Below are 49,655 nucleotides of genomic sequence, written 5' to 3' on the forward strand. Positions count from 1 at the left end.
CAAAAAGCGCCCCTGCGGCGACCTTGTAAAGGACGCAGCGGAGATACTCGAGGAATATTTTGTATCACAGGGCGTAATAAAAGAATGATAACAAACGGGACTGCCGCAGCACCATTGCAGCAGCCCCGTTTTTTCGGGATAACGCTATTATAGCACATTTATTCCAATTTGTCAATGTCTTTTAGAACATTTATTCCAAATTCGTATACCTGCACAAATATCCCGACCCATAATTGCTATATTTGGCACAAATGTATCAAGCTTTGCTCTCTGCCTCCTCAAGACTGCCATATCCGTACATCTTGACCGACCTCTCCATTATCATACGGGCAAGATTTTTCTCCTCATTGCTTACCGAAACGATAAATCTTCCGTACAGCTTCAAGGTCATATCCGAATAAGTGGAAAGCTCGCCCCTGAGATAAGTCTCGTAAGAAGTCATAAAGGGAGTGTCCTCGTATGTGTGAATGACCCTCGCCTCACCTGCAAGCTTCGGGAACTGAGCCGCAAATTCCTCCATCCAGCCCACCTGAATGGAGATAATGGCTTCTCTGAGCGCCGCCTTTTCTTCGGAAATTTCGGGCAGACTTTCTTTTACCTCCGCAAATCTCGCAGGAGCGGTAGACTCCATCATATATCCGTACTTTTCACGAATGGGGTTTCTGCCGTCCTCGAGAGCCGCCCTGAAATCAAGGAGCAGCGACCGCAAAAGCTCCTCACTCCAGCAGTAATACTGACTTCTCCGCATAATGGAAAAGGTCTCCCAGTCGTCCTGACAGTCGGCTCTGCCGCCCTCGTTCTGCACCTTGTCGAACCATTCCCACTCCATCGAGATTATTTCCTCGGAAATAATAACTCTGTCCGCAAATGCGGAGACCTCCTCCGCAAGCTGAGGAAGATAATCCTCCTTGCTGTCCGTGATAAGCTGATGACCCACCTCGTCAGCCAAAATGCGGCATATTCCCTCAATGTTATTTTGAACATCAATACCACTTGAGATATCCCGTATCATTCCGGCAATTTCTCCGAGACGGGGGAGCTGCTCCGTACTCCTAAAAAGCCACTTGCAGTAAGGAGCAAATTTTTTACACAGTATATGCGCCGCCCGTGCCGCACTCTGCATAAAGTCGCTCAGAGCCACAAATGCCGCAGCATTGTCTCCACGCTTTACCGCCCTGGGGTAATTGTACTGACCGCTCTGCCCCGCAAGAGCAAGCTGCTGAGCCAGCTTTTTGAGCCTTGCCGCCTCGGGCTGACCCACTCTTATCCTTCTGCGGATATCCTCAAACTCACCCGAATAGTCCATATACACCTCGCCGTTCACAGCGCAGGCAAGCAGCGAGTCATCTGTACTAAGCCATTCCTCAAGCCCCTCGGGAACACGACCGCAGCCCGTAAATTTCCGCAGGAAATCGGAAATCCGCACAACACCCGTCCGACCCGTTCCGTGAGGTGTGATAAGCCGCTTCATACCCATATAAGTCTTGGGCAGCAGTTCATATGCCGCCTGCAGCTCCGTACCTATTTTGTCATAAGTCTCATCGTCAACCCATATCACAAATGAAGGACCGAAATCGTGGTCAGCGGAAAGCTCATCATCAAACCCTAAGCATTCCGAACCCTCTCCCGCAAGTCCGCAGGCAATTTTGTCAAGATACTCGGAGAAATTTCTTTTTAGCATTGGTCTGCCGAAGGCTTCAAAATACCTCCTGCAAAGTTCCGCACCCTTTAAAACGGGTCTGCCGCCCGACTTTTCATAAGCCGCCGACAGATTTCCCATAACCGTATCGTAAAAATTATTCCTGCCCATATGAAGCTCAATTTCCGATAAAGCCGCCTCATAATACTCCGCCGCTTCGGCATATTTTTCCTCATTAAAAAGTATGTCTCCCATAGCAGCTAAAGCTGCGCTGTAATGGAAATCGGAAGGAGACCGCCCCTTGAAAATTTCCATAGCGGGAGCAAGAATTTCCTTTGCCCTGCCGCAGTCGTGAAGCCTTATAAGGCATACCGCAAGGTTAGAACGGGAAATAGCCGAACGTATCTCACCGTCGGGGGAACGCTCCGCAATTTCCAGAGCATTTTCAAGGCAGCCCTTTGCTTCTTCCCACCTTCCTGCCTCCTGATGAAGCAGGGAGAGATTATTGTAATAGCTTGCAAACAGACCTTCCTCCTCGGGCAGCTTTGCAAGAATATTCCAAATTTTGTCATAATATTCATAAGCCTCGGACAGCTTTCCCGAAGCCCTGCACGCATTTGCGGAATTGAGCAGCGCCGCACATCTTCGGGGCGTTTCCCCTTCCCCGATAATATCAAGCAGCTCCTCGGAGCGGCGGCAGCACTCGAGGGACTGCTCAAATTTTCCGCAGTCACGGTAAAATCCTGCCAGCTCGTTGTAAATTGTTATCTCAATATCCGTCCTGCCCTGGCTGTGTGCCTGCTCAAGACAGGCGTTCATATAATCCTCAGCCTCGTCAAGTCTGCACTCGTGAAGCAGTTCATCAATTTTCTGAAGTATCTCGTCCACGTTCATAAAACTACCTCCTTGAAAAATCGCCTGCACCCCAAAAGAGCGCAGGCGGAAAACTCACTTCAAAAATCCGTCAATTATCTTCCTTTCCGCCTCTTCCTCGGTGAGACCGAGAGTACGGAGCTTGATTATCTGTTCACCTGCTATCTTGCCTATAGCCGCCTCGTGGATAAGTGAAGCGTCAAGGCTTGAAGCATTCAGAGCGGGAGCGGCGTTCACCCTGCCGTTGTCCGCAAGAATAGCGTCGCATTCGGAATGACCCGTGCAGCGGCAGTTACCGTTAATGACCGACTTGTACTCCTGAAAGGAATTTCCCTTTGCCACCGAACGTGAAACAAGGTCAACACCGCTGTCGTCACCGTCAAGGGTAACGTCAAAAACAGACCTTGCAGTCTCGCTTTTGTCGGTCATAAGCCTTTCTCTTATCACAAGCTTAGCTCCTGCGCCAAGACGTGCGGAGGTGGAGCGGTCGGAGCTTGTAACGCCGCTTATCTGGATAGTGTCCATCTCCATATAGGAGTTTTCGCCCATAGTAACATCGGTAACGGGATTTATCCGCTTAGCGCCGCTGCCCTTGCCCGTACCGATGTGCTTTTCCTTGTAAAGCACCCTTGCATTTTTGCCGATGAAGAAGCGGTGTATGCCGTTGTGCCTCGATTCCTCCTCGTCATCGCTGTGAACGCCGCAGCCTGCCACGATAATAACATCTGCCCCGTCCTCAACGATAAAATCGTTGTATACAAGGTCGTCCACGCCGCCCTTTGTAATGCAGGCAGGGATATAAACCGTTTCCTTCTGAGCCTTTGCGCTTATCCTGATGACAATGCCGGGGTTGTCGGTCTTAGGCTCTATCTTTATATTCTCCGAGGACTGCCTGCCTGCGCAGCCGCTGTCCTCTCTTATATTGTAAGCTCCCTTGAAGCTGCCTCCGTCCCAGTCGGAAACGACTTTAAGAAGCTGACCCGTGATCTCGTTCATAGTTTAACATTCCTCTTTTCTTGTCCTGCCCAAAGGACATTTTGACTTTGTATCGCCCTTTAAGATACGGGGCAGAATGTCCTCTCTGCTGCCCTGCGCCGTGACCTTGCCGTCGGCAATGACCGCAATGTGATCGGCTATCTCCATTATCCTTTCCTGATGGGAAATTACCAGCAGGGAGCGGCTGCCCTCGCTTTTGAGCCGTTCAAATGCGCTGATAAGATTAGAAAAGCTCCACAGGTCAATGCCTGCCTCGGGCTCGTCAAAAACCAGCATATCCGCATTTTTCCTTGCAAGCACCGTAGCTATCTCAATGCGCTTGCTCTCGCCGCCCGAAAGACTTGAGTCCGCCTCTCTGTCCATATATTCCCTTGCGCACAGTCCCACTTCTCCGAGAAGGGAGCAGATCCTTTCTTCGCTGAGCTTTTCCTCGGCGGAAAGCTCCAGCAGGTCTCTTACGGTAAGCCCCTTAAATCTCACAGGCTGCTGAAATGCATATGCAACGCCCTTTTTCGCCCTTTCGGTAATGTCCAGGGAGGTGATGTTCTCCCCGTTTAAAATAATGCTGCCGCCGCAGGGCTCGTACAGACCTGCGATTATCTTTGCAAGAGAGGTTTTTCCCCCTCCGTTTGGACCCGTTACAACAGTAAGCTTTCCGTCGGGAACGGTAAGGTCGATGCCTTTCAGTATCTCTTCGCCCTCGGGAAGCCGCCAGCGTATATCTTTAAGTTCGAGCATTTTTTTCTTCCTTTCGTTATATATGTGTATCTCTCCGCCGAAGGCCGAGAGACAGTAATTTCTTTCCAAGTATAATTATACTATGCAGATATAATTTTGTCAATATAGGGAGCCTGCAGAAAGTATGAATATAGTGTTAATCGCCGCTTCTCCGATAAATACCTTTTTGATACGGACAATGAATATTCTTTAAATATTTTTCTTGACTTTCATAAAAAAATATGGTACTATTTATTATGCTTTAGAGCTTGACATAGCTGTGCGTTCAGGCGCTGTGCCGCAGGAGATGCACAGCAGTATTATTGCAAACGACAGCAGCAATTAACGTCTCGTGTCTCCGATTTTTGAGAGAACGTTTACAAACTGAGATCAAGGAGGAAAAATTTTATGAAAAAAAGTATTATAACAACGGCGATGGCTTTGGGAATGGCGCTGCTGTGCTGCAGCTGCGGAGGCTCGGGTACAGCGGAGCAGTCCCCACAGACCGATAATACAGTTCAGAGCGCAGAGAATGTACAGACTCAGGATAATGCAGTTCCTTCTTTTATCTCCGAGGCTGAAGCCGCAAACAGGCTGGACGCTCTGGTTGAAAAGTACGGCAAAACAGCGGTAAAGACAGACTATTTATTTAAGGACGGCACCACGTCAAGCGAATATTATTATAAAGACGCAGAACGTTATGTTTACGAGTTAGGAGACTATGTGTATATCGACGAAGACGGTGAGATATACGGCTTTGATGACAATGTTTCGCTGCCGTTCAGAACGATATTTGTAGGCGATGGCTGTTATGAAGAATACAGGAGCGCAGCAGAGCTGGCAGAAGTATTCCAGTATGGAGAAACCGAAGAGATCACATCGCAGAAAACGGAAAACGGTGTAACTGTTATTGAGAGCACTTATCCTAAGGAAGCAGATACTGCGTTTTATGCATCGCTTGGATATACCGATGACGAGGTAGACAGCTACAAATACGTATATGAATTTGATGAAAGCACAAAGGAGCTTAAAAGCTTAAGATCATATATTGTGAAAGACGGACAGGATAGTCTTATTATTGATATGGTCATTGTTCCCGACTGTGAGGAATATGTTCCCGATGAACAGCTGCGTGCGGAAATTTTCGGCGATGACAGCAGAACGCTGACAGTTATTGCAGCTCCCGGTACAGATGATGAAAAAACATTTACTCAGACAGTCAAAAAGGGCAGCGCTATCCAGGTCGTTGCGTCTTTGATATATGAGCAGAAGCTCTATACCGATAAGGAATGTACCGTAGAATTATCCGATGACGGATTAGACAGAATGGCAGATCAGACAGTTTATATGAAGAAAGCAGAGTGACGTGCTGAACTGACGTCGGAAAGAAATTTTATACAAAGCGGCTGAGAGCGATCTCTGCCGCTTCTTTTTTCAATAAATATTTTCCGAAAAAACTTTGCAAATATCTATTCCATTTTGAGAAAAAATATGATATAATTACAATATCTATAAATTTGCAGGCAAATCGGGAGAAACAAAAATGAACAAATACAAAAAGCTAATGGGCAACACGCTTATATTCGGCATAGGCAGCTTCGGAGCAAAGTTCCTGGGCTTCTTTATGACAATGCTCTACACCCGCTGTATGACCGAGGCGGAGTATTCAACGGCGGATCTTCTTTATAATACGGTAAACGTCCTTGTTCCGCTGGTAACGTTCAGTATGGCGGACGCCGTGATACGTTTCGGAATGGATAAGGACTATGACCCCCGAAAGGTCTTTACGGGAGCGAACGTCAGCGTGCTTCTCGGTATGACTATCTTTATGCTCTTTACCCCCTTCATCGGGAAGAACGAAACTATCGGTGCATATACCTTCCTGCTATACATTTACTGCTATTTCTCCTGCTTCAGGCAGATGGCTTCGCAGTTTGTGAGAGCAAGAGGATACGTAAAGCTTTTCGCTGCCGACGGAATACTCACCGTCCTTGTGCAGGTCATAAGCAACCTGGTTCTCATATGGGGCTTGAAGCTTGGTGTCACAGGCTATGTGGTCTCCTTTGTTATCTCCGACGTAAGCTCCCTGCTTTTCCTTACAGCTGTTGCAGGGCTTCACAAATATGTTGACGCATTTTATATCGACAAAAATGTTATAAAGGAAATGCTGAGATTTTCCGCTCCTCTTATCCCTACCTATCTTCTCTGGTGGGTGACTTCCGCTTCGGACAGATGGTTTGTCATCAATATGGTGGGAGAAACGGAAAACGGTATCTATTCCATTGCCTATAAGCTCCCCACCCTCCTTATGCTTGTTACCACAATGTTCTATCAGGCGTGGCAGATGTCCTCCATCGAGGAGCGCAACAGCAGAGGTCTGGGAACATTCTACGAGACCGTGTTCGGGGCATATTCCTCTCTGCTCTATATCGCCGCCGCAGGACTTATTATGCTCTGTAAGCCCCTTACCCTTATCCTTACGGGAACCGCCGAGGGAAGCCGTTTTAAAGAGGCGCAGACCTTTACTCCCGTGCTCATAATCGCAATGGTATTCCAGTGCTTCTGTCAGTTTCTTTCATCGGTCTACACCACCAAAAAGCGCTCGGTAAATTCCTGCGCCACAGCCTTTGTTGCCGCTGCTGTGAATATAATCCTTAATTTCCTGCTCATACCTCAGTACGGCGTCTGGGGAGCGGCAATTGCCACCGCAGCGTCCTATTTCGCCTGCTTTGCGGTCAGACTTTTTGACGCAAGAAAGTTTATATTCTTTAAGGTGGATTATTTCCGCTTTCTGGTAAATACTGTAATAATCCTTTTTATGTGCATCATCACCGCAAAACAGCCAAGCGTTTACTGGGTAGGACTTATCCTTGGCTTTATAGTGTGCCTTGTGTACAATTTTGACGCTATCATCAAGACCCTGCGGAAGCTCCTCAGCCGCACCGACAGATCAAACCGGAATGCGGCTCAGTAATATTTCCAAAGCCTACGGGGACATCATCGTTTTCGACGATCTCTCCGCAGAGCTTCCGAACGGCGCAGTTACGCAGATATCGGGGGAGTCGGGCTGCGGCAAGACAACTCTCCTGCGGATAATTGCAGGTTTTGAGGACTATTCGGGGGAGATAACCGACCGTACCCCCGGCAAAATATCCGCCGTATTTCAGGAGGACAGACTTTTCGAGGAGCTTTCCGCCCTTGAAAACTGTTATCTTGTACTGCACGGCAAGCCGCATTTTGATATTGTCGAAGCTCTTGTTTCCACAGGGCTTTCACGTGAGGACATATCCCGTCCCGTAAAGGAGCTTTCGGGAGGAATGAAGCGGAGAACGGCGATAGTCCGTTCTCTCTGTGCCGATTTCGGCATACTGCTGCTTGATGAGCCATTCAAGGGCATAGACCCGGATAACAAGCTGAAAACCGCCGCTCTTATCGAAGCATATACAAAGGGCAGAACGGTTCTTCTCGTGACCCACGATACAGCCGATATCCCACTTAAAACCGACGGCGTTCTGAGCCTTCGGGGGATAAGTAAAAATGCACAAAAATAATTTTGAAATTTTACGGGAATTTTCATAGAAAATGTCATTTTCTATGGACATTCCCGTATTTTTGTGCTACAATATATATGTATAACTATCGTTATTTACATATATTTACATAGATAGGACGGTCTGGTTATGGATTTCAACACTCAGAGAAAAATAGTAAGGAGGCTCGAAGAAGCGGGGAAAAATCCTCTCCTTTTCCTGCCCTGCCTTATTGCAAAATATGCGGTGATACTGTTTATGTCGGTGTGCCGCAGCGTTGATATGGCGCTGTCCGACAAGGATGGAAATTTTCTCGGGATAAAGCGTAAGCCTGAGACAAAGAAGGTCACTCCATCTGTTCCCGTTCCCGAGACCGATCTCTTTTCCGCAAAGAAGCCTGCACGCAGACCTTCTCTGCCTTTCCGTCCTTTGTGGCAGAGGGCAATGTCGCTCCTGCTTGCCTGCGCTTTTATTTCAATGAGCGCTGAGATATCGGCGGCGGCTGATGACACAGCTTTGCAGAAATATGTCGCACCTGCAAAGCAGCTTATCGTTGCCGACGATGTAAAGGATCTTCGTTCCTCGATATATGAAGCCGATCTTTATACAAATTACAAGGATAATCCTACATATGCACTTCAAATAGAAAACGGTGCATTCAACGGTATGCCGAACCTTACCACAATAACTCTCGGCTATTCCGACAATATGTCTATAGGCGCAAACAATTTTGTTAATCTGGCTCCCGACGCAGCCGTTTATATCAACACCGACACCAAGGAGAATTACGAGTCGGCGGCGGCGCAGATATCAAATGAGGTCTCCAAAATATGGGACTACAAGGGAAAGACCTACACCGAAATACCAAAAGATATCCCCGTTCTCACCGCATACAGCGGTGTTGGAAAAGTGATACTCAAGTGGGATAATATTACTCCCGAGCCTGACGGATATGCGATCTATACATATTCAAACGGAAAATACAGCACAAAGCCCACTATCATTCCAATTGATAAAGCTACTGAAAATGACAGCACGAGAAATCACTGCTCCGCCGAGATAAGCGGCACGTCGAACAAGTCTCAGATATATGCGGTAAGAGCGTTCAGAACAATGACAAGCTCCGATTTTGACGGCGACGGCAATGCCGATGTGTCCGTTCCTCTTTACAGCAAGCAGTTTGCCCGTTCGGGAAGCGCCGCACCTCTTACCGCAGGCAAGCCCGATATATCCACCACAATGAGCAACAAGACCGTTACGGTGAATATCTCTATGCCTGCAAAGGCTTCCGAGCCGTCCTATATTCTGCTTTACTGCAAGGACGAGGGAGAAACGCTTTATTCGCCTCGTCTGAAAATTACGCCTTCTCAGATGACAAACGGAGTTTATTCTTTTGAAGACCCCGATGATTTCGAGGGCGAGGGAGTGCGCTCATATGTGGCAGTCGCATATTATGACGTTCTGAACAGGGACGGTTCCCTTCTGACAAATCAGTATGTATACCCCGAAAAGGATACTTCCACAGCAGAATACACTACTACCCGTTCTTCTGTAAAAAATATTACGGACGCAGTTTTAAATTCTCCCACAGATCTTAAAGCTGTCCTGTCAGCCGATAAAAGTATGTGGACGCTAACCTGGGTGCGCCCCGAGGGTACTTCGGGCTTTGACGTTTACTACAGCGTTTACGCCAACGGCAGACCGGTAATAGCCGAGACAAGCCGTTATCTGAATGATTTTGCCAAGATAAACGTAAATGACCCCAGCATTACTCCCGGCGAAAAAGTGGAATTTTCCGTTACCGCCCACGCTGACGGAATGACAAGCGGCGAGCCTGCCAAAACCACAGTTGAGATCAACTCTCTCAACAGCGTTGTCCTGAACAGCGCTCAGGCAGGAAATAAGCGGATAACCGTCAATTTCACCGCTCACCCCGGCACAAAGCTTTATACCATTGCTCTTACCCACCCAGATGAAAACGGCGTAGAAAGAACTGATTATGTCAAGTTAAGCGAAAGCGACTGCGTGAAATCGGGAAAAAATCTTACCTACACGATAAATGATCTGGAAAATGATATCCCTTATACGATTTCGATCTCCTCCGACGCTGCTACAGCCCTTTACTCCTCGGGAACTAAGACAGTTACTCCCTCTCCTGCGCCTCAGCCTCCCGAAAAGGTATATGTCAAGCCTTTGGAGAACAGCGCTGTTATTTCCTGGGATATTGTTTATAAAGAAGGCACATCGGATCCCGTTGACGGATATCTTGTAAGCATTGTGAGAGAGTCGGGACAGCCTGTGGTCACAGATGAAAAGGTGGTCGGTCTTACCGAATATACTCCCAAGCAGAAGCTGGAAAATGATGTCAACTATTATGCATATGTTAAGTCGTATGTGGTTATAGACGATAATCCGCCCATCGAAAGCGTTACTTCCACACGTTCCGACCTTTTCACCCCCACCGTGCAGGTAGACGATGTTCTTAACCTCACCGTCACCCCCTCCGGCAAGGTCATAAATATCAGCTGGACAGCTGTCAAGGGGGCTTCCGAATATATCCTCACAAGGACAAATCCCGACGGCAGCCAGAGTGAGATATACAAGGGCAATAAGACCTCCTACACCGATATGTATGTTGACAACAAGACCGTGTACTCCTACAAGGTAAAGGCAGTTCGGACGGTTGACGGAAAAGACTACGTCAGCGACTACAGCGCCGAGCAGCAGGGACTGATAAATTATTCTCTGACCTCTGTTCAGGGTCTTACCGCCACAGGCGGCGACGGCTGCATTACCTTGAAATGGGACAAGGTGGACGGTGCGGACGGCTACTATGTTCAGTATTCAAACAAGGACGCAAACAGCTGGACGACCATTGCAAATGTGGGACAGACTACATTCACCCATACGGGACTCAGAAACGGAGACGTTTATGATTACCGCATTATCCCATATGTGACCATAAACAACAAGGAAGAAGCCAATGATACCTACGCTCAGAAGGTAACGGGCAAGGCGGGCATAAATCTTCCTGCTCCCGCAGACTTCACAGTAACCGCAGGTGACGGTCAGATAACCCTCAAATGGAGCGCTGTCAAGGGCGCTGAGGGATACTGTGTTTATCTTGTGGCATATGACGGTTCTTCATATCTTCTTGACAAGGTATCCAAAACTACAGCGATCCACGCAAATCTTTCCAACAATACCACCTTTACCTACAAGGTCTGTGCATATAAATATGTGGACGACGTTCTTGTGGAGGGAGATTTCTCGGTGGCAAAATCAGCTACCGTAGGAATTGAGCTGAATGCTCCCACAGATGTTACCGCCAAGGCAGGCAATGAGCAGGTTACTATAACCTGGAAAAAGTCGGACGGCGCCGAAGGATATGTGGTCTATGCCTACAATATGGCTCAGATGACCTTTGTTCCCGTTGGTATCGTTACGGGCACAAGCTTTGTTCACACAGGGCTTACCGCAGGCAGGGAATACACCTATATGGTCGCTGCATACAAGAATGTAAACGGCAGCGTGGTTTATTCGGGATATTCGCTGGCAGTCACCGCAACGCCAACATCTTCGGGCGGAACCAAGCCCACAGATAACAGCAATACCGAGGCAGGCGACTTCCGCATTTATATTACGGGAACCACTCCCTACGGAATGTCAAACAGCAATATCATCTCCGCATATGCAGGCAAGGGTGCCTTCAACACGGATATTGACGTGAGATTTACTCTCAGCCCCGACACCGTGACAGCTATTCAGGACGTGCTGAACTTCTACGGCGAGGGAATTGACAGTTTCCTCATTTATCCTATGGACATCGCAATTTACAACGCAGGGACCGACACAAAGGCGACTATCAACGAGGGATATTATATGACCCTTACTATTCCCGTTCCGGACGAGCTTCTGCCCTATTCGGAGCATATCTCCGTAGTGCACGTGTCCGATCTGGGACAGCTGGAGATACTTCCCTCTATCCACGTAAATGTGGGAGGAGTTGACTGTATGCAGTTTACCGCAAACAGCTTCTCGCCCTATGCGTTCGTGGTATATCTCCCCGAGATAGGCGAGGACACCAGCGCAGGAACTCCTGCCGCCGCACAGGGAACCTCTCAGACAAGCTCAAGCAGTCAGTCCGCAGCATTTACTTTCAGAAACACATATCTCCCCGAAATTTACAGACGGAGAGCAAGAAACAAGGTTTACAGGATAGTAAACAGATAACCTACAGCTTAAAAAGCCGCTTGTCACAAAGCTGACAGGCGGCTTTTTGATATCTGAAAATATCCTCAAGCGGAGATGAAACAAAAAAGCGGTGAAATTTAGGAAAGTACCGATAAAGAAGTAATTATCGGTACCGTGCCACACACTTTGTTCGCTTCGCATTTAAACCAACGAAATGGCAAAGGGGACACCCCCTTGTCCGCCGCTTTTGAATGTTATTCCCATTTGAAAAATTTTACTGAAATTCCCGTACAGACCGCCGTTGTCAGAAGCATTGTCAATATGGCGGCGGCTGTGTATTCCGAGGGTATCCCGAGAAATGTTGATTTCATCAGCCCGATACCCTGCGTGAGAGGGAAAAGTCCCACAAGCTTCTGCATTATCTTTGGCATTATCTCAAAGGGAACCGTTGTCCCCGAGAACAGCAGGGCAGGAAAGTAAAGAACGCTTGCGATAACGCCTGCCTGCTTTGAGTTTTTTGCAAGTCCTCCCACCATCATACCGATACTGAGGGTGGATATTGCCGTAAGCGCCCAGCTTCCGAGAAATTTTATAAGAGAGCCGCCAAAACCTGCTCCCGATATGTATGCCGCTATGGCAAGGATCATAAGGGAAGCGGCGCAGTAAAGCATATAAATGGCAAGCTCCGCTCCCAGCAGAAGACCTGGGCTTGCGGGAGTTGCCTTGAAGCGCTTGAGTATCTTTTTCTCCCTGTAGTCCGCTACCACAAGGGGCAGACCCATAAGTCCTCCTGCACATATTGATACGGCGCAGACCGCTCCGAAGGACTGCTCCAAAAAGGTGTACTCCGCACCCTCGGACGCAGGCTTTGAACGGTATATGAGCCCCAGCACTATAAACACCGCCAGGGGCATTATCAAAGCGAATATCACCATATTCATATCACGGATATTCAGCTTCAGCTCGTTTTTCATAAGCGTAAAAAAGCGTTTCATTCAGCGTTATCCTCCGACAAAATAAGATATGCGTCCTCGAATTTCTCACAGCCGCATTTTTCCTTTGCTCCGCTCACCGTTCCCATAAAAACGGGTGAGCCTTTTTTTAATATGCATATCTCGTCGCAGAGAGCCTCCACCTCGTCCATAAAATGAGAGGTGAGGATTATGGTAAGACCCTCTTTTTTCAGCTCCGAGAGTATCTTCCACACATCACGCCTTGCTCTTGCGTCAAGCCCAGTGGTAAGCTCGTCAAGGAATACGAGCTGTGGATTGGGGATAAGGGCGAGGACGATAAAAAGCCTCTGCCGTTCGCCTCCCGACAGGCTTTTTACCTGTGCGGAAAGCTTGTCACCGATACCGAATTTCTTGCACAGCTCCCTCCAGTCTGCGGGGGAGCTGTACAGACAGGCAGTTTCCTCGCACAGCTCGTTTACCCTTATCTCGTTCTGATACTCGCTTTCCTGAAACTGCACGCCAACCTGTTCAAAGAGACGGCGGCGGTCTTTTTTCGGGTCAAGCCCCAGAAGAGATGATGTTCCGCTGCCGGCTTTTTTAATGCCAAGCATACATTCGATGGCGGTGGTCTTTCCTGCGCCGTTTGCGCCTAAAAGCCCGAAAACCGTTCCGCTTTTTACCGTGAGGGACAGACCCTTTAATACGGTTTTTTTGCCGTAGGCTTTGGTCAGTCCCATTACATTGACGGCGGCGGTCATTACGCTTTACCTCTCTGTCTTACTGCTTTAAGCTCGATATATCCTCTTTCGCCACGAGGTTCAAGCTGTATCCTCGGCTGGGTGTTATCCCATTCGTAACCGATGACCGAGGGGTCATATTTTTCCATTGACTGCTGAACGGCGATTATTGCGTCGCAGTAATCCTCCTCCTCAAAAGGCTCGCCCTGGAACATCAGATAATCGCACTCGGGGAGAGTTATCACGTCAAAGCCCTCGGGAATTTCTCCGTCATAATCTGTGGAAACTTCAACGCCCTGGACATATACAGATGTGCCGTTTTTGCGGTATTTCTCGGTGAGCCACAGGCAGACAGGCTCGCCGCAGAGAGAGTCCATACTCGTAAGCAGTCCCCAGACATCACAGCCCACTTCTTCACAATAGGCAAAATAGTCCGAAGCATTGACGCCTCTCTTGATAATGACCTTTCTCTCTGGCTTGTGAATTACCTGAATAAACACGTTTTTTACATTTTCCATAGTCATATTCTCCTTTCGCAGTTCACGGAATTTTACTCCGTAGGGAATGAATAATGCAATGGGAACGGGTCGTCTGGCGTATTCCCCGGGGTTGCAGCCGAACTCCCGAAGAAAGGCTCGCTGATATCCGTCAACGCTGCCAAATCCCAGCTCAAAGGCAATGTCCGCTATACGGCATTCACTGTTTTTCAGCTTCATTGCCGAGCGTGAAAGTCTGAGCCTGCGGATATAGTCAGAGGGTGTAAGTCCTGTCTGCTCCTTGAATATCCGATAGGAATACCAGGGGGAGAACATTGATGTGCGTGCCAGCTCCGCCATTGTTATTTTCTCGTCAAGATGACGGGAAATGTAGTCCTGCATACGCTGTACGGCAAGTGTTGTATCGTTCATATTCGGATGTCCTTTCCCGGGAGCATTTGTCCCATTGATAACATTATATCTGATGCAAGGAAAATTTTCTCGACTTTTTTTGCTGAAAATATGGAAAGCGTACTTGACATTTATGAAAATGTGTGTTATACTGATGGAAAGTAAGCTTTACATAAACCGTAAATGGAGGGACTATGAAAAACAGGCTTGAAGAAATACGCAAAGAACGAGGGATCAAGCAGGAAGAGCTGGCGCAGGCAATGGGCGTTTCAAGGCAGACCATAGGCTCTCTTGAAAACGGCAGGTACAATCCGTCCATAACCCTTGCCATAAAGCTTGCAAGGTATTTCGGCATGACGGTTGAGGACATTTTTATTTACGAGGAGGAACAAAAGTGAAATTTTATCTGAAACTCAGGGATTTTTTTGATATTGGCAAGGGCAGCAGCTTTTTCGGAAGGAAAAAAGCTTCGGGTGGGATGCAGATATTCAGCGGAATTATGTACGGTTTTGCAATGGTAATGGTTTTTGCACTGAACGACACTTCCATAGAAATCAAAGCTCTTGGAATAGTCTTAGTTCTGATGATTGCGGGGGATTTTGTTCTGAAGGGAATACATACTCTGAAGATGACAAAGGAAAACCCCGATTACGTTGACGATATTTCCGAAATAGACAAGGACGAAAGAGGAAGGAAAATGGTCCACTTTGCAGCATATACTTCTTTGCTGGTGTCCTATTTCCTGGGACTCATTGCAGGCTTGGTGCTTATGTTTCTTGATTTGGGGCAGGCGGGTTTAGCGGTGCTGATATTTGTATGCATACAGCAGTTGATTTTTGATATCTTCCGTATCTGCGAGGAAAAGCTGAACTGATAAAAGGCTGTCTGCGGCGAATTTTTCCGCAGGCAGCCTTTAAACTCATTTTTTCACATTCATTGCTCTCATAGCGTTGAGAATTGCTATGACCGAAACGCCCACGTCCGCAAACACCGCAGCCCACATATTTGCAATGCCAAGCGCTCCTAAAATAAGAGTGAGCAGCTTTATGCCCAGAGCAAAGATGATGTTCTGTCTTACGATAGAAGCGGTCTTGCCTGCGATTTTTATGGCAAGGGGAATTTTGCGGGGGTCGTCGTCCATAAGCACCACATCGGCGGCTTCAATGGCGGCGTCCGAACCCATTGCGCCCATTGCTATGCCGATATCCGCCCTTGTGAGAACGGGTGCGTCGTTAATGCCGTCTCCAACGAAAATAAGGGACTTCTTAGGCGGCTTCTCCGCAAGAAGCTTTTCAACGCAGTCTACCTTGTCGGCGGGGAGCAGCTCGGCGTGATACTCGTCAATGCCAAGAGCCTTTGCACATTGCTCTCCCACTCTGCGGTCGTCTCCCGTAAGCATTACGGTTTTACGGACACCCATATTCCTGAGACCTTCCATTGCTTCCTTTGCGCCCTCCTTGAGAGCGTCCGAGATGATTATGTGACCCATATATTCGCCGTTTACCGCAACGTGAACGGCAGTTCCCGGGTGGTGGCAGTCGTGGGCTTCGGAGATATTCTCCGCTTTCATAAGCTTCATATTTCCCGCAAGAATGGTCTTGCCTGCAAGCCCGGTCTTTCCGTCAATAATCGCCTTAACGCCGTGCCCCGCTATCTCCTTGACGTTCTCTATCCTTGAGGGGTCGCACTCCTTGCCCCAGGCACGTTTTAATGAAAGAGAAATGGGGTGGTCGGAATAGCACTCGGCAAGAGCGGCAGTCTCAAGAAGCGCATCTTTATCCATTTTGTCCGAATGAACAGCGGTGACCTCAAAGCTGCCCTTGGTGAGAGTTCCCGTTTTGTCGAAAACAACAACGCCTGCGTTTGCAAGAGCTTCAAGGTAATTTCCGCCCTTGATGAGTATGCCCGCCTTTGAAGCACCGCCAATACCGCTGAAAAAGGTGAGGGGAATGGATATGACAAGGGCGCAGGGGCAGGAAATTACAAGAAATGTCATTGCTCTGTAGACCCATTTGCCGAACTCGCCCCCTGTTAGCAGGGGAGGGATAAACGCCAGAAGAAGCGCACCGATTACCACCGCAGGGGTGTAGATACGGGCAAATTTTGAGATGAAATTTTCGCTTTTGGACTTTTTCTCCTGGGAATTTTCCACAAGCTCCAGAATTTTTGAAACGGTTGACTGCCCGAATTCCTTCGTGACCTTGATTTTAAGGATACCCGTAAGATTAACGCAGCCGCTGATTATCTCGCCGCCCTCGCACACGTCACGGGGAATGGACTCGCCTGTGAGAGCCGAGGTGTCAACGGCTGATGTACCCGATATGACAACACCGTCAAGGGGAACTTTTTCACCCGCTTTAACGGTTATGACCGAGCCTATCTCCACCTCTTCGGGGTCGACCTGAATGAGTTTGCCGTTTTCATCTTCAATATTTGCATAGTCGGGACGGATATCCATAAGCTCGGAAATTGACTTCCTTGACTTGCTCACGGCGCAGGACTGGAAAAGCTCTCCCACCTGATAGAAAAGCATTACCGCCGTTCCCTCCGCATATTCGCCCGTGGCAAATGCGCCTATGGTGGCAACGGTCATAAGAAAGCTTTCATCGAAAAACTGTAAATGAATTATGCCGAGAATGGCTTTCCTCAGAATGTCATACCCGATTATCAGATAGGGGATAAGGAACAATGCCAGCTTCCATATGCCTATGTCGGCTTTGGTTACGCCGAAAATTATCATTTCTGCTGCCAGAATAACGAAGCTTATGATTATCCTGGTCAGCATTTTTTTCTGTTTTTTGCTCATAACGACCTCTTTACATAATTATGGTACAGTCGGGTTCTATCTTTTTGCACTCCGCCGCAGCTTTTTTCATTATCTCGTCAAAGCGTGCGTCATCAGCGGTGATGGTGAGCTTCTGTGAGATGAAGCTTACTGTTGCGGACTCCACGCCCTCAATTTTGTTTATTGCATTTTCCATTTTCTTGGCACAGTTTGCGCAGTCAAGATCTTCAAGCTTAAATACCTTTTTCATAATAACATTTCTCCTTGAATGATTTTTTTGAGGCAGCATATTTCTGCCGTTACCGAGCCGACGGTCTGTCGCCCAAATAAACTATAGAACGAGCGGCTACAGGCTGAGCCTGCCGAATGGCTGCAGGCTCAGCCTGCCTGCTTGCTACTCCTCAACGTGTTCCATACCCATTTCGATAATGCTCCTTACGTGGTCGTCGGAAAGGGAATAGAAAACTATCTTGCCCTCCTTGCGGAAACGTACAAGCTTGTTGTTTTTAAGCACCCTCAGCTGATGTGATACTGCCGTCTGACTCAGCCCTAAAAGCTGCGCCATATCGTTTACGCAAAGCTCGGACTCGAAAAGAGCATAAAGTATGCGTATCCTCGTGGTGTCTCCGAAAACCTTGAAAAGCTCGGCAAGATCGTAGAGTATCTCATCGGGGGGAAGCTGGGATTTTACCTTTTCCACCACGTCCTCGTGAACGCATAAAAATTCGTCTTTGTTGTCCATTATAAGCCCTCCTTACTTTTTTATTACCGCAAAGCCTGCAGGAATATTTCCCAGAAGAAGCCTTGTGCTGTATTCATAGCAGCCGTTTTTCTCGGCGTTTTCGGCAATGAAATTCAGATATTCCTCGGTGTTCATTTCACGCCCACCATATCCTAAAAGCTTATAGACCGAAATGCAGAGCTTGAAGAAAAACCCCGACTCCTTTGTGACATAGGTGGGGAGAATTATTTTTCCGCCCTTTTTGGTAACTCTCACAAGCTCGGAAAAGGCTTTCTCGGGGTCATCGAGAAGGTGCATTACATTTCCTGCGATGACAACATCATAGCTGTTGTCGGGGTCCTTCAGAGCGGTGATGTTCCGCTTTGCGAAGGCGATGTTGTGAATGCCCAGTCTGCTGGATTTTTTCATTGCCTGAATGAGCATTTTCTTTGAAAGGTCGGTGCAGAGTACCTTTTTTGCATTTTTTGCCGCCGCTGTTGACAGCATACCCGTTCCTGCGGCACAGTCGAGGACGATTGCACCCTTGGGTATCTCATTTTCCAGGGCTTTGCACATCTGCTCGTTTACAGAGTGGTTGAAAACCATCTGACTAAGGTCGTAGATACCTGCGAAGGTGTCCCAGAATGAACTCATTTATATCATCTCCAATTTTAAATCAATTATCATATGTTCATCTGTTCATATGATAACATATTTTGTAATGATAGTCAATAGTTATTCCCGATTTGCATAACAATATGCAGAAAAATATATATAAAAGCATAAAAAGGCAGATATGCTTTCCTGCAAAGAGTGCAGGGCGGTCATATCTGCCTGTTATCATTTGATTATTTTATACTGAAGCTTCATTATGATTATCCGCTTCACGTGGGCATTAAGGATATCGTCTGAAATAACACCGTTTGAATATGCTTCAAGCAGGTCGCTGTAGGCTGTTTCGGGGTCGGAAACGCAGAGCATATCGTTATCCGCAAGTATCGCCTGTACATATATGGACTGCTCGGAGGAATAATTCTGTATGGCGTCCATTCCAAGATCGTCGGTGATAACAACCCCGTCAAACTCAAGCTTATCCCTGAGGGCTTCGTGGATAACGGGGGAGAGGGAGGCGGGAACGTCAGGCTCTATCATATCGTATATGGTGTGCCCCACCATTACCGCAGGGGTCTTGTTTTCATCGGCGTTTATGCCTGCTTCAAAGGGAACAAAATCACGGTTGTAGAACTCGTAAAGCTCTCTGCTGTCGTGAGCGGCGTCCTTGTGGGTGTCGGTGTTTTCGCCATAGCCGGGGAAATGCTTGATGCAGGAGGCAAGGTTATTGTCGGCGGCGGTCTTTACGATAGCGGCAACGCCCTCGGCTGTGCCCTCTGCGCCCTGTCCCATTGTCCGTGGATAAATGTAGCTTGACTGGTCGGCAGAGATGTCCGCAACGGGTGCAAGGTTAAGGTTTATGCCCATTGAGGTGAGGAGCTTTGCCTTTTCCTCTGTGTCAAGCTCAAGAAGCTCCTTGCCGCCTCGGCTGAAAAGCAGCTGAGGCGAGGAAAAAGGCTCGTCACGATACTGAGTGTAAGCGCTGACCCTGACCACCGTTCCGCCCTCCTCGTCAACGGCAAAAAAGGGGGATATCTTTGCCGCTTCGGCAATTTCTGCGGTAAGAGCGGTTATGCCCTCGGGGTCGCTTTTTTTGAAATAGTCGCCGTAAAGGGTGTAGCCGCCATACTGATATTTGCTCATTTCTTCAACGGGGGAGGAGGGCATTCTTGCAAGGATAAGCTGACCTGTTTTTTCCTCGGCGGTCATCTGAGATATTATCTCGTCTGCTTTTTTGCTAAGCTCCTCAAGGCGCTTCTTTGCTGCCTTTGCGGCTTTTTCCTCCTCGCTCTCATACTCTGTCTCGGTTTTTGCGGCTTCCTCGTTCAGGGCATCAATGTCGCCGATGGTGCCGTTTACGGCAGGGGCGTTCTTGCCGATGTTTGCGTCATTCTCTATAAAATTATTGACCGTTTCGCTGACAGAGCTGCACCCCGAAAAGAGGAGCATTGCTGCTGCTGCGGAAATTATTTTTCTTATCTTCAAGTTTATCAAATCCTTTTGGTTAATCAATACTCTTATTATAGTATTTTTTGGCTGTTATGTCAAGTTATGAAATTTTTGGGAATTATGTTCTGAAACGCTTGACAAATTAGAATATATGTGCTATAATATAAATGATAAAAGTCACCCGACAGCGTAATTACCGGCGGGTGACTATCATCATTTATCCGATTTTTTCTTTTCCTTAGTCTTAACGACCGTGGGAGCAGCTTTTTCCGTCACGCAGCTCTCGGTTACGATGACCTTGGAGATACCGTCCTCAGAGGGGGCATTGAACATTGTATCCTGGAGTATTCCCTCCACAATTGCACGAAGTCCTCTTGCGCCTGTTTTCTGCTTAATGGCTTCGGCGGCAATGGCGGTGAGTGCCTTTTCCTCGAACTCAAGCTTGATGCCGTCAAGCTCGAAGAGGTGCTTATACTGCTTTACAAGAGCGTTCTTGGGTTCTGTAAGTATCTGTACGAGAGCCTCCTCGTCCAGCTCGTCAAGAACGGTGATAACGGGAAGTCTGCCCACCAGCTCGGGGACCATACCGAATTTTACAAGGTCCTGGGGAGTAACGTCCTTGAAAATGTTCTTCTCCTTTTCGGCTCTGCTCTTGATGTCCGCACCGAAGCCCAGAGTTGTAGAGTCCTTGCGCTTTTTGATGGTCTGTTCAAGACCGTCAAATGCACCGCCGCAGATGAAGAGGATATTTTTGGTGTTTACCTGTATGCATTCCTGGTTGGGGTGCTTTCTTCCGCCGTTGGGGGGAACGTTGGAAACTGTGCCCTCAACGATCTTCAAGAGTGCCTGCTGAACTCCCTCACCGCTTACATCACGTGTAATGGAGGTGTTTTCGGACTTTCTTGCTATTTTGTCTATCTCGTCGATGTAGATAATGCCACGTTCAGCGGCTTCAACATCATAATCCGCAGCCTGGAGAAGCCTTACAAGCACGTTCTCAACATCGTCGCCCACATATCCTGCCTCGGTGAGGGTGGTGGCGTCAGCAATGGCGAATGGAACGTCAAGTATCTTTGCAAGTGTGGAGGCAATAAGGGTCTTTCCCACGCCTGTGGGTCCAAGCAGGATAACGTTTGATTTCTGCAGCTCCACATCGTTCTTTTCTTCCTGTTTGCCCGAAGCAATTCTCTTGTAGTGGTTGTAGACCGCTACGGAAAGGGCGATCTTTGCCATATCCTGACCGATCACATACTCATCGAGAACCTTTTTGATCTCTGCGGGCTTTTTTATCTTGAACTCGTGGGGAGCGTTCATCTTTTCAAGACGCTCAAAATGCTCGGGGTCGGGGATATATCCCAGCTGCTCGTTGTTCATAAGCATTTCGTAGCAGTAAACAACGCAGCTGTCGCAGATATTCGCTCCTCCTGCGGAAAAAATATTCTGAGCTGCTGTCTCGGGTCTGCCGCAGAAGCTGCAGCGCTTTGGTCCTCTTTCCGACGGCATTTGTTACCATTCCTTTCCTTGGGGAAAATCTATATTTCTATAATATAATATTGCTCTGCCGCCGAAACGACAGCAGAGCAAATAACGGTTTTTATCTGTGCTCTATGACCTTGTCGATGAGACCGTATTCCATTGCCTCTTCGGCTGTAAGGTAATTGTCTCTCTCGGTATCACGCTCGATAACATCAAGAGGCTTGCCTGTGTTCTTGGCAAGTATCTCATTGAGCTTCTTGCGGGTGTATACCATATGGTCTGAGTGTATCTTGATATCGGTGCACTGTCCGGAAATTCCGCCGCCCGAAATAAGAGGCTGGTGGATAAGAATTTCCGAATTGGGAAGAGCAAATCTCTTGCCCTTTGTGCCTGCGGAAAGGAGAAATGCTCCCATTGAAGCCGCCATACCCATACAGATAGTGGAAACATCGCACTTGATATACTGCATAGTATCGTAAATTGCCATTCCTGCGGTTATAACGCCGCCGGGGCTGTTGATATAGAAGGAAATATCCTTTTCGGGATCCTGTCCCTCGAGAAACAGCATCTGGGCGATAACAAGACTTGCGGTGGTATTATTCACTTCCTCGGACAGAATGATTATTCTGTCGGTGAGGAGCCTGGAATAAATATCCATACTGCGCTCGCCTCGTCCGGTCTGTTCAACAACATATGGCACTAAGCTCATTCAGAAACACCTCCGAAATGTATTTAAGCGGTAAATTACTTGATAACTGCGCTGTCCTTTACAAGCTTGGAAGCCTCGGTAACAAGCATATCAGTCTTGAGAGTTGCAGGGCTTACCACGCTCATAAGCTGGTTGAGGGGAAGCTTGTAGGTCTCGGACATCTTCTTGAGTTCTTCCATGACCTGCTCGTCAGTTACCTCGATGTTCTCAAGCTTTGCGATCTGCTCGAGAGCCAGTCTCAGCTTAACGGTCTTTTCAGCCTGATCCTTGAAGGTATCTCTGAAAGCAGCCTCGTCCATACCTGTGAAGGAGAGGTACATAGGAAGATCAAGACCCTGCTGGGAAAGTCTCATCTCAAAATCCCTTACCATATCGTCGATCTTATGCTCGAACATTACCTGAGGGATCTCAGCGTTCATCTTTTCGATCACTTTGTCATAAACAGCGTTCTCGGCAGCTGCGTCGGCATTTTTGGAAGCATTCTCCTCAAGCTTCTTCTTGAGGTCAGCCTTCAGCTCATCAAGAGTATCGAACTCGGAAGTATCCTTTGCGAAATCATCGTCAAGGTCGGGAAGCTCGGTTGCCTTGATCTCGTGGAGCTTGATCTTGAACTCAGCAGGCTTGCCTGCAAGCTCTTCCATCTGATAATTCTCGGGGAATGTTACATTGATGGTGAAGTCCTCGCCTGTGGACTTGCCGACGATCTGCTCCTCAAAGCCGGGAATGAACTGACCGGAACCGATCTTGAGGCTGAAGCCGTTCTCCTTGCCGCCGTCGAATGCTTTACCGTCCATAAAGCCCTCGAAGTCGATAACAACGGTATCGCCGTTTTCAACTGCTCTGTCCTCGATGGTGATAAGTCTGCCGTTTCTCTCCTGCATAGACTTCAGCTGGTTGTCAACGTCCTCGTCGGTAATAGTCTTGACAGTTTTTTCAACTTCTATTCCCTTATAATCGGAGATCTCTACCTCGGGCTTAGCGATGCACTTTACCTTGAAAGCAACGCCTGTGTCCTTGGAAAGAGCGGTAACGTCGATCTCGGGGCGGTCAACTACCTCAATGCCTGCCTCGTCGATAGCCTTGCCTACAACAAAGGGAACCATTGCGTTAACAGCGTCATCATAGAAGCAGCTCTCGCCGTAAAGCTTCTCGATCATCTTACGGGGAGCCTTGCCCTTTCTGAAGCCGGGAACGTTTATCTTATTCTTTGCCTTCTGGTAAGCAGCCTGTACAGCGGACTCAAACTCCTCTGCGGAAGCCTCCACCTCAAGCTCATAAATGTTTGTTTCAATTTTATTTGTAGATTTTAAGCTCATTTACAACATCCTCCATTTTAATACAAGCATATAAAAAGATTATACCATAGTTTTTTTAATAAAGCTATAGCAATTTTGATATTTCTGCATTTTGCACAAATTACATTATTTTAACAGGGCAAAATTGCACATAATCGGCGGAAACAAGCCGAAATTCAATGCCGTCTCTCTCGCCGTTCACCGCATTCTGATGACCTTTTCCGTGAACGTGACCGTAATAGCACTTTTTGATATTATGCTTATACATCACATCAAGCAGGTCGGGGTTGTACTCGTTTCCGTAAAGGGGGGGATAATGCAGAAAGACGATTGGCTCAAGCCCTGCCTGTTCTGCGGAAACGATGGACGTTTCCAGACGGTTTGCCTCCCTTGCCAGCACCTTGGCGTCGGCAGGCTCGCTGTCATCGTTTATCCAGCCTCGTGTGCCGCATATCCCGAATTTTTCATAGGAATAATGGTTATTATGCAGGATATGTATGCTGCCAAAGCCCTTTTCCTCAAGAAATCTGTTCATTTTTGCGGCGGTGTTCCACCAGTAATCGTGATTGCCCTTGAGGATTATTTTTTGTCCCGGAAGCCGGTGGATAAAGCGGAAATCCGGCTCTGCCTGAGCAAGTGACATCGCCCAGGAGATATCCCCGGGAATGACTATCGTGTCCTCCCCGGAAACCTCTCTTGTCCAGTTTTCCTTTATCCGCTCCATATAGTTGTCCCAGCCGCCGAAAATATCCATCGGCTTGTTTACCGAAAGGGACAGGTGCAGATCTCCCATTACAAAAAGCGCCATTTTATTTCCTTTCCAAAACAGCGTTGCTGCGGCAGTCACGATGAAACGGTGACTTTAATGATATATTACAGAGAAAGGGATTTAAGAACAAAATCCTTCATTTCGTCTCTGCCGATCACGCCTGTGAAGCGGATTTCCTTGTCCTTAAGCTCTGCAAGAGACTTTGGAACATCATAGCCCGAAACCTGATGGAGCTTTTCAACCTTGTCAAACTCGTCCATATCGCCGACACTTCCCTCAATAGCCTCAAGAACGGCGGTGCTGAACTTGTAGGGGCTTGCGGTGGAAGCGATAACGGTCTTGGTATTGTCGCCCGTAGCCTTCTTGTAATCCTCGTATACCTTAACGGCAACAGCTGTGTGAGTGTCGAGAGTGTAGGAATATTTGTCGTAAATTTCCTTTATGCAGGCCTTGGTCTGTTCGTCATCGCAGCAGCCTGCGGCAAAATCAGCCTTGAGCTTTGCCTTAACATCATCGGTGACCTCGTATCTGCCCTCGCTTGCCAGCTTTCCGAACCATTCTCTTATCTGAGCGTCGTCCTCGCCGCACATAATGTAGAGAAGTCTCTCAAGATTTGAAGAAATGAGAATGTCCATAGAGGGGGAAACGGTGGTGATAAACTTTCTGTTTCTGTCATAAATGCCTGTGTTGATGAAATCTGTGAGAACGTTATTTGCATTTGAAGCGCAGATAAGCTTGTTAACGGGCATACCCATATTCTTTGCGTAGTAAGCCGCAAGGATATTTCCGAAGTTTCCTGTGGGAACAACAACGTTGATCTTGTCGCCCGCATTTATCTCTCCGTCCTTAACGAGTTCAGCATAGGTGGATATGTAGTAGATGATCTGAGGTGCAAGTCTGCCCCAGTTGATTGAGTTTGCGGAGGAGAACATCATTCCGCCGTCGGAAAGCTTCTGCTTTATCTCATCGTTTGTAAATACAGCCTTAACGCCGTTCTGGCAGTCGTCGAAATTGCCGTTTAAAGCGCAAACGGTAACGTTTTTGCCCTCCTGGGTAGCCATCTGACGCTTCTGCATAGCGGAAACGCCGTCCTGGGGATAGAACACCATAATAGAAGTGCCCTCAACGTCTGCAAAGCCCTCGAGAGCAGCCTTGCCCGTGTCGCCCGAGGTAGCAACGAGGATAACCACCTTCTTGTTGATGCCTGTCTTTTTCAGAGAAGTTGTGAGCAGGTAGGGGAGTATCTGGAGCGCCATATCCTTGAAAGCGCAGGTAGGACCGTGCCACAGCTCCAGGACATAGGTGCCGTCAAAAAGGTGGGATATCTCCGCAATATTTGCAGTTGCAAAGCTCTTGTCGTTGTATGCACTTTCGGTGCAGTATTTAAGCTCTGCGTCGGTAAAATCGGTAAGGAACTTCTTGAAGATGTAAGCCGCTCTTTCGGCATAGCTCATATCTCCAAGGCTTACGATCTCGTCCATAGAAATGGAGGGTATCTCGGAGGGAACGAAAAGTCCTCCGTCTGCGGAAATACCCTGAACGATGGCTTCTGCAGAGCTGATCTTTACTTCGCTGTTTCTGGTGCTTTTGTAAAACATATCAAATAATCTTTCCTTTCTGAAATTTATATATAAAGCAGTAAAACCGCTGTTTTTACAATGTGCTGTCCTCGCCGCCGTCATAAGCGTTGTCGAGGTAGGAAAATTTAACTATCTTCCCGTTTTTAACGGTAACTTCCGAAATGTCAAATCTGGGCTGAAGCTCGTGGGGGTATCTGAAGGAATACTCTTTAGCCGCATTTATTATCAGACTGCGCTTTCTGCGCCCCACCGCCTGCACTCCGCTTTCAAGAGCGGAAATGTCACGGGTCTTGACCTCCACAAAGGCGATGATACCGTCTTTTTTGGCAATGATATCTATCTCTCCGCCCTTGATTCGGAAATTCCTGCGGATAATTTCATATCCCGACTTTATCAGATAATAAGCCGTAAGCTCTTCGCCAAGCTTGCCTGTTTCACTCCTGCTTTGCCGCATAATATTTTTTCAGAAATGACATTCTGTGGATAGGCGAGGGACCGTATTTGTCAAGCATTTCATAGTGGAGCTTTGTGCCGTAGCCCTTGTGACGTTCAAACTGCCATTCGGGATATTTTTCCGCTGCATCCTTCATATACCTGTCACGGCTCACCTTTGCGAGAATTGAAGCAGCGGCAATGCTTGCGGAAGTGCCGTCGCCCTTCACAACAGTCTCTCCCTCAATGGGGATAGGGGGGAACTTGTTTCCGTCAACAAGAGCATATCCGGGTGTCACATCAAGACCCTCCACCGCCCTTTTCATTGCAAGAAGCGCCGCCTGCAAAATGTTAAGCTGTTCAATTTCCTCAACGGAAGCGGTGGCGATACAGAATGACTTCGCCTTGGAAACGATCTCGTCAAAAAGCTCCTCACGCTTTTTTTCGCTGAGCTTTTTGCTGTCGTTTAAGCCCTCAATGACAACGCCGTCCTCAAGTATAACGGCGGCGGCATAAACATCTCCTGCAAGAGGACCTCTGCCTGCCTCGTCAATACCGCAGAAAACGGGGTGAAAAAGTCTGACGGTCTTATCGTATTCAAAAAGTGACATATTGTCCATATCCATTGTCCTTATACGGTATTTTTAAAATAAAGAACGGCTTTTTTGATATCACTTAAAAGCGGAAGTGTAAACAGGACGATCAATATACATTCTGAAGCAAATTTAACAACTTTAGTCAATGCTTCATTTTCAAAATTTATCAGCTTGTCGAGTTCACTTGATGCCACGCAAACCAAAACCAACAAGATCAGCCATAAGATCGCCGCAATGAAATAATTTCCCGTGGTTCTGAGGGCAAAGCCAAATAATGAGCATACATCATAGATAAGTATGATACTCAGGAGCATTTGTAAAATTTCCTGAACATATTTAATGGGTGTTGGGTCTTCAAGACCTGTAAATGCAGTCTTGGCATAAAAAACAGCGCAGACTATGCATATTATTATCTTCAGAATAAAGCCGCCCGGATTGAAAACCAGAGTTTTTTCACTATCCGACATTTTTCTCCCCCTAATCCGCAAATTCCTCAGGCGTCTCAAGAGTTATCCTGCCAAGCTTTCCGCTCCGAAACTCGTCAAGCACGGTTATAGCTGCTCTCTCGGTGTTTATCTCTCCCCCCGAAATGAGCATACCCCTTGCCTTTCCCACTCTCATAAGAAGCTCATAGCCCGAAAGGCAGCCCATAGCTTCGCCGCTTTCGGTCATTTCGTCCTCCTCGGGAGTTTCGAGGTTTATCTTATAACGCTCTTTAAGCCCTTGGGGATAAAGCTCTCTGAGTCTTACAAGAAGTCTGCAGGCAAGCAGCTCGGTGTCCACAACGTCGTCCTTCACAGCACCCGTAAACGCAAGCTTTTCTCCGACAGACATATCCTCAAATTTTGGCCACAGCACGCCGGGCATATCCAGAAGCTCAATGTCATTATCCACCATTACCCATTGCTTTTCACGGGTAACGCCGGGGCGGTCCTCAACCTTAGCCTTTTTCTGCCCGGCCATACGGTTAATAAACGAGGACTTGCCAACGTTGGGTATACCCACCACCATAAGGTGCAGTACTCGTCCGCTCATACCCTTTGCGGCATACTTTTCAATAAGCGGAGCAAGAGTCTCCCTTACCGCAGGGACAAACCTGTTAAGCCCTCTGCCTGTTCTGCAGTCCGCAGGAACGGCGCAAATGCCATCTTTTCGGAAAAACTCCACCCAGCTCTGAGTTATCTTCTCGTCAGCAGCGTCGCACTTGTTCAGTATCACGATACGGGGCTTGCCCTCCACAAGGGTGTTTATCTCGGGGTTTCTGCTGGACATTGGAACCCTTGCGTCAATGACCTCCACAACTGCGTCCACAAGCGGCAGACACTTTTCCATCATTCGGCGGGTCTTGGTCATATGCCCGGGAAACCACTGTATTGACGGTATTTCGTTCATCTGCCATACTCCTTAAAACTCAAAAGAGGAAAGCAGGCGAAAGGCGAATGTCTTTCCGTCTGTCTTTCCTCCGTAAAATTTATGTGCCTGTTTATTCAACAGTTCCTATACGATCCATAGGCCAGATCCTGAAAATGACCTTTCCAACTATCTCGTCCTCGGGAATGAAGCCTATCTTTGAGCTTCTGCTGTCGGCAGAGTGCATTCTGTTGTCACCCATCACGAAATAATTTCCCTCGGGAACGGTGACAGGATACTCAAAAGCGCCTTCGTCAAGCTGAGTAAGCTCGTTTATGTAGTCTTCCTGAAGAACTTCGCCGTTGACTTTAACAACGCCGCTTTCAAAGTCTATGTCCACCTGATCGCCGCCCTGAGCGATAACACGCTTAACAATGGGCTTGCCCAGGCTCTTGCTGTCTACTATAACAATATCGCCCTTTTCGGGGGTATAGAAAAGATGATGAACAATAAGCTTCTCGCCGTCCTGAAGAGTAGGAACCATTGACTCACCGTCAACGTTTGCCTGTCTGAGCAGGAAGGTGAAAACAAGGATCACAGCGAAAAATGCGAATATTATGGTTTCCGACCACTCAAGAAACTCCTCATAGGGAGTGCCGTTTTTCTTATTTTCGTCAGCGTCCAGCGCTTCATAATTGATCTGAAACTTAGCCATTATGCTCATCCTTTCGTATTCCGTCTGGGACGGTCACCTGCGTTAATAGCAAAAAAGGGAACTGCTCATAAGTCCCCAAGCGACCGATAAAAAAGCATTTAAGGTACACAGCGGAGCGTATGCTGCGCTGTGTACAATATAAGCTTTTCGGTCAATTGAAAGGAGTCCTATTCCTTTCACATTATGCGGCAGATTACTGGATCTGCTCCTTGACCTTTGCAGCCTTGCCGACTCTGTCTCTGAGGTAGTAAAGCTTGCTTCTTCTGACTTTACCGTTTCTAACAACCTCTACCTTGTCAACAACGGGAGAATGTACAGGGAAAACTCTCTCGATGCCGCAGCCGTGAGCAACACGTCTGACGGTGAAGGTCTCCTGAATGCCGCCGTGTCTCTTAGCGATAACGGTGCCCTCGAAAACCTGGATTCTGTACTTCTGACCTTCCTTGATCCTTACGTGTACCTTAACGGTATCGCCCACCTCGAAAGCGGGAACCTCAGCCTTAAGGCTTGAGTCGCTGATAAGCTTGAGTGCGTCCATTTTAATATCCTCCTAAAATATCAAGACATTCTTACCCCACATAATATCCCCTCAAAAAGACGCCTGAGAGGGCGGAGCAGCGGACTATCCTTTTAATGTTGCAAACATACTGCCTGCAGCACTAATCTCGTCTTTTCGGCGCATAGGCATACTTCGACGGATTTTAAATGCGTATTTATTTTACCATATCTGCATAAAAATTTCAATAGTTTTTTCTCATATTTAAATTTTCTGCATTTTATTCAAATGCTGCACCGTCTGCGCAAAGTATATTTGTGCGTTTTGCACAATGAAGCTCTGCTTTTATTTCACAGGAATTACAGTATTCAAGGAAAGATTCGGTAAAAACGGCACAGTTAAGATTAAGCTCATTTCCTGCGGGGAGCCTGAGTGCCGTCATTATCCCGTTTTCACATTCCGAAACGCTCAGAATATTGATATGTGGCTTTATATCCACCTCTATCATACCCTTTTTCTTTGAGTGCTTCATAACCTTAATGCTCTCCTGCGAGATATATCCCGAAACAGCCGCCTTCAAAGCTCCTGTATCACCCGAAAAAAACGTCTCATATTCCGCAAAGCCGATGTCCTTGTTGGGGTGAACGGGATAAGCCGCCGAAACTATCCTTATCCCCTCGGGACAAACCCCGTTAAGCTTTTCTGTTATCTCCTCAAAGCTAACGTCCTCGACTATCGCCATATCCATAGGCTCTCTTACGCCCTCGGTGCCCAGAGAAAGCGCCAGGGGAAAATTCAGATATATCCTCGGATTAAAGCCCTCTGAATACCATACGGGAAGTCCCGAACGCTTCAAAGCCCTCTGCATAGTCCTCAGCAGGTCGAGGTGGGAAATGTAGATCGCCCTGTCCTTTTTTTCAAAAAAGACCCTGATGTTTTTCTTATCCAAAGCATTCCCTCCCAGCCGCCTTGTTAACGCCGCAGCCGCTGCACATTTCACGGCAGCTTTTTGTGACCTTTCCCTCTTTAGCCTTTTTGTTTTCTCTCACAAAAAAGCTCTTGTCTATCATATAATCAAGGTGATCCCAAGGAGTGACCTCGTCATAATCCATAGCTCTGTGAGCGTAAAAATCAATATCCGTACCCGTGTCCGCAAAAGCCGCCATCCATTCATCATAGCGGTACATCTCGTCCCAGCCGTCAAATTTGCAGCCCCGTTCCCAGGCACGCTTTATAACAGCCCCAAGCCGCCTGTCGCCCTTTGCCAGAGCAGCCTCAAGAATGCTTATGCGGAAATTGTGATAGCTTACATTTATATACCTCTTGCCCTTTGTGCTGTCAAGAAGCAGCTTCTGACGGCGGTTTATCTCGTCAATGCTTATCTGCGGCTCAAACTGAAAAGGAGTAAAGGGCTTCGGAACAAATGTGGCACAGCTTATTGAAATAGAAAGCTTCTGACCTCTCGGACGGTTTTTCATATTGAAATACAGGTCGGCAATACGCTTAGCAAGGTCGGCAATGCCGATAATGTCCTCGTCCGTCTCGGTGGGCAGACCCATCATAAAATACAGCTTCACACCCGCATATCCGCCCTCGAAAGCAGTTTTACAGGCGGACATTATCTCCTCCTCGTCAATGTTCTTGTTGATAACATCACGAAGTCTCTGAGTGCCCGCCTCGGGAGCAAAGGTAAGACCGCTCTTTCTCACCTTTGAAAGCTGTTCCATAAGATTTTTGTTAAAACGGTCGATACGCATTGAAGGCAGCGCAAGATTTACCCTTTCGCCCTCGGTGTACCCCGTCATTTCCGTTAGCATTTCCTCAATATCCGAGTGGTCACTTGTGCTGAGAGACGCAAGAGACAGCTCCTCATATCCCGTAGACTCGCATAAAGCCTTGGCTTCATTAACAATAGTACCCGTAGATTTTTCCCTGAATGGTCTGTAAATAAATCCCGCCTGACAGAAGCGGCAGCCCCTTATGCACCCTCTGAGAACTTCCACAACTGCCCTGTCGTGAACTATTTCGGAAAAAGGCACCACAAAGCTTTCGGGATAAAAAACCTTGTCAAGGTCGGCAATTATACGCTTTGTGACCTTCTCCGGAACGCCCCCGCAAACAGGCTCTACCTTCTCAATGCGCCCGTCCTCAAGGTAAGACACATTATATAATGAAGGCACATAGATACCCTTTATCCCCGCCGCACGGAGCAAAAATGCCTTTTTAGTGTACTCGCCCGACTTTTTCATCTTCTCATAAAGCTCCATCAGCTCTATGTTGACCTCCTCTCCCTCGCCGATAACAAAAAGGTCAATAAAGTCGCACAGCGGCTCGGGATTGCAAACGCAAGGACCTCCCGCAATGACAACAGGGTCATTCTCACCCCTCTCGGCAGCAAGCACATTCAGCCCCGCAAGGTCCAGCATATTAAGGATATTAGTGTAGCAAAGCTCGTACTGAACGGTAAAACCGATAAAGTCAAAATCCTTTATGGGGTCAAGGCTCTCAAGCCCATACAGCGGAATGTCATTTTCACGCATAAGCTCCTCAAAATCCACCCAGGGAGCAAAAACTCTCTCGCACCACCAGTTCTCACGGGCATTTTTCAGCGAGTAAAGAATTTTCATACCAATGTGGGACATACCCACATCATAAGCGTCGGGAAAGCAGAAAGCAAACCGCACGTCCACCTTGCTTTTGTCCTTCACAACGCTGTTAAGCTCACCGCCGATATATCTTGAGGGGGATTTTACTTTTAAGAGTAGCTTTTCAATTTTTTCTCGAAGATTTTCCATATTTCACCTTTCATATCCGAACAGCCTCCCCCGAAAGCTCGGGAATAAGCCTTAAAATTTCCCTTACAACACCATTATCATCATTAGAAGGAGCAATAAAACCGGCATTCTCCTTCAAAATCGGGTGAGCATTTTCCATAGCAAAGCTGTATTTGCAGCAGCCCATCATTTCCAGGTCATTGAGATAATCCCCGAAAACCATAGCCTCCTCAAATCCTGCTCCCAGCTTGTCCATCAGTTTTTTCACCGCATTTCCCTTGTTAACGTCTTTCCCCACAATATCCACCCATTGAGTATTGGAAAGAATAACATTGTAACTGTCCGAAAACCGCTTCATTGCAGGATATGTGAGCTGTTCCGCATTCCTGTCAAAAAGAGCCACCTTGATAATATGGTCATTTCCGACAAAATCCTCAAGCCGATTAAGCACACTCAGCCTCGCACAATAAATATTGCAGCTCTCGGAAAATTCGGGGTCGCTGTCCGTAACATAAGCTGACTTTTCCCCCGACAAAAGCACCCTCACACCATCATCATACAGCTCACGGGCGCATTTTATCATCTCCAGCACGCCCTCGTCCGCCATCGGCAGGGAATAAACGCATTCTCCCTTTTCAAAAGCAATGCCGCCGTTTTCGGCAATAAACATCATCTTGTCTCTCACAGGCTCAAAAAGCCGCTCCACGCCGTAATACTGTCTCCCCGAAGCGGCAGCGAAAACCACGCCGCTGCGGTGCATACGCTCCACAAGCTCAAAAAATCCCTCGGGCAATTCGTGGGAGCTGTTTAAAAGAGTGCCGTCCAGATCGGCTGCAATAAATTTTATAATATGAGTTCAATCCTTTCAAAAATCATTTCCGAAACACATTATATCATATTTCCCCATAGATTTCAAGGACGAATTTAAGAGTGCTTTCACCCCGTTATCAATATTATTGTATGTACATTATAGCACATTTGTTCCAAAAGCCAATACCCTACAGAAACAAAAGTGCCAAATAAACCGAATTTCGTATAAATGCCCAAAATCCTATAAGCATAATTGTTAATACAGCACATATATTCCAAAAAGGGCTGCCGCAAACCCACGCAGCAGCCCCACAAAAATTATTTGCAGAGACCCTTAAAAAACTCCACAGCCCCCGAAATATCCTTGTCGTCGGGGTGCCCCTTAGCAATGCCGCCCACAAGCTTGAAAGGACCGTATGTATCAAATCCCCGACAGCCGTATTCACCCAGAATATCCGCACCCTTTGAGACTGCAATATCCTTTATCGCTTTAGTGTAGTTCTTACCCATAGAGCCGCAGGTAAATATGAAAAACACCTTCTTGTTTTCGGGCAGACATTTTCCTGCAAGCTCTAAAACCTTTTCATTCATCTTGCTGAAATATATTCCCGAAGCAAAGCCGATAAGCTCATATCCCGACAAATCAGTCTCGCTTACCTCCGAAGCGTCAATAAGGGTCACATCTCCCTCCTTTTCGATCTCGTCCAGCAGCTTTTTAGTGTTGCCGTGGTGCTTTGAATAATAAACAATAGCAGTTTTCATAATAATATCCTTTCACATATGTATATAATAACCAAACGGTAACTCAGCCCTCCGAGTTACCGCCAAAGAAACCGTATCTGTTGTAAATTCCCGCCGCAGAAACGCCGGAAAGCTGAGCTAAATTCTGAAGCTCCGAACCCTTCTTAGCCATCTTTGCGCCATAGGAATAGCTGCCCTTGAATAATGCCCTTGCCTGCTCCGTATTTTCGCCGAGCACCTTTTCGTCCACCGACAGAGTGCCGTCATCGCCCACAGTAATGCCTGCCTTTGAAAGAGCGCTCTCAAAGGAACGGGTAATGCCCGTCATACTGTCGCCCGTAAGCTTTGCAGCATAACTCGACGTATTTTTAAGAGCGTTCACAGCACCGTTGCAGCTTTCCGCAAAGCCCTTGACCTCTTCCGTCAGCTTTTCGGTTGACATCTCCTCAGCCGCCATAAGCTTGACAGCGGAAAGACTCATAGCCTGAGCGCTTTCTCCCAGCTTTGCCGCATTTTCCGTCTCGGTGAGAGAAACGCTCTGATAATATTTTGAAACAGAATTTTCCGAGGTGTCCGTCCGGTTGAGATAGGTCTTTCCCGTTTTTTCGCTGAGCTTTGAGTAAGCCTTTTTCAGCATTTTCGAGTTAACGGAGGAACGGTTCAGCAGGGAAGCAAGCTGATTTGAAGTGCTGTTTCCCGAGCGGCTGTACATATTTGCTCTGTAATGGTCGATACCTCTGAGCGCCATAGCCATATCTCCTTACTGCTTTTTATTGTCAGCCATCTGCTGCTTTGCGGTAGACAGCATAAGCTTTATTCTGTTTTCCTGATTAACTCTCGTCGCACCGGGGTCGTAGTCAATAGGAACAATGTTTGACTGAGGGAAAGTCTCTCGGAGCTTACGTATCATACCCTTGCCGATGATGTGATTGGGCAGACAGCCGAAAGGCTGAGCGCAGACAATGTTATTGATGCCCATATGGATCATATCCACCATCTCGGCAGTCAGGAGCCAGCCCTCGCCCATCTTGTTTGCAGGGGAGATATACGGCTCAACGTCTTTTTTAGCCTTCTCAAAGGGAGTAGGACCGAAAAATCTCGTACCTTTAACTGCCTTGATTATCTTGTTCTGCATCATTTTGAAGAAGCCCTTGACAGCGGTGGAAGCAATGTATTTTTTGTATTTAACGTGATAAAGCTCGGTCTCCACCACGTGGTGATCGCCCATAAAAATAAGGAAGTCGATAAGACCGGGGCAGTACACCTCACAGCCCTCTGACTCAAGGAATTTCTGAAGCTCGTTGTTGCCGAGAGGGGAGTATTTGATGAATATCTCGCCCACAATGCCAACCTTTATCTTTTCGGGGTCGGGGGTGTAGGGAATATTTCCGAAATCCTCAACTATTTCCTTTGACACCTTGTCGAAAGCGCCAAAGTTGAAGTTTATCTCCACAAGCTTGTCCACCCACTTGTCAATGAGTCTGTCACAGTCTCCCTTGTTGTTCTCGTAGGGGCGAACCTGATTGGATATGAGCATTATCAGGTCTGCATAGCACACAGCGGTAATAAGGTCTGCAAGAAGGGCAGGGGTAAGATGGAAGCCGGGATTCTTTTCAAGGCTTGCCAGGTTCAGGGAAATAACGGGGACCTGCTCCATACCGCACTTTTTCAGAGCCTTTCTGATAAGATGGATATAATTGGAAGCTCTGCAGCCGCCGCCCGACTGTATCATCATAAGAGCGGTCTTGTTCACGTCATACTGACCCGATTTAAGAGCGTCGATAAACTGACCTATGCACAGCAGGGCAGGATAGCAGGTGTCATTATGAACGTAGCGCAGACCCTCGTCCACGATACGTCTGCCCGTAGTGGTGAGCAGCTTCATTCTGTATCCGTGATTGTTGAAAATCCTTTCGAGAAGTCTGAAATGTATGGGAAGCATATTTGGGATAAGAATAGTGTATTCCCGCCGCATTTCTTCCGTAAAGAGCAGTCTGCCCTGTTCGTTGTAAATAAGCTCTGCCATAAGGGTCTATCATCCTCGTTTCATTGATAATACAGAGTAATTATATCACATTCGTCTAATTTTTACAAGTCCTTTTGAAATTTTATTTATTAGAAAGTGATGAAAAGTTATTGGCAAAATTATTAAGAAATTCCACCCAGTTTTCTCCCGCAACAAAAACATCATCAGCAATAATGTAAATTCTGCCGCTCTCACCGATAGCGATAAAGTCATCATTTATAAGCCCCAGCGGGATAATATAGTCGTTCATACCATCGGAAAGCTGCTTGAAAAGGTGAGCCGCCTCGTAGATATTTTCGGGATAGACCACCATCTTGTTTTCAATGTCTCCGTTTTCGGTAATGATGAACTGTCCGTTTTCAAACTGTCCGTGCTTGCCAATAGAGAGCATATAAAAATCGTTGATGATATCCCTTGCGGTGTCCGATACCCGATAGCCCTCCTCATCATAAAACGCAAAACATTCATCTATGGAATCCTCGGACATAAAACGCTGTTTGCCGTAGCCGCAGGACTCTATAAGCTTTCTCGCTCTTTCCGAAAGACCGTTAAGCTCCATTTATCTGTTCATTCCTTTCAAATACGTCCCGAAGGGCGATAAAATACCAAATTACATTATACACCTCCGTGAAAAAAAAGTCAAGCACCCGGAAAATCCCTAACTTTATTATTTTTTATTTATTCTTTATTCTTTAAATTTTTGAACCGAAAACTTCGAACAGCTCGTTTATCTGTACCTGTTCATCACCACAGCGTCTGCAATGCTTTTGAAAACGGGACCGCAGGTGATATTTCCCGAAACGCCCTCCTCTATCATCACCGTCACCGCATATCTCGGCTCATCAGCAGGAAAAAATCCCGTAAACCAGCAGTTCAGCTTCTCATTTCCGTATTCGTCATATGTCCAGGTCTGAGCGGTGGAGGTCTTGCCGCCGCCTGTTGTAAATTCGGGTATAGCCGCCGAATTTGCCTTGTACATAGTTGATATCATAAAATCCTTCAGCTTGTCGGCGGTGGACTTTTTCATCACACGGGTAAAGGTCTTTATCTCTGCCGATACAGCCTTGTCGCTCCGCCTGTCGGTAACGCCGTTTATAAGAACGGGTGAGGGACATTCTCCTCCGTTGGCAATGGCGGCGGTGAGCATAGTTATCTGCAGGGGAGTTGCGGTGAGTTTTCCCTGCCCGAAGGAAAAATTCGCCTTTTCCTCGGGAACGAGAAGATCTCCTATGCTCGGCAGATTTCCCTTTGCCGAGGTTATTCCCGGGGCGAAATATTTACCCTCTCCAAAGCCCAGCCCTGCCGCAAAATCGTGAAAATACTCCGCAGGAAGATCCTGCCCGAGACAAATAAAATACGGATTGCAGGACTCCACCATCGCCGTTCTCATATCCATTCTGCCGTGACCGCCGAAACGGTGACAGCCGAACTCGTCCTGCCTTACCGTAATGCTGCCCGTGCAGTCATAGGCATACTCCTCGGAAATGTCGTATTCAAGCGCCGCACCTGCTGTCACAAGCTTGAAGATCGAACCCACGCTGTAAGCGGAAAATGCCCTGTTTATAAAAGGGGAATCCTGAGAATTGAGACTGGCTTCGGGGTGAGACGGGTCAAAGGACGGCTTGCTGACAACGGCGCAAAGCTCTCCCGTAGAAATATCCATTACAATGGCGGCACCCCTGTCCACGTCCTTCATAGCATCCTCCGCCGCACGCTGAATAGCGTAGTCGATAGATGTGCATATGCCCGTTTTAAAGCTTGTGACCCACCGCATATCAATTCCGTCGCCCTCAAGGAGATCGCCCCTTGCGTCCACGCTGTAGCTTAGTGTAACGGAGCTTTTCGGCTCTCTTAAAACGGAATCATAAGCCTGCTCAAGACCGCACACCCCGTGCCCGTCGCTGGTGTACCCGATAATGTGAGCGCAGAGACAGTCATCGCCGTAACGCTCCGAAACAGGTATCACCGTAACGCTTTTAAGCTCAGTTGTGTCCACGCCGCAGAGAAAAAGTGCGTCACCGTCAATGCAGCTTTCATATTTTTCCAAATCGGTGATATGCCCAAGAAGCTCATTTTTGTCGGCAGTCTCGGGATTTATCACCGCAATGTACTCCTCGCTCCTGTTCACAAGCCGTCTGCCGTTTCTGTCAAATATCTCCCCGTAGGCGCTCACCACCGTCACCTCTCTGGGTGCGGACATATCGTATTTCATATACACATCGCTGTTAATGTTTATGACCATCAGCCGCCACAGCAGAAAAATACCCGTAAAGCCCGTAAGTCCTGCACAGGCAAGCAGCCTTTTGCTTAAAGATTCCAAAATGCTCCCTCTTTCACTTATTTTGTCAATAAAATTATTGCCGTATCGTGGCGGGCTTATTCAGAAAATCCGACCTTAGGAGCGGTTATTTATCCGACGCTCCCTGCATAGAATTAACTGTATTCAATATGGAAATCGGAAAGGAAGGTTTTAAAAATGACAAAGTATTATCCCGAGGGCGCTCTTATAAATACTCCCGAAAATAAAGCAAAGCTCAGAAGCCTTGAAACTCTTGAAGCTGCGGCGGAGAGCGGAGCCATACTTGAAGCAAGAGCGGCAGTATGCGACAGCAGCCACGACCTCATTGTAGAGCTGCCCTGCGGACGGGGGATAATTCCCAGAAACGAGGGAGCGGTGGGCATCGAGGACGGCTCCACAAGGGATATCGCCCTGATAACAAAGGTAAACAAGCCCGTTTGCTTTAAGGTGATAAAGGCGGAGATGAAGGACGGAGCGGTGGTGGCAGAGCTTTCCCGGAGAGCAGCACAGGAGGAATGCCTGGAAAAGTACGTAAGCAGGCTGAGAACGGGGGATATCATTCCCGCAAGAGTAACTCACCTTGAGCAGTTCGGCGCATTTGTGGATATCGGCTGCGGACTGCCCTCCCTCATACCCATAGATTCAATGTCCGTCTCAAGAATATCCCACCCCTCGGACAGATTTTCCGTAGGACAGTTCATAAGGGCGGCGGTGAAGGGGATAAACGGCAGCAGGATATGGCTCACCCACAAGGAACTGCTTGGAACGTGGGACGAAAATGCAGCCCGATTTTCCTGCGGCGAGACGGTCTCGGGAATAGTCCGCTCGGTGGAGGACTATGGCATATTCGTGGAGCTTGCCCCGAACCTTGCAGGGCTTGCGGAGCCTAAGCCCGGGGTGAAGGCAGGGCAGTATGCGGGAGTGTACATAAAGGCGCTTATCCCTGAGAAAATGAAGGTGAAGCTCATTATAGTGGACGTTTTCGATTCCGACGCCCCCCCTGCGCCCCCCGAGTATTTCATTCCCCCCGAGGTCACCCATATTGACAGGTGGAGATATACTTCCTCGATGTCCGACAGGGTGATAGAAACGTTTTTTGAGTAAAAAATATCCCGAGGGGAATTTTGTTGTTCCTCTCGGGATATTTGTGCTTCCTGTCATCGGCTTTTAGTGCAATTTACTGAAATGCTTGATACAGTATTATTTTTTTCATATATATCAATAAAAAGTTTTACCTCATATTCGTCGGCATTAAATTTATATCTCATATTTGACTCGCTGTAATCAAAGTCATTCGGAATACCGAAAATCTCATTAACGTTTTCTTTTGAACTGTCAAATCCAAGTCCGCAGGAAGTATTTATACTAAGTCCTGCGGACTGACAGCGTTTCTTGTTAAAAGTAACAGAAGCTATTTCACAATCGGATATTTTGCTGATATCATTTTCGTCAGCCGCAAAGCTTGTTGTAAACATAAAGACGTTATTGTACATAATGTCAACATAAAAGCCTGTCTGTTCTCCATTGTATAAAGGACTGTTTTCATCAACATATTCAGCTTCATATGAAAACTTATCATCAAGCTCTGTAATTTTATTCAAATAAGTTGGCATAGTAAGCGTTTTGCCGTTTATCTGTACCATATTCCGCAAATCGTCCATTGTCATTCCGTCGGGAAGATATGTTTCCGACGGTGCTTCGGTGTCGGAAGAAATTTCGCTTGCCGCCGTACTTTCCGAAGCACTTCCGCTCTCGGCAACAGTAATATCCTCGGAAGCATCTGCCCCATTGCCGCACCCCGACAGCGCCATTGCCGAAGCCAAAAGCAGGAGCAGGGCGTTCTTTTTTGTCTTTCTCAGAAAATCGGTATGCATTTTATAAATCTCCTTATACAAATAATTTCTTTGTATTATTATCATAACACGATTAGCAAAAGTTGTCAACAATTTCCTGCAAAATATTCAAAAAAATCAAACCCCTGCAAAAATTTCAAAACCCCTTGAAATTCCCCAAAAAGTATAGTATAATGAAATTACCGTTTATTTTGAAAAAAAGGAGCATAAAAAAATGTACAAGGATATCATTGACACCATTGGCTACGTCGAGCAGGTCGATCCCGAGGTCGGCGAGGCAATGGCAAAGGAGCTTGCACGCCAGAAGAGAAACCTTGAGCTTATCGCCAGCGAGAATATCGTTTCCCCCGCAGTGATGGCGGCTATGGGCAGCGTTCTCACCAACAAGTACGCAGAGGGCTATCCCGGAAAGAGATACTACGGCGGCTGTCAGGACGTTGACATCGTTGAGAACATCGCCATCGAAAGAGCAAAGAAGCTTTTTGGCGCAAACTTTGCAAACGTTCAGCCCCACTCCGGCGCACAGGCAAACACCGCAGTTTATGTGGCTCTCCTCCAGCCCGGCGACACCGTTCTCGGAATGAGCCTTGCAGACGGCGGACATCTTACCCACGGCTCTCCCGTAAATATTTCGGGCAAATATTTCAACTTTGTTTCCTACGGCCTTGATGACGAAACAGAGATGATAAATTACGACACAGTTCAGAAGCTTGCAGAGGAGCATAAGCCTAAGCTTATCGTTGCAGGCGCATCCGCATATCCCAGAGCAATTGACTTCAAGAAGCTCTCCGAGATCGCTAAATCCGTAGGCGCATATCTTATGGTCGATATGGCTCATATCGCAGGACTTGTTGCCGCAGGTATGCACCAGTCACCCGTTCCCTATGCGGATATCGTGACCACCACCACCCACAAGACCCTGAGAGGTCCCAGAGGCGGTCTTATCCTCACAAATGACGAGGCTCTCGCAAAGAAGATAAACTCCGCTATATTCCCCGGCACACAGGGCGGTCCTCTTATGCACATCATCGCAGGCAAGGCTGTATGCTTCGGCGAGGCTCTTAAGCCCGAGTTCAAGGACTACGGCAGACGCATTGTTGAGAATGCGCAGGCTCTTGCAAAGGGACTTCTTGACAGAGGCTTCAACCTTGTTTCGGGCGGCACAGACAATCACCTTATGCTCGTTGACCTCCGTCCCTTCCATATCACAGGCAAGGAGCTTGAGAACCGTCTTGACGAGGTTTACATCACCGTTAACAAGAATGCGATACATAACGATCCCGAAAAGCCTTTCGTTACAAGCGGTATCAGAATAGGCACACCCGCCGTTACCACAAGAGGTCTCGGCGTAGAGGAAATGGAAAAGATCGCAGAGTACATCTACCTCTGCGCTACCGATTTCGAGAACAGCGCCGACGCTATCCGTGCAGGCGTTACCGAGATCTGCAAAAAGTTCCCTCTTTACGAATAATTAGCTTTTGACTTCGGGGGCAGGAGGCGGCGGTCTTCTGCCCCATTCACATTTTTATTTATTCTTAAAATTGCCGAATGACTTGCCGAAATTTAAACATTGGAGAAGGCATTATTGTAAAGGAGGACTTGTAATATGGACAGAATTACAATAAAATGCCCAAAGTGCGGTAATTGTTTTGAGACTGATCATGATTCGGACACGTTTTTTTGCAGTCGCTGCGGCTGCGGATATAAAATATTGCGTGAAGAGCAAAGTGATCCTGCACATCCGCAGAAAATCAGAATAATGAGCTTTGACAGGAATAAAAAGCAGGCTCCGATAAGTATTGGCAACAAGGGAGCATTACTGATAGTTTTAATAGCTTTCATTATATGGATAGTTATTTTTTTGATACTTAATACTTAATACATAATAAGAGCTTGTCCGCCCGGTCTGACCAACAGTCAAAATACTTTATAATAAACTTAAATTAACCTATACTCAGAAAGGAATGAAAGAAATGCCCTCACCCCTTGCGGACAGAATACGCCCGAAAACACTTGATGAAGTAGTGGGACAGCGGCATCTGCTTGACAAAGGCAGATATCTCAGACGGATAATCGACGGGGGAAATATCCCAAATATGATATTCTACGGACCCTCGGGTGTGGGCAAGACCACCGTTGCCCGGATAATCGCCGAAAACTCGGGAATGAAGCTCCATAAATTAAACGGCACCTCCGCAGGCATAGCCGATATCAAGGACGTTATCGCCGACACCTGCACTATTGACGGAATGAACGGAGTTCTGCTCTACCTTGACGAGATACAGTACCTCAACAAAAAGCAGCAGCAGTCTCTCCTTGAATATATCGAGAACGGGCAGATAACTCTCATTGCCTCCACCACCGAAAATCCCTATTTTTACGTGTACAACGCCATTCTCAGCCGAAGTGCGGTTTTCGAGTTCAAGCCCGTTACCGCCGAGGACGTTATCCCTGCGGTGGAAAGAGCATTTCGTGTGCTTTCCGAGGAGTCGGGTGTGAAGATAAAGGCGGAAAAGGGAGTCTGCGAGCATATTGCAAGGGGCTGCGGGGGAGATGTGAGGAAGTCTGTCAGCGTGTGCGAGCTGTGCTTTTTAGGAGCGGAGAACAACGGCACAGAAGCCATTGTCACCTTAGATGAAGCCAAAGCCCTTACCCAGCGGAGCAACAACCGCTATGACCGAGACGGCGACGAGCATTACGACATTCTTTCCTCTTTGCAGAAATCAATTCGGGGCAGCGATGAAAATGCTGCTCTCCACTATGCCGCAAGGCTTATCGAAGCGGGGGACATAATTTCACTCTGCCGCAGACTTCTCGTTATCGCTTCTGAGGATATCGGTCTTGCCTATCCTATGGCGGCGGCAGTCACAAAGGCGTGCGTTGACAGCGCATTGCAGCTTGGACTTCCCGAGGCACGTATCCCACTTGCCGAAGCTGTTATCCTCCTTGCCACATCGCCGAAGTCAAATTCGGCTGAGGCAGCCATCGACGCAGCCCTTGAAGATGTCCGCACAAAGGAATGCGGCACTCCGCCACGGCATCTGCAGAACAAGCACTGCGACAGCACCGACGCAGATGTGAAGGGTCAGCATTATCTCTATCCCCACGATTATCCGAATCACTACGTCTCACAGCAGTATCTTCCCGACCCAATAAAGGACAGGGTGTATTACAAATTCGGCGACAACAAGACCGAGCAGGCGGCGTATGCATACCGCAGGCATATACTTGATGAGAATGAGAAACATAGGCAGAAATAAAAAATCTGTGGGGAATTTTCTTAAATTTTCTTATTATAACAGATGAGTTTTCGCTTGTCATCACCTTTTTGGGTGAGTCGGAGAAAAAATAAAGAATTTCGTAAAGCATAATAAAAGCATGCGTAATTTGTCTGTAATATTTATGTAACAAACGGATTGAATAAAATTATTTCCTATGGTAAAATAAAGTCAATGCAGCAAAAGAATGCATAATATTTTATTTTAGGAGAGAAATTTTTATGAAAAGAAATATCGCAGCAATTCTTGCAATGTGTATGATGGCAGCAACAATGACAGCCTGCGGCGGAAGCAATGCTCCCGAGGAAACAGCAGCTCCTGCGCCTGCCGAAACTGCAGCCGCTGCCGAGACCGAAGCTGAGGCTGAAGACGAAGGCCCCGAAGAAGAACCCGAAGCAGAACCCGAGACAGAAGCTGAGGAAAGCGATGAAGAAGCCGATGCTTCCGAGGACTTTACCCTCCTTGATGTCAGCTCCGATATGATCGAGGCAGGCGTTTACGCTGTTGACGAGTTTCAGAACGAGCTTGTTTTCTCAATGTTCACCGCTCCTTCGGGAACAGCAATGGCTTCCCTTTTCGTATACTGCCCCGACGGTTCGGGCGATGTTATCTGCGGTACATATACTGCCGAGACCGAGACCGATGAGGACGGCATCAACTGGACAAAGCTTTCCGTTTCCGATGTTTACACCGGTGAAGGATATGTTATCGGCTTTGCCGAGTCCGCAGACGGTCAGGTGTACATCTTCAATCCTGCGGGAACAGTTTACGAGGGACAGTACCTTTCCGCCGATGATACGGTAGTTTATATGGGTACAGCTGTTGCCTTAATGGGCTGATAAGATAAATTTTCCTTCATAACTTCATGACCTCCTTAAAACTTACAAAGCCGACTGCTGCAAAAGTCGGCTTTGTCTGTATATATTTCTGAAAGGCAGGAATTATATGAGAAGTAAAAAAATACTTGCGGCAGTCTGTGCGGCGGCTGTATTTGCTGTAAGCGGCTGTTCGGATGATGAGATGACCTATTCCGAAAATACGGAGATATTGGCAGCCCCTTCTTCGGAAACGGAAAATGCCTCGGAAAACAGGGATAAGATATCCCCTTCAGAATTCGGTTTATCAATGAAGCTCGATGAAAGCGGAAAGCTGAGTATCAGCAGGAACACTCCCGGCTCTGTGCCGATGGGCGAGGAGGGCAGCTGGACGATCTTCGTATATCTCTGCGGAACAGACCTTGAAAGCGACGGCGGATTTGCCACCGGTGATATGAGTGAAATGCTGGAAGCTTCCACGGGCAGCAATGTGAGATTTGTGGTGCAGACAGGCGGTACATATGAATGGCAGAACGATGTCATAGGCTCGGACGGCATATGCAGATATGAGATATCGGAGGGGGAAATGTACCTGCTTGACGAGCAGCCTGCCGCTTCAATGGGCGATGCAGATACCCTGTCGGATTTCCTTAAATGGGGAGTGGAGAACTGCCCTGCCGCAAAAATGGGGCTTATCTTCTGGGACCACGGCGGCGGAAGCATTTCGGGAGTGTGCTTTGACCAGACCTGCGGAGACGACAGCCTTTTTCTTACGGAGATAAATTCCGCACTTTCGGAAGCGTCTTCATCAATGACGGACAAATTCGAGTTTATCGGCTTTGACGCCTGCCTTATGGGAACGGTGGAGGCGGCAAATATTCTTGCCTCATATTCAAGATATATGTACGGCTCGGAGGAACTGGAGCCGGGAGCAGGCTGGGACTATACCGCAATAGGCGATCATCTGGGCGAAGATCCCAATGCCGACGGAGCAAAGCTTGGAAAGGTAGTATGCGACAGCTTTTACGAGGGCTGTGAGGAGATAGATATGGGATCGGCTGCGACCTTTTCTGTTATTGACCTTTCTAAAATTGATGATGTTGTCACAAGCTTTAATGATTACGCCAAAGAGCTTTATGAAGTCTCTGAGGACATATCCGTGCTTTCCGCAATTAAAAGAAACGTTAAGAAAGCCGATAATTACGGCGGAAACAACAAGTCCGAGGGCTTTACCAATATGGTAGATCTTGCGGGAATAGTTAATTCGGGAGCGGACTATGCAGAGGGCGCTGACGAGGTGCTTGCCGCCATTGACAATGCGGTCATTTATAAGAGAAACGGCTCCGCCCATTCGGCAGCCTGCGGTATGGCGGCATTTTATCCGCTGGAGCTTCAGGGAAATACAGAGCTGAAAATTTTCGGAGATGTGGCGATAAGCCCCTATTACCTTTCCTTTGTGGACAGGACGATCTACGCAGGTACAACGGGCGGCAGTACGGAGGATTACGACAATTCTCCGATACTTGATTTCTGGAGCGGCTGGGGAAGTGAAGACGAGCTTGACAGTTACTTTGACAGCTGCGGCGACTGCGAGCCAACGGGAGAAAGCCAATTTATCGAATTTTATGACGAGCCGCAGCTTCTGGAGGACGGCACCTTCGGATTTTCTCTTACCGACGAGTCCCTGGAATATACTGCAGGCGTTCAGGCTAATGTTTATATGATCTCGGACGATGAAGAGGATATCATTGAGCTTGGCGTAAGTGCCGACATAATCCCCGACTGGGAATACGGCATATTTACGGATAATTTTGACGGATACTGGTTTTCTCTTCCCGACGGTCAGATACTTGCGGTCTATGTCGTTGACGAGTGCGACGGGTACGATATTTACACATCGCCCGTAATGATAAACGGTGAGGAAACAAATCTCAGAATTATCCACGACTATGTTAACGGTACTGTCACCATTGACGGGGTATGGGACGGCATTGACGAAAACGGTATGGCTGCAAGAACTGTTTACGAGCTGTGCGAGGGTGACTCCATAACACCGCTTTATTATGCTTATCCCATAGACGGGGACGGGGAGTTCTTTTATTACGGCAGCGAATATGTCTTTGACGGTGAACCCGAGATATACTTTGATCTGCTTTTTGACGGAGAATATCTCTACGGTTTTACCATTGACGATATTTTCGGTGATTATCTGATAACCGATTTTGTAAACTTTACCATTGACGGCGGGGATATTTATTACAGCGCCCTGTCATAAGTCCGTGCAGGACAGATTTCATAATGAGGTGATGTAAGGTGAGCAGCTACATAAAGCCCGGGGTGGCGTTCAAAAAGCTTGACGCAGCAAAGCTTTTAAAGCAGAACGTCTATATTTACGGTGCGACAGGCTACGGCAAGACCGAGCTTGTCAGGCAGTATTTCAGGAATGATAAATATATTTACATACCCTGCAGGCAAAACAGCTGCGACCTTTCGGTCATACCCGAAAAGAGCGGACGCTTTTTAGCCGTGGTCATAGATAATGTGAACGCTGTGGAAAGTGCGGATATCCGCAATGATATCAAAGCTCTTTGCGGCAGAAAAGACCTGTGGGTCATTATTATGGGCCGCAGCAGAATGCCGAGCTGGCTTTACGATACGATCATCACCAGAAATATGCTGCTTATCACCCAGGACGATCTTGCCTTATCCGAAGAAGGCATTGACAAGTATATGAGGTCGGAGGGGATAATCCTCACCGCTGAAGAACTGCGCTTTCAGAGACGGTGCAGCGAGGGAAATCTGTACGGGGTGAAATTTACCGCTCAGCAGCTCCTTGCAGGGGACAGAATAGGCAGGGAGCTTTTTGAAAAAAACAGCGCAATGTTTCAAAGCTACCTTGAGAACAGTATCATTTCCGAAATGGATACCGAAATAGTGGACTTTTTGCTGAAAATATGCATAGTCGATGATTTCACCGAGCCTCTGGCAAGGCTGTTAACGGGAAATTCCTCTGTGCTGGGTCTTATCGAGCGCACTCTTGATACGGGCAATTTCATTGACAATAAGGACGGTGTTTACACTCTTCATCCGCAGATGCTCAGATCGCTGCGGAAAAAAGCGGTCAAGGAGCTTTCGGAAAATGGACTTCATCACTATGCCATTCTTGCAGGCGGATATTACGAGCAGAGCGGCGAGGACGACAAAGCGCTAGATCTGTATGCAAAGTACAGCGAGTCTGCCCGTATCCGTGAGTTGCTTATCCGCAACTCGAGAAAAAATCCCGAATCGGGATATTACGTTGAAATGCGCAGATATTATCTTATGCTTTCAGATGCGGATATCGAAAGCAATGTATATCTGATGTCCGCTATGTCAATGCTTTATTCTATGCTTCTTGATTTTGACAAAAGCGAATACTGGTATAAAAAGCTGACGGAGTACCGTGACAGGGCAAAAGGTTCGGGCAGGCGTGAGGCGACTCAGCAGATAGTTTATCTGGACATTGCCCTTCCCGGCAGAGGGAGCCTGAATATCCTTGAGCTTATCATAAACTGCTATGCCCTGCTTACGGATAAGTCCATACCCTTCCCCGAATTTTCGGTCACCAGCAATCAGCCCTCGCTTATGAACGGGGGAAAGGATTTCTGCGACTGGAGCAAACACGACAGGGAAATTGCCGCCACCGCAGGAAAGATAGTAGTGACATTTCTTGGAAAGTACGGAAAGGGTCTTGTTAACGCCGCTCTTGCGGAAAGCTTTTTTGAAAAAGGCGGCGACCCCTTTGAAATAATGTCCCTTATTTCAAAGGCAAAGCTGGAAGCGGAGGCAGGGGGAAAGACCGAGCTTTGCTTTGCCGCAACGGGAACGCTTTTCAGGCAATATATTATTCTCGGTGACACAGGCAATGCAAGAGATCTGCTCGTTTCCTTTGAAAAGAAAGCCGGCAAGGAAGGCCTCAAGCGGCTTTATCCCGTCATTCAGGCTATGCAGTGCAGAATTTCGCTTTTTGAGGGTGATATGGAGGCAGTCGGGGACTGGATGAAAACGGCTCCCGATGAAAATGAGTATTTCATTGCATTTGAGCGATACAGGTATCTTACTAAGATACGCTGTTATATTGCAATGGAAAGCTATGACAGGGCGTATTCGCTTATTGAAGCTATGAACTATTACGCCGAGACCTGCGATAGGAAATACATTTCTATGGAGCTGGGTATCCTTACTGCCATTATTCGTTTCAGAACGGGCGCAGAGTGGGAAAACAGGTTTATAAGTGTACTTGAGAAGATATGCGAGTACAGATTTATCCCCATTCTCTCCTCGGAGGGCGGTGCAGTTTATGAGCTGCTCAGGCTTTGCGAAAGCCGCTGTGCGGAGAATAAGAAAATTGACAGAAAATGGTTTGAACGTGTACTTAGCGAAACGGGAAGAGTGGCAAGGCGTTATCCGATGTATCTCAAAAGCGGCGCAAGGGCTGTTCCCGAGCTGCAGCCTGCGGATATCCGCATACTCACCTGTCTGGCCGACGGTTTATCGGTTCAGAAAACTGCCGAAAAGCTGAACATCAACTACGAGACCCTGCGCTCGAGGATAAAGGAGATATACCGCAGGCTTGGTGCAAAAAACAAGACCGAGGCGGTCATGATAACACGGGAAATGAAGCTGATATGAGATCTCTCATAAGCAGTTCTTATGAGGTGTTCTTTGCTTTTCGGAGTTTATCGTTTTTTTTCGTAATCAAAATAATGTTTATAACAAAAGCCGCCTGCATTATCTGCAAGCGGCTTCGTTACGTGGTCTGCCCGACGGGAATTGAACCCACAGCCTTCAGAGTCGGAGGTATAATTTTCGCTTTTTACGTCTTGTCGCAATAACGCACAAATCACGATTTGAAGCCATTTCTGCAAGTTAGGCTTGTTGCACCTTATCGTATGTTATGGCGCACAAAAATAGCTTTGGCGCACAAATGGCGCACAAACAGCGCACAAAAAAATCAATGGAAAAGGGAGCAAAAAAATACCCTCAATGAGAAGAAACCCGCCCCGAAGTCTGAGAACTTGTCTCTGATCGGAGCGGGTCTGCTTTTATTCGATTATATGCTGTGGCTTCTCCTCGCTATTGGTGGTGATGTTCTCTTGATTTTCTCATTGTTCATTCTCCTTTGCTTTCATTCCACCGATAAAGGCAAAATACATTAAAGCGACCTCCGAAAGCGGTGTGCAGCCTGTCACTTTGCTAAGCATTTGAGCAGTCTTGATTACAGCCTTATCAAACTCTTTACCCTGTGGAGTATCTGCAAGAAAATTCAAAAAGGCTTTGACATTCTGCATCTCGTTTATATCTGATGTGATTTCTGAATTAGCCTCGATTATTGCGGCTCTTGTCTCTTCGCTCATTATTTAACTCTCTTTAAGTTTCCCCAAAAAGCAAGTATCAAATCCAAAGGAACAACGTAGGTAAGGGAAAAACGAGCAGAATTTTTTTGAAAAATGGAAAAAATAGTACAATAAAAGCTCCAATATGGTATAATGTTAATAACCACAAAAAC

At 47.4% G+C, this 49,655-nt stretch carries 46 protein-coding genes (1 of these 46 only partly in view); 14 read left to right on the forward strand and 32 right to left on the reverse strand.

Annotation, left to right across the window (positions count from 1 at the left end):
• On the forward strand, window positions 1-88 hold the 3' portion of the coding sequence (locus ACR0QN_RS03050) for a C-GCAxxG-C-C family protein (protein ID WP_432649722.1). The gene continues 377 nt to the left of window position 1, outside the view; only the last 88 of its 465 coding nucleotides appear in the window; its start codon lies off the left edge, out of view; its stop codon occupies window positions 86-88.
• A gap of 168 nt (window positions 89-256) precedes the next feature.
• On the opposite strand, the gene ACR0QN_RS03055 is transcribed toward ACR0QN_RS03050, so the two are convergent.
• Genes ACR0QN_RS03055 through ACR0QN_RS03065 form a run of 3 tightly spaced genes read right to left on the reverse strand, consistent with a single transcriptional unit; the run spans window position 257 to window position 4,246 of the window.
• On the reverse strand, window positions 257-2,533 hold the full coding sequence (locus ACR0QN_RS03055; protein WP_432649723.1) for a DUF4125 family protein: 2,277 nt from the start codon (window positions 2,531-2,533) through the stop codon (window positions 257-259).
• Window positions 2,534-2,587: 54 nt separating this feature from the next.
• Complete coding sequence (locus ACR0QN_RS03060; protein WP_432649724.1) at window positions 2,588-3,508, reverse strand: SufB/SufD family protein; 921 nt, start codon at window positions 3,506-3,508, stop codon at window positions 2,588-2,590.
• A gap of 3 nt (window positions 3,509-3,511) precedes the next feature.
• Window positions 3,512-4,246 carry an ABC transporter ATP-binding protein gene (locus ACR0QN_RS03065; protein ID WP_432649725.1) on the reverse strand — a complete coding sequence of 245 codons (735 nt, stop codon included), beginning with the start codon at window positions 4,244-4,246 and terminating at the stop codon, window positions 3,512-3,514.
• A 387-nt stretch (window positions 4,247-4,633) separates the two neighbouring features.
• On the opposite strand from ACR0QN_RS03065, the gene ACR0QN_RS03070 reads away from it, so the two are divergent.
• The 4 genes from ACR0QN_RS03070 to ACR0QN_RS03085 all read left to right on the forward strand — a co-directional run bounded on the left by ACR0QN_RS03070 (window position 4,634) and on the right by ACR0QN_RS03085 (window position 11,988).
• A complete protein-coding gene (locus tag ACR0QN_RS03070) occupies window positions 4,634-5,590 on the forward strand; it encodes a hypothetical protein (RefSeq protein ID WP_432649726.1) in 957 nt (318 codons plus the stop codon).
• 178 nt (window positions 5,591-5,768) lie between these two features.
• Complete coding sequence (locus ACR0QN_RS03075; protein WP_432649727.1) at window positions 5,769-7,199, forward strand: lipopolysaccharide biosynthesis protein; 1,431 nt, start codon at window positions 5,769-5,771, stop codon at window positions 7,197-7,199.
• The gene (locus tag ACR0QN_RS03080; protein WP_432649728.1) at window positions 7,186-7,776 is read left to right on the forward strand and encodes an ABC transporter ATP-binding protein; all 591 of its coding nucleotides are present in this window, start codon (window positions 7,186-7,188) and stop codon (window positions 7,774-7,776) included. The genes ACR0QN_RS03075 and ACR0QN_RS03080 overlap by 14 nt, the downstream gene beginning before the upstream one ends.
• Before the next feature lie 129 nt (window positions 7,777-7,905).
• Entirely contained in the window at window positions 7,906-11,988 is a 4,083-nt protein-coding gene (locus ACR0QN_RS03085; protein WP_432649729.1) for a fibronectin type III domain-containing protein, read from the forward strand.
• 215 nt (window positions 11,989-12,203) lie between these two features.
• Here ACR0QN_RS03085 and ACR0QN_RS03090 read toward each other — a convergent pair whose 3' ends face one another.
• The 3 genes from ACR0QN_RS03090 to ACR0QN_RS03100 are packed head-to-tail and all read right to left on the reverse strand — an operon-like array spanning window position 12,204 to window position 14,547.
• Entirely contained in the window at window positions 12,204-12,944 is a 741-nt protein-coding gene (locus ACR0QN_RS03090) for an ABC transporter permease (protein WP_432649730.1), read from the reverse strand.
• Window positions 12,941-13,660 (reverse strand): ABC transporter ATP-binding protein, encoded by a 720-nt coding sequence (locus ACR0QN_RS03095; protein ID WP_432649731.1) that lies wholly within the window; start codon window positions 13,658-13,660, stop codon window positions 12,941-12,943. The genes ACR0QN_RS03090 and ACR0QN_RS03095 overlap by 4 nt, the downstream gene beginning before the upstream one ends.
• The gene (locus ACR0QN_RS03100) at window positions 13,660-14,547 is read right to left on the reverse strand and encodes a helix-turn-helix domain-containing protein (protein ID WP_432649732.1); all 888 of its coding nucleotides are present in this window, start codon (window positions 14,545-14,547) and stop codon (window positions 13,660-13,662) included. Before ACR0QN_RS03100 ends, ACR0QN_RS03095 begins: the two co-directional genes overlap by 1 nt.
• A gap of 173 nt (window positions 14,548-14,720) precedes the next feature.
• Between ACR0QN_RS03100 and ACR0QN_RS03105 the strand changes: the two genes are divergently transcribed.
• Window positions 14,721-14,924: a helix-turn-helix transcriptional regulator gene (locus tag ACR0QN_RS03105; protein WP_432649733.1), complete on the forward strand. Its 204-nt coding sequence runs from the start codon at window positions 14,721-14,723 to the stop codon at window positions 14,922-14,924.
• A complete protein-coding gene (locus tag ACR0QN_RS03110; protein WP_432649734.1) occupies window positions 14,921-15,400 on the forward strand; it encodes a hypothetical protein in 480 nt (159 codons plus the stop codon). The genes ACR0QN_RS03105 and ACR0QN_RS03110 overlap by 4 nt, the downstream gene beginning before the upstream one ends.
• Window positions 15,401-15,445: 45 nt before the next feature.
• Here ACR0QN_RS03110 and ACR0QN_RS03115 read toward each other — a convergent pair whose 3' ends face one another.
• From ACR0QN_RS03115 to ACR0QN_RS03230, 24 genes are all read right to left on the reverse strand, one after another.
• Window positions 15,446-17,332, reverse strand: coding sequence for a heavy metal translocating P-type ATPase (locus ACR0QN_RS03115; protein ID WP_432649735.1), 1,887 nt, complete (start codon window positions 17,330-17,332; stop codon window positions 15,446-15,448).
• A 10-nt stretch (window positions 17,333-17,342) separates the two neighbouring features.
• Window positions 17,343-17,561, reverse strand: a complete 219-nt coding sequence (locus ACR0QN_RS03120; protein ID WP_432649736.1) for a cation transporter — start codon at window positions 17,559-17,561, stop codon at window positions 17,343-17,345.
• A 144-nt stretch (window positions 17,562-17,705) separates the two neighbouring features.
• Window positions 17,706-18,053 carry an ArsR/SmtB family transcription factor gene (locus ACR0QN_RS03125; protein ID WP_432649737.1) on the reverse strand — a complete coding sequence of 116 codons (348 nt, stop codon included), beginning with the start codon at window positions 18,051-18,053 and terminating at the stop codon, window positions 17,706-17,708.
• A gap of 12 nt (window positions 18,054-18,065) precedes the next feature.
• Window positions 18,066-18,686 (reverse strand): class I SAM-dependent methyltransferase, encoded by a 621-nt coding sequence (locus tag ACR0QN_RS03130; protein WP_432649738.1) that lies wholly within the window; start codon window positions 18,684-18,686, stop codon window positions 18,066-18,068.
• Window positions 18,687-18,872: 186 nt separating this feature from the next.
• Window positions 18,873-20,129, reverse strand: a complete 1,257-nt coding sequence (locus tag ACR0QN_RS03135) for a glycoside hydrolase family 3 N-terminal domain-containing protein (protein ID WP_432649739.1) — start codon at window positions 20,127-20,129, stop codon at window positions 18,873-18,875.
• A 177-nt stretch (window positions 20,130-20,306) separates the two neighbouring features.
• Window positions 20,307-21,596 (reverse strand): ATP-dependent Clp protease ATP-binding subunit ClpX, encoded by a 1,290-nt coding sequence (clpX, locus tag ACR0QN_RS03140; RefSeq protein WP_432649740.1) that lies wholly within the window; start codon window positions 21,594-21,596, stop codon window positions 20,307-20,309.
• A gap of 91 nt (window positions 21,597-21,687) precedes the next feature.
• Window positions 21,688-22,278 carry an ATP-dependent Clp endopeptidase proteolytic subunit ClpP gene (gene clpP / locus ACR0QN_RS03145; RefSeq protein WP_432649741.1) on the reverse strand — a complete coding sequence of 197 codons (591 nt, stop codon included), beginning with the start codon at window positions 22,276-22,278 and terminating at the stop codon, window positions 21,688-21,690.
• A 35-nt stretch (window positions 22,279-22,313) separates the two neighbouring features.
• A complete protein-coding gene (tig, locus tag ACR0QN_RS03150) occupies window positions 22,314-23,594 on the reverse strand; it encodes a trigger factor (protein WP_432649742.1) in 1,281 nt (426 codons plus the stop codon).
• Between the two features lie 100 nt (window positions 23,595-23,694).
• Window positions 23,695-24,381 carry a metallophosphoesterase gene (locus ACR0QN_RS03155; protein ID WP_432649743.1) on the reverse strand — a complete coding sequence of 229 codons (687 nt, stop codon included), beginning with the start codon at window positions 24,379-24,381 and terminating at the stop codon, window positions 23,695-23,697.
• Window positions 24,382-24,446: 65 nt separating this feature from the next.
• On the reverse strand, window positions 24,447-25,940 hold the full coding sequence (gene thrC, locus ACR0QN_RS03160) for a threonine synthase (RefSeq protein ID WP_432649744.1): 1,494 nt from the start codon (window positions 25,938-25,940) through the stop codon (window positions 24,447-24,449).
• 55 nt (window positions 25,941-25,995) lie between these two features.
• Complete coding sequence (locus ACR0QN_RS03165; protein ID WP_432649745.1) at window positions 25,996-26,376, reverse strand: YraN family protein; 381 nt, start codon at window positions 26,374-26,376, stop codon at window positions 25,996-25,998.
• Entirely contained in the window at window positions 26,357-26,965 is a 609-nt protein-coding gene (gene rnhB / locus ACR0QN_RS03170; RefSeq protein ID WP_432649767.1) for a ribonuclease HII, read from the reverse strand. Before rnhB ends, ACR0QN_RS03165 begins: the two co-directional genes overlap by 20 nt.
• 20 nt (window positions 26,966-26,985) lie before the next feature.
• The gene (locus ACR0QN_RS03175) at window positions 26,986-27,417 is read right to left on the reverse strand and encodes a hypothetical protein (RefSeq protein ID WP_432649746.1); all 432 of its coding nucleotides are present in this window, start codon (window positions 27,415-27,417) and stop codon (window positions 26,986-26,988) included.
• Window positions 27,418-27,427: 10 nt separating this feature from the next.
• Window positions 27,428-28,342, reverse strand: coding sequence for a ribosome biogenesis GTPase YlqF (gene ylqF / locus ACR0QN_RS03180; protein WP_432649747.1), 915 nt, complete (start codon window positions 28,340-28,342; stop codon window positions 27,428-27,430).
• Between the two features lie 91 nt (window positions 28,343-28,433).
• Window positions 28,434-29,015, reverse strand: a complete 582-nt coding sequence (gene lepB / locus ACR0QN_RS03185; protein ID WP_432649748.1) for a signal peptidase I — start codon at window positions 29,013-29,015, stop codon at window positions 28,434-28,436.
• 193 nt (window positions 29,016-29,208) lie between these two features.
• Entirely contained in the window at window positions 29,209-29,553 is a 345-nt protein-coding gene (rplS, locus tag ACR0QN_RS03190) for a 50S ribosomal protein L19 (protein WP_432649749.1), read from the reverse strand.
• Window positions 29,554-29,791: 238 nt separating this feature from the next.
• Window positions 29,792-30,460 carry a TIGR03936 family radical SAM-associated protein gene (locus ACR0QN_RS03195; RefSeq protein ID WP_432649750.1) on the reverse strand — a complete coding sequence of 223 codons (669 nt, stop codon included), beginning with the start codon at window positions 30,458-30,460 and terminating at the stop codon, window positions 29,792-29,794.
• Window positions 30,453-32,306 (reverse strand): TIGR03960 family B12-binding radical SAM protein, encoded by a 1,854-nt coding sequence (locus ACR0QN_RS03200; protein ID WP_432649751.1) that lies wholly within the window; start codon window positions 32,304-32,306, stop codon window positions 30,453-30,455. The genes ACR0QN_RS03195 and ACR0QN_RS03200 overlap by 8 nt, the downstream gene beginning before the upstream one ends.
• A gap of 10 nt (window positions 32,307-32,316) precedes the next feature.
• Window positions 32,317-33,135: an HAD family hydrolase gene (locus tag ACR0QN_RS03205; RefSeq protein ID WP_432649768.1), complete on the reverse strand. Its 819-nt coding sequence runs from the start codon at window positions 33,133-33,135 to the stop codon at window positions 32,317-32,319.
• A gap of 278 nt (window positions 33,136-33,413) precedes the next feature.
• Entirely contained in the window at window positions 33,414-33,857 is a 444-nt protein-coding gene (locus ACR0QN_RS03210; RefSeq protein WP_432649752.1) for a flavodoxin family protein, read from the reverse strand.
• 43 nt (window positions 33,858-33,900) lie between these two features.
• Window positions 33,901-34,584 (reverse strand): hypothetical protein, encoded by a 684-nt coding sequence (locus tag ACR0QN_RS03215; protein WP_432649753.1) that lies wholly within the window; start codon window positions 34,582-34,584, stop codon window positions 33,901-33,903.
• 12 nt (window positions 34,585-34,596) lie between these two features.
• Window positions 34,597-35,862 carry a 2-hydroxyglutaryl-CoA dehydratase gene (locus tag ACR0QN_RS03220; RefSeq protein WP_432649754.1) on the reverse strand — a complete coding sequence of 422 codons (1,266 nt, stop codon included), beginning with the start codon at window positions 35,860-35,862 and terminating at the stop codon, window positions 34,597-34,599.
• An 82-nt stretch (window positions 35,863-35,944) separates the two neighbouring features.
• Complete coding sequence (locus tag ACR0QN_RS03225) at window positions 35,945-36,421, reverse strand: SUKH-3 domain-containing protein (RefSeq protein WP_432649755.1); 477 nt, start codon at window positions 36,419-36,421, stop codon at window positions 35,945-35,947.
• A gap of 168 nt (window positions 36,422-36,589) precedes the next feature.
• Window positions 36,590-38,182 (reverse strand): peptidoglycan D,D-transpeptidase FtsI family protein, encoded by a 1,593-nt coding sequence (locus ACR0QN_RS03230; protein ID WP_432649756.1) that lies wholly within the window; start codon window positions 38,180-38,182, stop codon window positions 36,590-36,592.
• A 156-nt stretch (window positions 38,183-38,338) separates the two neighbouring features.
• On the opposite strand from ACR0QN_RS03230, the gene ACR0QN_RS03235 reads away from it, so the two are divergent.
• Window positions 38,339-39,265 carry a S1 RNA-binding domain-containing protein gene (locus tag ACR0QN_RS03235; RefSeq protein ID WP_432649757.1) on the forward strand — a complete coding sequence of 309 codons (927 nt, stop codon included), beginning with the start codon at window positions 38,339-38,341 and terminating at the stop codon, window positions 39,263-39,265.
• A 53-nt stretch (window positions 39,266-39,318) separates the two neighbouring features.
• Here ACR0QN_RS03235 and ACR0QN_RS03240 read toward each other — a convergent pair whose 3' ends face one another.
• Window positions 39,319-40,035: a hypothetical protein gene (locus ACR0QN_RS03240; protein ID WP_432649758.1), complete on the reverse strand. Its 717-nt coding sequence runs from the start codon at window positions 40,033-40,035 to the stop codon at window positions 39,319-39,321.
• A 193-nt stretch (window positions 40,036-40,228) separates the two neighbouring features.
• Here ACR0QN_RS03240 and glyA point away from each other — a divergent pair, with 193 nt between their 5' ends.
• The 6 genes from glyA to ACR0QN_RS03270 all read left to right on the forward strand — a co-directional run bounded on the left by glyA (window position 40,229) and on the right by ACR0QN_RS03270 (window position 48,778).
• The gene (gene glyA, locus ACR0QN_RS03245) at window positions 40,229-41,485 is read left to right on the forward strand and encodes a serine hydroxymethyltransferase (RefSeq protein ID WP_432649759.1); all 1,257 of its coding nucleotides are present in this window, start codon (window positions 40,229-40,231) and stop codon (window positions 41,483-41,485) included.
• A 135-nt stretch (window positions 41,486-41,620) separates the two neighbouring features.
• Window positions 41,621-41,893 carry a hypothetical protein gene (locus ACR0QN_RS03250; protein ID WP_432649760.1) on the forward strand — a complete coding sequence of 91 codons (273 nt, stop codon included), beginning with the start codon at window positions 41,621-41,623 and terminating at the stop codon, window positions 41,891-41,893.
• Window positions 41,894-41,987: 94 nt separating this feature from the next.
• Window positions 41,988-43,274 carry a replication-associated recombination protein A gene (locus tag ACR0QN_RS03255; protein WP_432649769.1) on the forward strand — a complete coding sequence of 429 codons (1,287 nt, stop codon included), beginning with the start codon at window positions 41,988-41,990 and terminating at the stop codon, window positions 43,272-43,274.
• Between the two features lie 239 nt (window positions 43,275-43,513).
• Window positions 43,514-44,131, forward strand: coding sequence for a hypothetical protein (locus ACR0QN_RS03260; RefSeq protein ID WP_432649761.1), 618 nt, complete (start codon window positions 43,514-43,516; stop codon window positions 44,129-44,131).
• A gap of 106 nt (window positions 44,132-44,237) precedes the next feature.
• Window positions 44,238-46,382: a clostripain-related cysteine peptidase gene (locus ACR0QN_RS03265; RefSeq protein WP_432649762.1), complete on the forward strand. Its 2,145-nt coding sequence runs from the start codon at window positions 44,238-44,240 to the stop codon at window positions 46,380-46,382.
• Between the two features lie 38 nt (window positions 46,383-46,420).
• Entirely contained in the window at window positions 46,421-48,778 is a 2,358-nt protein-coding gene (locus ACR0QN_RS03270; protein WP_432649763.1) for a LuxR C-terminal-related transcriptional regulator, read from the forward strand.
• A 473-nt stretch (window positions 48,779-49,251) separates the two neighbouring features.
• On the opposite strand, the gene ACR0QN_RS03275 is transcribed toward ACR0QN_RS03270, so the two are convergent.
• On the reverse strand, window positions 49,252-49,503 hold the full coding sequence (locus ACR0QN_RS03275) for a hypothetical protein (RefSeq protein ID WP_432649764.1): 252 nt from the start codon (window positions 49,501-49,503) through the stop codon (window positions 49,252-49,254).
• Between the last annotated feature and the right edge of the window lie 152 nt (window positions 49,504-49,655).

The organism is Huintestinicola sp., assembly GCF_050874005.1.
Taxonomy (GTDB): Bacteria; Bacillota; Clostridia; order Oscillospirales; family Ruminococcaceae; genus Huintestinicola.

Bases quoted from the DNA above. Each gene is read 5' to 3' on its own strand.
- ACR0QN_RS03120 (WP_432649736.1), bottom strand. From the start codon at position 17,561: ATGAAAAAGGTATTTAAGCTTGAAGATCTTGACTGCGCAAACTGTGCC.
- rnhB (WP_432649767.1), bottom strand. From the start codon at position 26,965: ATGTCACTTTTTGAATACGATAAGACCGTCAGACTTTTTCACCCCGTT.
- ACR0QN_RS03275 (WP_432649764.1), bottom strand. From the start codon at position 49,503: ATGAGCGAAGAGACAAGAGCCGCAATAATCGAGGCTAATTCAGAAATC.
- ACR0QN_RS03065 (WP_432649725.1), bottom strand. From the start codon at position 4,246: ATGCTCGAACTTAAAGATATACGCTGGCGGCTTCCCGAGGGCGAAGAG.
- ACR0QN_RS03095 (WP_432649731.1), bottom strand. From the start codon at position 13,660: ATGACCGCCGCCGTCAATGTAATGGGACTGACCAAAGCCTACGGCAAA.
- glyA (WP_432649759.1), top strand. From the start codon at position 40,229: ATGTACAAGGATATCATTGACACCATTGGCTACGTCGAGCAGGTCGAT.
- ACR0QN_RS03055 (WP_432649723.1), bottom strand. From the start codon at position 2,533: ATGAACGTGGACGAGATACTTCAGAAAATTGATGAACTGCTTCACGAG.
- ACR0QN_RS03200 (WP_432649751.1), bottom strand. From the start codon at position 32,306: ATGGAAAATCTTCGAGAAAAAATTGAAAAGCTACTCTTAAAAGTAAAA.
- ACR0QN_RS03090 (WP_432649730.1), bottom strand. From the start codon at position 12,944: ATGAAACGCTTTTTTACGCTTATGAAAAACGAGCTGAAGCTGAATATC.
- ACR0QN_RS03115 (WP_432649735.1), bottom strand. From the start codon at position 17,332: ATGAGCAAAAAACAGAAAAAAATGCTGACCAGGATAATCATAAGCTTC.
- ACR0QN_RS03130 (WP_432649738.1), bottom strand. From the start codon at position 18,686: ATGAGTTCATTCTGGGACACCTTCGCAGGTATCTACGACCTTAGTCAG.
- ACR0QN_RS03075 (WP_432649727.1), top strand. From the start codon at position 5,769: ATGAACAAATACAAAAAGCTAATGGGCAACACGCTTATATTCGGCATA.
- clpX (WP_432649740.1), bottom strand. From the start codon at position 21,596: ATGCCGTCGGAAAGAGGACCAAAGCGCTGCAGCTTCTGCGGCAGACCC.
- ACR0QN_RS03085 (WP_432649729.1), top strand. From the start codon at position 7,906: ATGGATTTCAACACTCAGAGAAAAATAGTAAGGAGGCTCGAAGAAGCG.
- lepB (WP_432649748.1), bottom strand. From the start codon at position 29,015: ATGGCTAAGTTTCAGATCAATTATGAAGCGCTGGACGCTGACGAAAAT.
- ACR0QN_RS03175 (WP_432649746.1), bottom strand. From the start codon at position 27,417: ATGTCGGATAGTGAAAAAACTCTGGTTTTCAATCCGGGCGGCTTTATT.
- ACR0QN_RS03235 (WP_432649757.1), top strand. From the start codon at position 38,339: ATGACAAAGTATTATCCCGAGGGCGCTCTTATAAATACTCCCGAAAAT.
- ACR0QN_RS03100 (WP_432649732.1), bottom strand. From the start codon at position 14,547: ATGAACGATACAACACTTGCCGTACAGCGTATGCAGGACTACATTTCC.
- ACR0QN_RS03225 (WP_432649755.1), bottom strand. From the start codon at position 36,421: ATGGAGCTTAACGGTCTTTCGGAAAGAGCGAGAAAGCTTATAGAGTCC.
- ACR0QN_RS03125 (WP_432649737.1), bottom strand. From the start codon at position 18,053: ATGGACAACAAAGACGAATTTTTATGCGTTCACGAGGACGTGGTGGAA.
- clpP (WP_432649741.1), bottom strand. From the start codon at position 22,278: ATGAGCTTAGTGCCATATGTTGTTGAACAGACCGGACGAGGCGAGCGC.
- tig (WP_432649742.1), bottom strand. From the start codon at position 23,594: ATGAGCTTAAAATCTACAAATAAAATTGAAACAAACATTTATGAGCTT.
- ACR0QN_RS03210 (WP_432649752.1), bottom strand. From the start codon at position 33,857: ATGAAAACTGCTATTGTTTATTATTCAAAGCACCACGGCAACACTAAA.
- ACR0QN_RS03080 (WP_432649728.1), top strand. From the start codon at position 7,186: ATGCGGCTCAGTAATATTTCCAAAGCCTACGGGGACATCATCGTTTTC.
- ACR0QN_RS03165 (WP_432649745.1), bottom strand. From the start codon at position 26,376: ATGCGGCAAAGCAGGAGTGAAACAGGCAAGCTTGGCGAAGAGCTTACG.
- ACR0QN_RS03265 (WP_432649762.1), top strand. From the start codon at position 44,238: ATGAGAAGTAAAAAAATACTTGCGGCAGTCTGTGCGGCGGCTGTATTT.
- ylqF (WP_432649747.1), bottom strand. From the start codon at position 28,342: ATGAACGAAATACCGTCAATACAGTGGTTTCCCGGGCATATGACCAAG.
- ACR0QN_RS03240 (WP_432649758.1), bottom strand. From the start codon at position 40,035: ATGCATACCGATTTTCTGAGAAAGACAAAAAAGAACGCCCTGCTCCTG.
- ACR0QN_RS03255 (WP_432649769.1), top strand. From the start codon at position 41,988: ATGCCCTCACCCCTTGCGGACAGAATACGCCCGAAAACACTTGATGAA.
- thrC (WP_432649744.1), bottom strand. From the start codon at position 25,940: ATGTTTTACAAAAGCACCAGAAACAGCGAAGTAAAGATCAGCTCTGCA.
- ACR0QN_RS03250 (WP_432649760.1), top strand. From the start codon at position 41,621: ATGGACAGAATTACAATAAAATGCCCAAAGTGCGGTAATTGTTTTGAG.
- ACR0QN_RS03260 (WP_432649761.1), top strand. From the start codon at position 43,514: ATGAAAAGAAATATCGCAGCAATTCTTGCAATGTGTATGATGGCAGCA.
- ACR0QN_RS03060 (WP_432649724.1), bottom strand. From the start codon at position 3,508: ATGAACGAGATCACGGGTCAGCTTCTTAAAGTCGTTTCCGACTGGGAC.
- ACR0QN_RS03215 (WP_432649753.1), bottom strand. From the start codon at position 34,584: ATGGCGCTCAGAGGTATCGACCATTACAGAGCAAATATGTACAGCCGC.
- ACR0QN_RS03105 (WP_432649733.1), top strand. From the start codon at position 14,721: ATGAAAAACAGGCTTGAAGAAATACGCAAAGAACGAGGGATCAAGCAG.
- ACR0QN_RS03220 (WP_432649754.1), bottom strand. From the start codon at position 35,862: ATGGCAGAGCTTATTTACAACGAACAGGGCAGACTGCTCTTTACGGAA.
- rplS (WP_432649749.1), bottom strand. From the start codon at position 29,553: ATGGACGCACTCAAGCTTATCAGCGACTCAAGCCTTAAGGCTGAGGTT.
- ACR0QN_RS03155 (WP_432649743.1), bottom strand. From the start codon at position 24,381: ATGGCGCTTTTTGTAATGGGAGATCTGCACCTGTCCCTTTCGGTAAAC.
- ACR0QN_RS03070 (WP_432649726.1), top strand. From the start codon at position 4,634: ATGAAAAAAAGTATTATAACAACGGCGATGGCTTTGGGAATGGCGCTG.